General features: G+C 39.6%; 58 protein-coding genes (2 of these 58 only partly in view). 28 read left to right on the top strand and 30 right to left on the bottom strand.

Annotation, left to right across the window (positions count from 1 at the left end; genetic code table 11):
- A protein-coding gene (locus EMK97_RS10535; RefSeq protein ID WP_130601958.1) for a GNAT family N-acetyltransferase crosses the window boundary here: on the top strand, nt 1–105 show its end. The gene continues 582 nt to the left of window position 1, outside the view; the window shows 105 of its 687 coding nt (coding positions 583–687); the start codon falls outside the window, past its left edge; the stop codon is at nt 103–105.
- 17 nt (nt 106–122) lie between these two features.
- On the opposite strand, the gene EMK97_RS10530 is transcribed toward EMK97_RS10535, so the two are convergent.
- Together EMK97_RS10530 and EMK97_RS10525 are read right to left on the bottom strand one after the other, a co-directional pair.
- Nucleotides 123–1,199 carry a helix-turn-helix domain-containing protein gene (locus EMK97_RS10530; protein ID WP_130601956.1) on the bottom strand — a complete coding sequence of 359 codons (1,077 nt, stop codon included), beginning with the start codon at nt 1,197–1,199 and terminating at the stop codon, nt 123–125.
- Nucleotides 1,196–2,131, bottom strand: coding sequence for a GGDEF domain-containing protein (locus EMK97_RS10525; protein WP_130601954.1), 936 nt, complete (start codon nt 2,129–2,131; stop codon nt 1,196–1,198). The genes EMK97_RS10530 and EMK97_RS10525 overlap by 4 nt, the downstream gene beginning before the upstream one ends.
- Before the next feature lie 344 nt (nt 2,132–2,475).
- On the opposite strand from EMK97_RS10525, the gene EMK97_RS10520 reads away from it, so the two are divergent.
- From EMK97_RS10520 to yccX, 3 genes are all read left to right on the top strand, one after another.
- Nucleotides 2,476–5,271 (top strand): TonB-dependent receptor, encoded by a 2,796-nt coding sequence (locus EMK97_RS10520; protein WP_130601952.1) that lies wholly within the window; start codon nt 2,476–2,478, stop codon nt 5,269–5,271.
- 61 nt (nt 5,272–5,332) lie between these two features.
- Nucleotides 5,333–6,664: a metallophosphoesterase gene (locus tag EMK97_RS10515; RefSeq protein WP_130601950.1), complete on the top strand. Its 1,332-nt coding sequence runs from the start codon at nt 5,333–5,335 to the stop codon at nt 6,662–6,664.
- 109 nt (nt 6,665–6,773) lie between these two features.
- Nucleotides 6,774–7,049 carry an acylphosphatase gene (gene yccX / locus EMK97_RS10510; protein WP_130601948.1) on the top strand — a complete coding sequence of 92 codons (276 nt, stop codon included), beginning with the start codon at nt 6,774–6,776 and terminating at the stop codon, nt 7,047–7,049.
- A gap of 67 nt (nt 7,050–7,116) precedes the next feature.
- On the opposite strand, the gene EMK97_RS10505 is transcribed toward yccX, so the two are convergent.
- From EMK97_RS10505 to EMK97_RS10490, 4 genes are all read right to left on the bottom strand, one after another.
- The gene (locus EMK97_RS10505; protein ID WP_246028757.1) at nt 7,117–8,208 is read right to left on the bottom strand and encodes a helix-turn-helix transcriptional regulator; all 1,092 of its coding nucleotides are present in this window, start codon (nt 8,206–8,208) and stop codon (nt 7,117–7,119) included.
- A 151-nt stretch (nt 8,209–8,359) separates the two neighbouring features.
- Nucleotides 8,360–9,091, bottom strand: a complete 732-nt coding sequence (locus tag EMK97_RS10500) for a DUF4386 domain-containing protein (protein ID WP_130601944.1) — start codon at nt 9,089–9,091, stop codon at nt 8,360–8,362.
- Between the two features lie 105 nt (nt 9,092–9,196).
- Entirely contained in the window at nt 9,197–9,904 is a 708-nt protein-coding gene (locus EMK97_RS10495) for a DUF4386 domain-containing protein (RefSeq protein WP_130601942.1), read from the bottom strand.
- A gap of 220 nt (nt 9,905–10,124) precedes the next feature.
- Nucleotides 10,125–10,484, bottom strand: a complete 360-nt coding sequence (locus tag EMK97_RS10490; RefSeq protein WP_130601940.1) for a hypothetical protein — start codon at nt 10,482–10,484, stop codon at nt 10,125–10,127.
- Between the two features lie 238 nt (nt 10,485–10,722).
- On the opposite strand from EMK97_RS10490, the gene EMK97_RS10485 reads away from it, so the two are divergent.
- Nucleotides 10,723–11,361, top strand: a complete 639-nt coding sequence (locus EMK97_RS10485) for a dioxygenase family protein (protein ID WP_130601938.1) — start codon at nt 10,723–10,725, stop codon at nt 11,359–11,361.
- A 231-nt stretch (nt 11,362–11,592) separates the two neighbouring features.
- On the opposite strand, the gene EMK97_RS10480 is transcribed toward EMK97_RS10485, so the two are convergent.
- The 11 genes from EMK97_RS10480 to ilvG form a co-directional block, all read right to left on the bottom strand.
- Nucleotides 11,593–12,000 (bottom strand): hypothetical protein, encoded by a 408-nt coding sequence (locus EMK97_RS10480; protein WP_130601936.1) that lies wholly within the window; start codon nt 11,998–12,000, stop codon nt 11,593–11,595.
- A gap of 26 nt (nt 12,001–12,026) precedes the next feature.
- Complete coding sequence (locus EMK97_RS10475) at nt 12,027–12,803, bottom strand: hypothetical protein (RefSeq protein WP_130601934.1); 777 nt, start codon at nt 12,801–12,803, stop codon at nt 12,027–12,029.
- A 387-nt stretch (nt 12,804–13,190) separates the two neighbouring features.
- Nucleotides 13,191–13,829: an alternative oxidase gene (locus tag EMK97_RS10470; RefSeq protein WP_130601932.1), complete on the bottom strand. Its 639-nt coding sequence runs from the start codon at nt 13,827–13,829 to the stop codon at nt 13,191–13,193.
- Nucleotides 13,830–13,859: 30 nt separating this feature from the next.
- Nucleotides 13,860–14,207, bottom strand: coding sequence for a TehB family protein (locus EMK97_RS10465; RefSeq protein ID WP_130601930.1), 348 nt, complete (start codon nt 14,205–14,207; stop codon nt 13,860–13,862).
- A gap of 68 nt (nt 14,208–14,275) precedes the next feature.
- Nucleotides 14,276–15,325, bottom strand: coding sequence for an NAD(P)/FAD-dependent oxidoreductase (locus tag EMK97_RS10460; protein ID WP_130601928.1), 1,050 nt, complete (start codon nt 15,323–15,325; stop codon nt 14,276–14,278).
- Between the two features lie 207 nt (nt 15,326–15,532).
- Nucleotides 15,533–15,961, bottom strand: a complete 429-nt coding sequence (locus tag EMK97_RS10455) for an Rrf2 family transcriptional regulator (protein WP_130601926.1) — start codon at nt 15,959–15,961, stop codon at nt 15,533–15,535.
- Between the two features lie 212 nt (nt 15,962–16,173).
- Nucleotides 16,174–17,748 (bottom strand): threonine ammonia-lyase, biosynthetic, encoded by a 1,575-nt coding sequence (gene ilvA / locus EMK97_RS10450; RefSeq protein ID WP_130601924.1) that lies wholly within the window; start codon nt 17,746–17,748, stop codon nt 16,174–16,176.
- Nucleotides 17,749–17,758: 10 nt separating this feature from the next.
- A complete protein-coding gene (ilvD, locus tag EMK97_RS10445) occupies nt 17,759–19,621 on the bottom strand; it encodes a dihydroxy-acid dehydratase (protein ID WP_130601922.1) in 1,863 nt (620 codons plus the stop codon).
- A gap of 152 nt (nt 19,622–19,773) precedes the next feature.
- On the bottom strand, nt 19,774–20,700 hold the full coding sequence (locus EMK97_RS10440) for a branched-chain amino acid transaminase (protein ID WP_130601920.1): 927 nt from the start codon (nt 20,698–20,700) through the stop codon (nt 19,774–19,776).
- A gap of 89 nt (nt 20,701–20,789) precedes the next feature.
- The gene (gene ilvM / locus EMK97_RS10435; RefSeq protein WP_130601918.1) at nt 20,790–21,059 is read right to left on the bottom strand and encodes an acetolactate synthase 2 small subunit; all 270 of its coding nucleotides are present in this window, start codon (nt 21,057–21,059) and stop codon (nt 20,790–20,792) included.
- Between the two features lies 1 nt (nt 21,060).
- Complete coding sequence (gene ilvG / locus EMK97_RS10430; protein ID WP_130601916.1) at nt 21,061–22,725, bottom strand: acetolactate synthase 2 catalytic subunit; 1,665 nt, start codon at nt 22,723–22,725, stop codon at nt 21,061–21,063.
- A 399-nt stretch (nt 22,726–23,124) separates the two neighbouring features.
- Here ilvG and EMK97_RS10425 point away from each other — a divergent pair, with 399 nt between their 5' ends.
- Entirely contained in the window at nt 23,125–24,648 is a 1,524-nt protein-coding gene (locus EMK97_RS10425) for a YifB family Mg chelatase-like AAA ATPase (protein ID WP_130601914.1), read from the top strand.
- Between the two features lie 14 nt (nt 24,649–24,662).
- On the opposite strand, the gene ilvY is transcribed toward EMK97_RS10425, so the two are convergent.
- Entirely contained in the window at nt 24,663–25,556 is an 894-nt protein-coding gene (ilvY, locus tag EMK97_RS10420) for an HTH-type transcriptional activator IlvY (RefSeq protein WP_130601912.1), read from the bottom strand.
- Between the two features lie 183 nt (nt 25,557–25,739).
- Here ilvY and ilvC point away from each other — a divergent pair, with 183 nt between their 5' ends.
- The 5 genes from ilvC to EMK97_RS10395 all read left to right on the top strand — a co-directional run bounded on the left by ilvC (nt 25,740) and on the right by EMK97_RS10395 (nt 31,454).
- Nucleotides 25,740–27,221, top strand: coding sequence for a ketol-acid reductoisomerase (gene ilvC / locus EMK97_RS10415; RefSeq protein ID WP_130601910.1), 1,482 nt, complete (start codon nt 25,740–25,742; stop codon nt 27,219–27,221).
- Between the two features lie 359 nt (nt 27,222–27,580).
- The gene (ppnP, locus tag EMK97_RS10410; RefSeq protein ID WP_130601908.1) at nt 27,581–27,898 is read left to right on the top strand and encodes a pyrimidine/purine nucleoside phosphorylase; all 318 of its coding nucleotides are present in this window, start codon (nt 27,581–27,583) and stop codon (nt 27,896–27,898) included.
- Between the two features lie 6 nt (nt 27,899–27,904).
- The gene (locus EMK97_RS10405; protein WP_130601906.1) at nt 27,905–28,681 is read left to right on the top strand and encodes a sulfite exporter TauE/SafE family protein; all 777 of its coding nucleotides are present in this window, start codon (nt 27,905–27,907) and stop codon (nt 28,679–28,681) included.
- 355 nt (nt 28,682–29,036) lie between these two features.
- Nucleotides 29,037–30,425, top strand: a complete 1,389-nt coding sequence (locus EMK97_RS10400) for an FG-GAP repeat domain-containing protein (protein WP_130601904.1) — start codon at nt 29,037–29,039, stop codon at nt 30,423–30,425.
- A 783-nt stretch (nt 30,426–31,208) separates the two neighbouring features.
- On the top strand, nt 31,209–31,454 hold the full coding sequence (locus EMK97_RS10395) for a hypothetical protein (protein ID WP_130601902.1): 246 nt from the start codon (nt 31,209–31,211) through the stop codon (nt 31,452–31,454).
- Nucleotide 31,455: 1 nt separating this feature from the next.
- On the opposite strand, the gene EMK97_RS10390 is transcribed toward EMK97_RS10395, so the two are convergent.
- On the bottom strand, nt 31,456–32,334 hold the full coding sequence (locus EMK97_RS10390) for a hypothetical protein (protein ID WP_130601900.1): 879 nt from the start codon (nt 32,332–32,334) through the stop codon (nt 31,456–31,458).
- Nucleotides 32,335–32,485: 151 nt separating this feature from the next.
- On the opposite strand from EMK97_RS10390, the gene EMK97_RS10385 reads away from it, so the two are divergent.
- The 4 genes from EMK97_RS10385 (at nt 32,486) to EMK97_RS10370 (ending at nt 36,568) form a co-directional block, all read left to right on the top strand.
- Entirely contained in the window at nt 32,486–33,910 is a 1,425-nt protein-coding gene (locus EMK97_RS10385) for a sigma-54 interaction domain-containing protein (RefSeq protein WP_130601898.1), read from the top strand.
- Nucleotides 33,911–34,070: 160 nt separating this feature from the next.
- Nucleotides 34,071–35,453: a cytochrome c oxidase accessory protein CcoG gene (gene ccoG / locus EMK97_RS10380; RefSeq protein WP_130601896.1), complete on the top strand. Its 1,383-nt coding sequence runs from the start codon at nt 34,071–34,073 to the stop codon at nt 35,451–35,453.
- A 101-nt stretch (nt 35,454–35,554) separates the two neighbouring features.
- The gene (locus EMK97_RS10375; protein WP_246028756.1) at nt 35,555–36,277 is read left to right on the top strand and encodes a cytochrome c oxidase subunit 3 family protein; all 723 of its coding nucleotides are present in this window, start codon (nt 35,555–35,557) and stop codon (nt 36,275–36,277) included.
- A gap of 9 nt (nt 36,278–36,286) precedes the next feature.
- Nucleotides 36,287–36,568, top strand: coding sequence for a cytochrome C oxidase subunit IV family protein (locus tag EMK97_RS10370; RefSeq protein ID WP_130601894.1), 282 nt, complete (start codon nt 36,287–36,289; stop codon nt 36,566–36,568).
- Between the two features lie 66 nt (nt 36,569–36,634).
- Here the strand turns inward: EMK97_RS10370 and EMK97_RS10365 are convergent, their stop codons facing one another.
- Together EMK97_RS10365 and proB are read right to left on the bottom strand one after the other, a co-directional pair.
- Complete coding sequence (locus EMK97_RS10365) at nt 36,635–37,891, bottom strand: glutamate-5-semialdehyde dehydrogenase (protein ID WP_130601892.1); 1,257 nt, start codon at nt 37,889–37,891, stop codon at nt 36,635–36,637.
- 17 nt (nt 37,892–37,908) lie between these two features.
- Entirely contained in the window at nt 37,909–39,024 is a 1,116-nt protein-coding gene (proB, locus tag EMK97_RS10360; RefSeq protein WP_130601890.1) for a glutamate 5-kinase, read from the bottom strand.
- A 355-nt stretch (nt 39,025–39,379) separates the two neighbouring features.
- On the opposite strand from proB, the gene EMK97_RS10355 reads away from it, so the two are divergent.
- Together EMK97_RS10355 and EMK97_RS10350 are read left to right on the top strand one after the other, a co-directional pair.
- Complete coding sequence (locus EMK97_RS10355) at nt 39,380–40,297, top strand: acyltransferase (RefSeq protein WP_130601888.1); 918 nt, start codon at nt 39,380–39,382, stop codon at nt 40,295–40,297.
- Nucleotides 40,294–41,538, top strand: a complete 1,245-nt coding sequence (locus EMK97_RS10350; protein ID WP_130601886.1) for a mechanosensitive ion channel family protein — start codon at nt 40,294–40,296, stop codon at nt 41,536–41,538. The genes EMK97_RS10355 and EMK97_RS10350 overlap by 4 nt, the downstream gene beginning before the upstream one ends.
- A 15-nt stretch (nt 41,539–41,553) precedes the next feature.
- On the opposite strand, the gene tesB is transcribed toward EMK97_RS10350, so the two are convergent.
- Nucleotides 41,554–42,411, bottom strand: a complete 858-nt coding sequence (gene tesB, locus EMK97_RS10345; protein ID WP_130601884.1) for an acyl-CoA thioesterase II — start codon at nt 42,409–42,411, stop codon at nt 41,554–41,556.
- 276 nt (nt 42,412–42,687) lie between these two features.
- On the opposite strand from tesB, the gene EMK97_RS10340 reads away from it, so the two are divergent.
- The 5 genes from EMK97_RS10340 (at nt 42,688) to hemN (ending at nt 45,991) form a co-directional block, all read left to right on the top strand.
- Nucleotides 42,688–42,939 (top strand): hypothetical protein, encoded by a 252-nt coding sequence (locus tag EMK97_RS10340; protein WP_130601882.1) that lies wholly within the window; start codon nt 42,688–42,690, stop codon nt 42,937–42,939.
- 110 nt (nt 42,940–43,049) lie between these two features.
- The gene (yihI, locus tag EMK97_RS10335) at nt 43,050–43,625 is read left to right on the top strand and encodes a Der GTPase-activating protein YihI (protein ID WP_130601880.1); all 576 of its coding nucleotides are present in this window, start codon (nt 43,050–43,052) and stop codon (nt 43,623–43,625) included.
- Between the two features lie 5 nt (nt 43,626–43,630).
- The gene (locus EMK97_RS10330) at nt 43,631–44,122 is read left to right on the top strand and encodes a DUF2489 domain-containing protein (protein WP_130601878.1); all 492 of its coding nucleotides are present in this window, start codon (nt 43,631–43,633) and stop codon (nt 44,120–44,122) included.
- Nucleotides 44,123–44,194: 72 nt separating this feature from the next.
- Nucleotides 44,195–44,506: a TraR/DksA family transcriptional regulator gene (locus tag EMK97_RS10325; protein WP_130601876.1), complete on the top strand. Its 312-nt coding sequence runs from the start codon at nt 44,195–44,197 to the stop codon at nt 44,504–44,506.
- 114 nt (nt 44,507–44,620) lie between these two features.
- Nucleotides 44,621–45,991 carry an oxygen-independent coproporphyrinogen III oxidase gene (gene hemN / locus EMK97_RS10320; RefSeq protein ID WP_130601874.1) on the top strand — a complete coding sequence of 457 codons (1,371 nt, stop codon included), beginning with the start codon at nt 44,621–44,623 and terminating at the stop codon, nt 45,989–45,991.
- A gap of 87 nt (nt 45,992–46,078) precedes the next feature.
- Here hemN and rmf read toward each other — a convergent pair whose 3' ends face one another.
- Nucleotides 46,079–46,252 (bottom strand): ribosome modulation factor, encoded by a 174-nt coding sequence (rmf, locus tag EMK97_RS10315; RefSeq protein WP_130601872.1) that lies wholly within the window; start codon nt 46,250–46,252, stop codon nt 46,079–46,081.
- Nucleotides 46,253–46,658: 406 nt separating this feature from the next.
- Nucleotides 46,659–46,883 carry a DUF3820 family protein gene (locus tag EMK97_RS10310; RefSeq protein ID WP_130601870.1) on the bottom strand — a complete coding sequence of 75 codons (225 nt, stop codon included), beginning with the start codon at nt 46,881–46,883 and terminating at the stop codon, nt 46,659–46,661.
- 120 nt (nt 46,884–47,003) lie between these two features.
- On the opposite strand from EMK97_RS10310, the gene EMK97_RS10305 reads away from it, so the two are divergent.
- Nucleotides 47,004–48,116 carry a DUF3083 family protein gene (locus EMK97_RS10305; RefSeq protein ID WP_130601868.1) on the top strand — a complete coding sequence of 371 codons (1,113 nt, stop codon included), beginning with the start codon at nt 47,004–47,006 and terminating at the stop codon, nt 48,114–48,116.
- Between the two features lie 7 nt (nt 48,117–48,123).
- Here the strand turns inward: EMK97_RS10305 and EMK97_RS10300 are convergent, their stop codons facing one another.
- Together EMK97_RS10300 and EMK97_RS10295 are read right to left on the bottom strand one after the other, a co-directional pair.
- Nucleotides 48,124–48,654 (bottom strand): response regulator transcription factor, encoded by a 531-nt coding sequence (locus tag EMK97_RS10300; RefSeq protein WP_130601866.1) that lies wholly within the window; start codon nt 48,652–48,654, stop codon nt 48,124–48,126.
- A 38-nt stretch (nt 48,655–48,692) separates the two neighbouring features.
- Nucleotides 48,693–49,931, bottom strand: coding sequence for a sensor histidine kinase (locus EMK97_RS10295; RefSeq protein WP_130601864.1), 1,239 nt, complete (start codon nt 49,929–49,931; stop codon nt 48,693–48,695).
- A gap of 166 nt (nt 49,932–50,097) precedes the next feature.
- Between EMK97_RS10295 and msrA the strand changes: the two genes are divergently transcribed.
- On the top strand, nt 50,098–50,658 hold the full coding sequence (gene msrA, locus EMK97_RS10290) for a peptide-methionine (S)-S-oxide reductase MsrA (RefSeq protein ID WP_130601862.1): 561 nt from the start codon (nt 50,098–50,100) through the stop codon (nt 50,656–50,658).
- 72 nt (nt 50,659–50,730) lie between these two features.
- Here the strand turns inward: msrA and EMK97_RS10285 are convergent, their stop codons facing one another.
- Complete coding sequence (locus EMK97_RS10285; protein WP_130601860.1) at nt 50,731–51,423, bottom strand: DUF3313 family protein; 693 nt, start codon at nt 51,421–51,423, stop codon at nt 50,731–50,733.
- Nucleotides 51,424–51,645: 222 nt separating this feature from the next.
- On the opposite strand from EMK97_RS10285, the gene EMK97_RS10280 reads away from it, so the two are divergent.
- On the top strand, nt 51,646–53,817 hold the full coding sequence (locus tag EMK97_RS10280) for a DUF6351 family protein (protein WP_130601858.1): 2,172 nt from the start codon (nt 51,646–51,648) through the stop codon (nt 53,815–53,817).
- Between the two features lie 94 nt (nt 53,818–53,911).
- Here the strand turns inward: EMK97_RS10280 and EMK97_RS10275 are convergent, their stop codons facing one another.
- Nucleotides 53,912–54,532, bottom strand: coding sequence for a LysE/ArgO family amino acid transporter (locus EMK97_RS10275; protein WP_130601856.1), 621 nt, complete (start codon nt 54,530–54,532; stop codon nt 53,912–53,914).
- Between the two features lie 148 nt (nt 54,533–54,680).
- On the opposite strand from EMK97_RS10275, the gene EMK97_RS10270 reads away from it, so the two are divergent.
- Nucleotides 54,681–55,568, top strand: a complete 888-nt coding sequence (locus tag EMK97_RS10270) for a LysR family transcriptional regulator ArgP (RefSeq protein WP_342774588.1) — start codon at nt 54,681–54,683, stop codon at nt 55,566–55,568.
- 21 nt (nt 55,569–55,589) lie between these two features.
- Here EMK97_RS10270 and nadC read toward each other — a convergent pair whose 3' ends face one another.
- Nucleotides 55,590–56,486: a carboxylating nicotinate-nucleotide diphosphorylase gene (gene nadC, locus EMK97_RS10265; RefSeq protein ID WP_130601852.1), complete on the bottom strand. Its 897-nt coding sequence runs from the start codon at nt 56,484–56,486 to the stop codon at nt 55,590–55,592.
- Between the two features lie 3 nt (nt 56,487–56,489).
- Complete coding sequence (locus tag EMK97_RS10260) at nt 56,490–57,008, bottom strand: retropepsin-like aspartic protease family protein (protein ID WP_130601850.1); 519 nt, start codon at nt 57,006–57,008, stop codon at nt 56,490–56,492.
- A gap of 36 nt (nt 57,009–57,044) precedes the next feature.
- On the opposite strand from EMK97_RS10260, the gene ampD reads away from it, so the two are divergent.
- Together ampD and ampE are read left to right on the top strand one after the other, a co-directional pair.
- Nucleotides 57,045–57,653 (top strand): 1,6-anhydro-N-acetylmuramyl-L-alanine amidase AmpD, encoded by a 609-nt coding sequence (gene ampD, locus EMK97_RS10255; RefSeq protein ID WP_130604458.1) that lies wholly within the window; start codon nt 57,045–57,047, stop codon nt 57,651–57,653.
- 8 nt (nt 57,654–57,661) lie between these two features.
- A protein-coding gene (gene ampE, locus EMK97_RS10250; RefSeq protein ID WP_130601848.1) for a beta-lactamase regulator AmpE crosses the window boundary here: on the top strand, nt 57,662–57,671 show its start. The gene runs 965 nt beyond the window's last position; 10 of the gene's 975 nt are visible here — the first part of the coding sequence; it begins with the start codon at nt 57,662–57,664; its stop codon lies off the right edge, out of view.

Raw genomic sequence — 57,671 nt, 5'->3', positions numbered from 1 at the left:
CAGTGCTCTTGGCTAACATTGCAAGCGTCACAAGCCGGGCTGCACCTATATAAGCGCTTAGGTTTTAAAGAGTTAGGCTTGCTTAGCAGTATTGTTGCTCGCTAATGTATCGCGGTGAAGACTTATTTAATCGAGGCAAAGCTTTGCTTTAAAGCGCTAGGTGTTACGCCAGTCCAGCGTTTGAATGAGCGGCGAAAGTTAGTGGTGTCGGAGAAGTTTAAGGCATCAGCGACTTTATCATTGCTTAAGCCTTGTTGAGATAGCTGAAATATTGCCTGTTGCTGCCGGTAGTGATCTAATAACTGTTGGTAGCTAGTATTATGGCTTGCCAGTTTACGTTTCAGGGTTGCTGTACTCATGTGCATTGCATTAGCGATGTAATCAAGGTTTACCGGTGCTTTTTTGGCAATATTCTTGGCGATTAACCCTTGTACGTATTGTATTAAACCGACACGCGTTTCTAGGTTAGATAACTGGTTGATATAGTGACGCTTAATGGCACTGTTATATTCGGCAAAAGGCGTAAGCAAAATATTAGAGGCGATAGAGACATATAAGTAGTTAAGCTGCTTTGCTGTTTCGTTAAAAAATAAGCGAGACGAAGTTGTTGTGATGAAATGATAGTTATTGCCAAGGTACGCTTGATACTGCTCTATATGTTCTGGTTGCGCATAGGGAAAGACAATCTGAAATTTAGGCATTTCCTTTAAGCGCCACTTTAGCGCACACACTAACAAACTGGCCAAAAACTCAAACATAAATTGTTGATATCTGGGTTGTTCATGGCTAATAGCGTGATTAAAAAATAAATGATGATGTTGGTTATGTTGTTTTTGCGTAACGAACATATAAGGAAATATCTGCTGTTGATAGCAACGGATAATGCGCAGCATATCGAGCAGGTTGCGGGCATTCATCAAAATTGCACCCATTTGCTCTAATTGTGTTGGGAAAAGTCTGCTTCCTAGCAGAAATGGTATGTCAGCATGGTTTAACAGCTTAGTGGTATTGTTAATAAGTTTGGCAAACTGTTGCTGCGAAATGGCCTTTTTTTCCTTAAATAAGTCAGCATAAAATAGCTTAGTGCCTTTGAGTAGTTTGTCAGGATGAACACCACGTTGTTTGGCAATATCAACGAGCAAGATAACCAATAATTGGCTGTTAAGCACTTTATCATCTTGCTCAAAAAATGGCGTCATGCGCTTAACTGCCTAAGCTGTGCAGCATTATCTTGTTTAGCAGTGAATAAATGCTGATTGATATCGGCAAGAACTTCTTGATAACTATGCCAGCCGCGATATTGATGACTACAGATAATGATATTGGGGTAAATTGCTTGGCTGCTGTTACCTGACTTATACGCTAAGTGTTCTATTGCTTGCTTGGTTTGTTGGGCGATTTCTTGTGCGGTCTTTTTATCCGTATTAGGCATTAAAACAATAAAACGATCGCTGGCGTAGCGACAAGCTAGATCGCCATCGCGTATATTCATTTGAATAAGCTGTGCTACTTCCCTAAGCAAGCTATCACCATGCTCATAGCCGTAATGTAAATTAAAGTATGAAAACTGTCTGATATCTAACATAAATAATGAGAAAGAGCTGTGCTGCGCCTTGCTAGTAACAAGTTCATTTTTGATTTGGTTCTTCATATATTCGGCGCTATAAAGGCCTGTGGTGAAATCAATCAAACTATGTTCGCGATAAAAACGCTCTGAGCGCCTTAATTGTTTGTTGATGGCATTTTGCTCTTGGTGCCATTGATACAAAGCCCAAGACATTATCACCATGCCAATTGGTGCCGGTAATGATTCAATGGTGGTTAGCCACGCATGCCCTTCTGGATAGCGAATAAATTCATCGAGAAAGTCGAGCAACATAGAGATATGCATAAAGGTTAAGCCGATAAAAAGCAGCTTAGTTACCCTGCCGGAAGGTCTGCTCGCTAAGGTAAAGAAAATCCAAATTAAGGTCATTAAGGTGATACCACCTTCACCAGCGGCATCAAAAAAATCTAATTCAGCGTAGGGCTTGAGCGTACCTAAACTAAAGGCCGTTGCAATAACGGCAATGATGCTTATCGCCAAAATAACGAATAAATGCCGATGTAATTGTAAAAATGAAAAATTCATAGCAAAACTTTATGGGATAATTTTTTATTAGCTTAAGAGGCAACTGCCACCTTAGGAAAGTCATATTAGCTCACCACAGTGACAGTTTTTTTACACTTGTTCAGGTGTAACCTCAGCGGAAGCCATAGTTTCATCTTATTTTAAGGAAAAAACAGGGGGTCAAATTAGCTCATTCAGCTAGGAAAGTTATCGATAAATACCATTTTTGCTCGATTTCTTAAGCTATTGGAAAATCAGTGAAATATTATTGTCATCTTCACTGAGTACTTTTGTCGCCAGAAAAATAATTTCGCTAGTGAAAGAGAGCATCACTAGCTCATTTAAATCATCAATGAGTAACTATAATGACGACAAAAAATTCCTGGCAACGTTTTCAATACTCTGCTTTGGCGATCGCCTGTAGCGCCGCTTTATTTAGCAGTCATAGCTTTGCTGCAGAAAGTAACTTCTCTGGCCGCATCACAGATGCATCTAATACCGTGTACTTTGAAGGCGCTAAAGTACGTATTAAAGAGTTGAATTTAATCGCAGTTTCTCAGCGTGACGGTTCATTTTCTTTTAATAACTTACCTGAGGGCGACTATACCTTAGAGATTGTTTATTTAGGTGTGCCAAAAACACAGAAACGCATCAAAGTCACTGCGACAGATAGCAATCAGATATTTGTTATTGGTGATAACAAAGATGCCATGGATAACATCATTGTTTATGGTCAACGTGCCGGACAAGCTGGCGCAATTAACAGGCAGAAAAATGCTGATAATCTGATGTCAGTGGTCAGTGCTGATACCATAGGTCAATCGCCAGATCAAAATGCCGCCGAGGCACTGCAGCGCCTACCGGGTATTTCTATTCAACGCGACCAAGGGGAAGGGCGCTTTGTTACCATTCGTGGTATCGACCCAAATTTAAATAATGTCACTATTAATGGCGTTAATGTGCCATCGCCAGAGTCTGGTGTTCGTAGCGTTGCCATGGATGTTATTCCGTCTGAGCTTATTCAAAGCTTAGAAGTGAGCAAAACCGTAACGCCTGATATGGATGCCAGCGCAGTTGGTGGTTCAATTGAGGTGAAAAGTTTAAGCGCCTTTGATCGCCAAGGGCAAAGCTATAGCGCAACCATTCAAGGCTCTTATAACGAATTAATGGAAGATACTAGCCCTAAGCTTTCAGGCAGTTTTACCGATATTTTTGAATTGTCTTCAGGTGCTCAGCTTGGCGTCGCGACTGCGGTTTCTTGGTTTGAGCGTACCTTTGGCTCTCATAATATTGAGACTGATGGCGGTTGGGCAGAGTTTGAGTTTGAAGATGCAGAAACAGGTGATGATGTTGAAGTGTTCTCAGCAGAAGAAATTGAGCAACGTTATTATCAAATAACCCGTGAACGTTTAGGGGCTGCGTTAAACTTTGACTTACATACTTCAGCGACAGATAAATATTATTTTAGAACCTTATACAGCCGTTTCTCTGATGATGAGTATCGTTTACGTAATCAATATAAGTTTGATAAAGGCGCGATAGATTTATCATCTTATACAGACTCATCAGCACAATTTTATGATGCTGAAATGGAGCGTGATACCAAAGATAGATTTGAAGAGCAGGAAATACTGTCATTAGTACTGGGTGGTGAAAATCAGTTTAGTCATTGGTTGCTGGAATATGATTTAGGTTATTCAAAATCAAGTGAGTCTGAGCCTAATCGTATTGATGTTGCTTTTGCTGGTGAAGATCTTGCATTAGGGTATTTATCTACCGGTGCTGTTCCTGCATTAACGCAAGCAAGTGATGCCCACGATTTAAACAATTTTGCTATGGATGAAATTACTTATGAGAATAATCTCTCAGAAGATGAAGAGCTTAGCATTAAAGTCGATGTTAGCCGCGATTTTGTTTGGCAAAACCACAATGGTCAATTTAAGTTTGGTGTAAAACATCAAGCGCGCGAAAAGTTTAATCGTGCCGATGTAACTATATACGATGGCGGCTTTGATGATGTAACAGCACAGCAGTTTTCAGCATCAGCGCCAGGCTACAATTTAGGTAACTTTGGCCCAGGTATTCAACAGGGTTCATTAAATCAATTTGTTATGGCTAACCGCGCCAGTTTTGACATTAACGAGCAAGATTCTCGTATTGATAGCCAAGGTGGTAGCTTTGTCAGTAATGAAGATGTTACCTCAGCTTATGCCATGGTGACATTAGATATTAATGACTGGCGTATTATTACGGGTGTACGTTATGAAGGCACCAGCTTTGATACACAAGGTAACAAGGTAGAGTTAATTAAAGACGAAGTTAACGATGAAGAGCAGGTGGTCATCTCTCCATGGCAGGTGAGCAAAGATTATCATCATGTGTTGCCGAGCCTAAATGTTAGATACAACGTGTCTGAACACTTAGTTGCTCGCTTTGCCTACACGCAAACTATAGCGCGCCCAGAATTTGGTGATTCAGCGGCTTATCAGCTAATTGAAAGTGAAATAAGCGAAGATGATGGCAACGTAGAAACTGAACGAAAAGCTGAAGTAGGTAACCCTGAGTTAGACCCGTATGAATCAGATAACTTAGACTTTTCAATTGAGTATTATCCAGGCCATATTGGCGTGCTTTCTGCTGGTGTTTTCTATAAAGATATTGATAACTATATTTTAAAAGCTGAGGTGCAAGATAATGGTGAATGGGATGGCTATGATGAAGTTATTCAGCCAATCAATGGCGGCTCAGCATCGCTTACTGGCTTAGAGTTAGCGTGGACTAAAAACTTCCAATCAGGTTTATTTGTTAGTGCTAACGGTACCTTTGTTGATACTGATGATACCTTACCAAATCAGGCTGATACGGTAGCAAACCTCATGTTAGGTTATGAAAATAATCACTTTAGTGCCCGCTTAAGTACTACCTACAAAAGTGAAAGCTTCCAGTTTGATGATAATGATGCTTCGGTGTATGAAGACACGCACACTCAGGTTGACTTCACTGCTAAGTATTTTATCAACAATACCATGCAGGTGTACTTTAACGCGGTTAATTTAACGGATGAGCCTATGTATCTCTATCATGGTAGCAGCCGTTATAACTATCAATATGAAGAATATGGCCGCTCATTCGAGTTAGGTTTCACCATTAACTCACTGTAAACAAGTTATCAGCACAATAAAGCGCAAGTGCTAGGTAACTTGCGCTTTTGAGAACTATACCATGAAGAAATTAACAACAACTTTTGTTTTAACCACAGCTGCTTTAACTTTAGTTGCGTCATTAACGGCTTGCCAATCTGCGCAACAAGATGAAGTGTCACAAGCCTCTCACGCAAAAGGTCAGCAGAACATTCACTTTTTAGCCTTTGGTGATGGTGGCTATCATGTTGATTACCCTAAAACTAAGCATATTAACAATCCTCTAAATAAGGCTGAGTTTATTGAAAAAGAAAAACAGGATTGGCTGGAAGATTATCGCCCTATGGCTGAATTTGATCACGCGCCCATTTATGTTTATCCCAATACTAATATTGCCACGGAACAAGGTGGCGCACAGGCGGTAGGTTTAGCCATGGCCGCACTATGCGAGCAACGAGATTGCGACTTTGCTATTCAATTGGGTGATAACGTTTACCCTGATGGTGCCGATGCCAATGATGGCAAGGATGATCAAAAGCGTATGGATGATTTGATTTTTGCACCACTTAAGCCGCTATTTAAGCAGCAACCTGAGCTTGTTGTCTATTCAGCACTTGGTAATCATGACTGGAAGTCATCACGTAAAGGGGTCGCGTTGCAACAAGCTTGGATGGCTAAGCAAAAGCAGTTTTATATGGGCGAGCAAGGCTATTACAGCTATATCATTGGCGAACCGGGCAATGAGGTAGAATTCTTTGTATTAGATACGAATATGCTGTTATCAGGTCAGCACTTTTATGAAGTACCACTTAACCCAGATGGTAGTGAAGGCGATCTTGAAACCGCATTGGCTAATGGCAGTGCCGAGTTAGAAGTACACGAACCACATGAAGGGCCACAAAATGGTGAAGATAAAGCACAACTGGCGTGGTTAAAGCAAGGTTTGGCACAATCAACGGCTAAATGGAAGATTGTTTACGGTCATCATATTTTGTGGTCCATTGGTGGTACTAAGTATAGCGAAGGGCATGTGCTCAGAAAGCTGATTATGCCAACGCTTTGCCAATACGCCGATGCTTATGTTGCGGGCCATGAACATGATTTAGAACTTCTTAGTGATGACTGTTCGCTTTACCCAAAAGCAAAGGGTAAGCAACCGTTACCGCTTATTATTAGTGGCGCGGCATCGAAAATGCGCGGTAAGCATTCGCCATTTGCTCGATACCAAGAAGCGACTTACCCACAGTATGAATTACTTTGGTCAAAAAGCTTTGTTTGGGGCTTTGCTCACTTAGCACTAGATAATGATAATGATAACGATGAACTGTCGGTTGAGTTTTTTACCACACCCCGAGATGGCTCAGGTAAGTTAATAACCGAACAGGCGTTTAGTTTCCCACATCGTAGTGATTAGCCTGAACACGCCCTAAGTTGAATAGCAAATGAATGTGGGTTATGTGGTTAACTTCAGCGTATAATAGCTAACATAATTCGCATTTATCATATAAGTTACAGATATTTAAATGACTACTAAGCAAATAAAAGCCATTGTTAGCGGCAAAGTGCAACGCGTTTGGTTTCGCGCTAACACGCAGAAAAAAGCCATTGAACTTGGTTTAACAGGCCAAGCAATCAATTTAGCCAATGGCAATGTTGAAGTGATTGCTTGTGGCGAGCAAGCGGACATTGAACAACTGATTGCTTGGCTTCATATTGGCTCAGAAAAAGCCGTAGTTGATAAGGTTGAAGTAGAAGAACTTGAGAGTGTAGCAACTTTTACTGACTTTACTACTGGTTAATCAGATTCTGTCGATACATGCTTGCCTTGTTAGCATGTATCGAATCGCATGTATCATCACATTCAACTTACTGGTTTTTACTAAGTGAACTTCTATACGCTGAAGGTGTGTAGCCAACCACTTTTTTAAAGGCAGTGTTGAAGGTTGATTTAGAATTAAAGCCAACATCATAGGCAATGGTGGTAATTAACTTGTCGGTATCTTGCAGAGCTTTCTTTGCTTCTTCAATTCTAAAACCATTAACAAACTGGAAAAACTTGGTATTTAAAAACTGAGACAAGGTTTCAGAAATATGGTTTTCCGTTTCAGCAATCGATTCTGATAATTTGTTTAATGATAAGTTGTCTTGTAAAAACAGTTTTTCATCTGTCATGGCATGCTCAAGTTTGGTAGCTATTTGCTGCATTTTCTCGGTACTTAGTGCTGATGTTCTGGTTTGGCTTGCTTGCGGCACGCCTTTTTCAGACTCCAATAGTACTTTTTGACTTAGCGCTTGCTGTATAAACATGGCTAAAACGATTGCTTCAAAAATAGGTAACACCACGCCTGAGCCAAACCAAAACCACCCTAAGGCACCTAAAGAAAATTCAACGGCATACATTAACCATGCGAGCCCCCAAATCAGTAATATTGGTTTAAACCAAGCTAAAGAGCTTTGCTCTATTTCTGAAAAGCGCTCCATAAGTTGTTGTTGATGCGAACTATGAAGTTTTAATGCCATCACTAAAAATAAAAAGGTGAAGACAATAAAAACTAAGGTGGTAAATAAGCAGGTAGCGACAGCAATTTTCCACAACTCAGGGTCTCGGGTGGCAGGATCAGCAAGTGCCAGCTTTTCAGCAGGAGACATCATAAAAATAAAGGGCAGCATGGCTACGATGACGATAATTGGTCCAGAAAACGCTAAGGCATAAGTGTGTTTATCTATTCGCTTATCTGCTGACATGCTTGCATGCGCATAAAAATAAAGCGCAGGCCCCATTAACACTTGAAAAGGCAGTTGCATGCCTGCTAGCACAGGCGCATAAATATAAGCGCCTGAATAAATTAAAAGCTCGCCGGCTAAATGCACCAGCAATAAAATCAATAGCCCTTTGAGGAATAGATTTTGTCGCTCATTGGGGCGTTTGAAAACCTCTAGTAAAGCGAGAATTGCCATTCCTATCATGCAGGAATATATGATTGTGGGTAACAGGTTGACCATTTATTTACCAGCGTAGCTTTCTTATGTTGCCGTAAAAGTATAAATTTAATTGGCAAATGAATCTAGCTAGGGTCAACCCGATAGTTTTGCTACGTGCTACTTGTTATTAGCTGGCTGTGATTGCTTGGTTATGAACAACTGCAGTTTTATTTACGTTATTAATGCCTTTAATTAACAACCAAATGCCTACGCCTAATTCAAATAGAGCCCCAGGGAAAAGCACGAACATAGCCTCGCGAGGTAGCTCAGGTATTAGTAGTTTTGCTACCGGGTACAATATCAAGCTGGTATAAGTAATCATGCCCCAAATTGACCAAGCTCTTGGTATAAAGCGAGTTTGGAAAAATAGATAGAAAGTAATAACACCTGCAAAGCCCATAAATATCCAACTGTATTCATACGCAGGAACTCTAAAGCTTGCGGCAATGGCAACTAGGGTACGTATTTGTTCTAGGTTAACCGTGTCGAGTAAAAAGCTTTTACTTGTTAATGCCAGCATAGCGATACTGATCACCACGGCGATACTGCCAATAATGACTTCGACTAATCTAAGGCATAAGGCTGTTTGTGCTAGCTGTTTATGCACTGATTTAAAGACAAAATAAAATGATACTGACGCCATAACCACTGCAAGAAACATAATGGTTTCTGCTAAAATGCTTAAGCGAAATTGCATTTCATTAGCAAATATCCCTGTGACATTAAGCGCTTCTACTTTTGACAGACGAGCATTTAATAGAAAGTTATTGATCAAGCCGGCAATGGTAAAAATAACGTAAGATAAGCCAGCAAGTCTGGCGTAAAATTGTTGCTGATTGCTTTGTGTTACTGTTGTCATCTTGTCTCTCTATTTGTGTAAAGTGTTAGCAAATATCGCTAAATTTATGGGTGTTGTCGTTCAAATGGGCCTATTTGCACGAATTAATTCGATAAAATTGCATGACTAGTTCGAAGCAGATACTTGTGCTTGTTTTCTACTGATCCCTTTAAACATCAGCCATAACCCTATGATTAGCTCAAATAGAGCGCCGGGTGCCATAGCATAAGCCAACTCTTTTGCTGCATCGTGTATTGCGATATTAATTAAGCCGTAAATCACCATAGATGCGTAGGTAATAATTCCCCATATAGATAAGAATTTGGGAATATAACGAGAGACATAAAACAAGTAACAAAAGGCAATGCCGCCAATACCCATGATCAAGAGTAAGATGTAAAAACCAATGCCTGTCAGCTTAAGGAAAAAATACGCGAGTGCTTGTAATTGTGCTGGTTCAATCGCTTGTAGGTACTCGTTTGAGCTTAATAGTAACAAAATACCAAGGTAGAGCATTATCACTACGCAACCTAGTAATGCTTCGCCAAAACGGAAAATAAGGCCAAACAAGGCGAGGTTTTTATTTACTGGTTTAAGTAAAACGTACAGCGCCCAAGATAGCACCATGACCAAAACAAACATGATGAATTCAACGGTAAGCGCGAGCCTAAAAGTACCTTCTTGTCCGATAATGTTATCAGCGGCATTGGGTGTTTTCAGTAATGCGCCCATATCAAAAATAAGGGGTGGGAATGTCGCGATAATAATAATGATTGCGTAAGTTAAACCGGCAATCTTGGTATAGGTGTTTTTCTCGTAAACTAAATGAGTCATGGCAATCCTCTTTTCAACTTATCGTTTTAAGAGGAAATTTGCGTGAACTTAGCTGTTTTGTCGTTCAAATAGGCCGATTCGAACGTATTTTTTCAATTATTTGGCAAAAAATTATAGTTTTTCTTAATTGAGCGGCAAAATTGTAGGTGCGTAGCTTATAAGTTTTGTGCTTGCTAGTGCAGCTTTTATAGGTGTTAAGTTTTATGTTCAAAGTTATGAGTTAAACAACTGCACTATTAAGTAGTAGTAATGGTAGCCAAAGTACTAATGAAAAAAACATTGAGCCAGTTATATACAACGCAATGGCAGAGCAGCTAGAAAGGGTGACAAAGTTTGTGCTTTGATTAAGAGGGCTATGCGCACAAGCCTGTTTAATAAGTTTGACTGTTTTTAAGCCAGCATTAATTTTGTTTTTTAACCAAATAAGTTGTGGCTGGTAATAAAGTACTAAAAAGCCAAATACGAGTTCAATGCCACCAAGGTCAGCTAAAAAAATAAACTCAGGTGCAAAGGGTACGACAAGAGATATTGCAATAATAAAGAGTGCTTTTTGCAGTGTTGTTAATTGCTGCCATTGCATGATTTAACTAGTCCATTTGTAAATAGCTTTGGCTAAAATATAAACTAATGACATAATATGTTAATGGTTTATAACTTCTTGAATGATAATTTAAAATATTTAATGGTTCGAGTAACTTCATTGCTTTAAAAAACTAAAATATTTCTATTTTTGTAAAAAATAGATTTTTTATAGGACATATTTACCGGCAATTACTAGGCTTTTTCATCATTCAAGCAAATAAAAAAGGTGAATTGCAATGAAAGCTGATAATCGTCGTGCGTTTTTGAAAAAGAGCTTATTAGGAACTTTAGGCGCGGTAGTAGCGGGCAGTGTAAATGCACAAACCAGTACGCCAAGAGATGCTGAAGGTCCGTTTTACCCTATTACGCCACAAAAAGATAAAGACGCTGATTTGACCAAAGTGGCAGGCAAATCAGGCACAGCAAAAGGCACTATCATAGAAATATATGGGCAAGTATTAGATACCAATTTACAGCCTATTGAAGGTGCGACTATAGATTTATGGCAAGCGAATAGTTTTGGTAAGTACCATCACCCGCATGATAATAGTGATGCCCCGATAGATGAACACTTTCAATCTTGGGCGATTATTCAAAGTGGTAAAGAAGGCAAATTTCGCTTTAAAACCGTTATGCCAGGTGCTTACCCTTACCAAGCAGAACCGGAAGATCAACGCACACCGCATATTCATATGAAAATAGGCAAACACGGTTATGAGCCTGTGCTGACGCAAATGTATTTCCCTGATCAAGAGCAAAACAAAACCGACGGCTTATACCAGCGAAAAACAGCTGAACAACAAGCCATGATGACCGCTCAATACACAGATAAAGCAAACCAATTTCTTTACAATATATTTTTAGAGAAGTACTAGGGCTTGATTACTTTGTTGTGGAGTGAATGTTGCGGCGTAGTGTTGTCGAGTGTGTACTCATTTGAACTGTCAGGCTCGGTCGAATGGATTTAATCAAGCCTGATAGTCGCATACGTCCCAGATGCAGATTTTTAACGCCAGATTTAGCGGCTATTTATAGTGGCTAAAATGTTGAGTAATGAAACAAAGCCAATTAACTTTTTTCAGATTAAGCTAGTTGTATTATGCCGTTTATACGCAAGTTTTCTTTGTAATTATTATGTTAGCAAATTGACTGCTAGTATAGTTTGTAGATAAAAGATCAACTATGATTGGCTTATTTTGATACAAATACTTATTTAGTACGTCACTAGAACATACATAAGACTTTGTTAATTCAATGTATTTTTTTCTCACTAATTTGAAGTCACTTTGTTCACGGGAAATACCATCAATTTTAACATGTAGATTGACATGCTCATTTCTCGTTTCTAAGTACACCAAGCTTGATGTTTCTGCTTGCCCTTCAGCAATTATTCTTACGTCTTCGAGTACTTCATCTTTTTCATTGATACTTTCAAATCGATAATAGGTGGTAGATAAGGCAAAAAATACAAAAGCTATTAAGACTCGGTATTCCCTAAAGTTCCGTTTTTTCATATTTCTCCATCGCCTTTACTAGGTATTTACGCTTTTTCTGATTTAAATTCGTTTGCGGGTAAAACTATAACTCTTTCTGAAGAGTTTAATTCAGGAAATGTTTTGGCGGTATAATCGGCAATCTGTATAACACCTGCAACTGTTGATACTATCAGAGCTGTTCTTGTCATAAACTTCCAGAAATTGCCCATATCTTCGTTAGTATCTTTGCCTTCAATGATATCTTTTGAAAGCACAGCTTTACCAAATGTAGCTTCAACTATATCAACTACTTCAGCAGAACCAGTGATTTTATACTCTTCTATGGCAATAATTATTTTCCGTAATTGTGAAAGAAAATACTGCTTAATATTAGGAGGCAATTCGGAATCAATGATTTTACCAATAAGAACTTTAGCACCATCATAAATGTTGTCTAATTCTGACTTTGGCAAAACAGGCTGAGGACAATTAGTTGATAACATCCCTGATGTCATGTGCAGATAATCCAAAACAGGCTCATTTATATGCTTTATGAAATCATTCCAGCTGGATTCTAAATTGCACCTAGAAAAAGCAGTATCTAGATATTTAGTCCAAGACATATATCTATTTACATCAACATTATCGAGTTTTTTTAATTCAGTTGAGATGTTGTCAACCAATGAAAAAACCTTCCCAATCCTACCGACAAGAACAAAAGAATTGTCTTCTTCCACGTTTAGTATTCTTGACCATACTTTTTTACAGTTTTCATTTGGATTGGCTTCTTTCCCTTCCATTAAAATATTAAGAAGTCGTCCCGCTGAATTATTTACATCCATTTATTCACCTTACTACGAATTTATTGTCAATATTGATTATGCGTATAACAATTTAATAGTGCGCAAAGCGCTCATTCTTCTACCACGCTATCGCTCACTTTTATAATTTCTACATTAGTATCAAATTTACTAACCTTTTGCTAGCTAAGAAATTATTTGCTAGTTAGTAAAGTGGTCTAAGGACAAATATGAGCAAAATGCTCATTTTCCTGAACATCAGGGAAGCCTTTAATGCTGGATATAAAAACAGAACTGATATAAAAATTTTAGCGACTGCTGTTCGCTCTTAGCAGGTAGTAATATGAAGTCTAGGCTATTTATCGAAATAATAGGAGCAAACTACGCCATATTATGTGGCGTAGTTTGCTTGTGTTAAAAAGAGCAGTGTTATTTTTGTTGGTGAGCAGGTAAGTCACAGGTTTCGTATGAGTCTGCAAAGCCGTGATTACGATCTCTATGTTTCGCTTCATCATCACGAATTTTCAAGATAACGTCTCTTAGTTTAGCGTTTGCAGCTAGTTGATAGTAATCAATAGCAATTTGCGGCGCGCCAATATTCTCAACATCACCGCTATCAATTTTGTTTAGGTATTCGGTATAACTCTTACAGGCTTCTTCCTCAAAATAGCCAACCACTCGATGCGCAATTTTTGATGATAATAAATAGATGAAACCATAAACCACTAAGAACACGCCTTGGCCGATAAGCACTAAAGCGCGCTCAATCCAGCTAGGTTTAGCAATGTCTAAAAATATCATTAAGTGCATTCTTTCATTTTCGGCTTCGCTCAGTAGTTCGCGGATCCAGCCTTCATCGTCTTTCATGCGGCGTAATGCTTTAAGGTGGTTAAACATGCCTGCCACCATACCGGGCACTGCTGCTATGGTTTCTAATATTACCGCGCGTTTTGCGTATTTGCTGCCATAAAATATATTCAGTAAGAACTTTAAGGTTTGGGTGATTTTATAAGCAATATGTTCAGATATAGTGCTAGCGTTTTTGTGGGTAATTTGAAAATCTGCCATGATCTTTTCCTAAAAATATTGAGTAAATAATTAATGCGTGTCGTTATTGCGTTCGTTTAGGTTTTGCTTAACGATTTCTGAATCAGCGTCGGCATAAAAATCGACTTTAAATTGGCTATCATCAGTTAAAAACTCAACCTTATGCCAATACTGAGGTGGTGAAACCGCTGCTTGACCTGCTAAGAGGGTGATCTCTTGTTCTATCTGTCCGCGCCTTTGTGTAAAACCGTAAAATTTAATCGCGCCAGATAACACTGAAATTCTGCCGTAGACACCTGCTCTAGTATTGTGTTGATGCAAAAACATCTTAGGGACATTGCTTGGCTCAAATACTGTGGTGGATTTATAGTTTATGTAACTTTCTGGTATTGCTCTCATAGATTTACTCCGATAAATTTAAAATTTGTTAACCTAAACTAAGCATGGATACCTAAGCTGGGTTTAGCTTAGGTGTAGCTTAATGGCACTGTGGCATCTAACCCCATGCGTTTATGCACGACTGGGCTAGTGGTGGTATATAGCGTGGCAATGCGCTTAGCTGGGTTAAGTGCTTGTGCGATGGCAAAAGCGGCTAAGGCAGACTCATGAAAACCACTTAGAATCAGCTTTCTCTTACCTGGGTAGTAATTACAATCACCAACAGCATAAATACCTGAGGTGGAGGTTTGAAATTTCTCGGTATCAACGCAAATTAAATGCTGGAACATATCTAGCCCCCAAGAGGCTGTTGGGCCATTTTTTGGTGATTGTCCAAAACATACTAATAATTGCTCGAGCTCTAAGGTACGTTTTACGCCATCTTTACCGCTTACAATTAATGACGTTAGTCTGCCATCTTGTTGCTTAAAGTCAGTTACTTGCCCACATAAGAACTGCATTTTTAGTTCATCACATAGTTGATGCATTTGATTAACATTACTTTGACTGGCTCTAAAGTTTAGACTTCTATGGATAAGCACTACACTCGCGGCCACCTTTTGCAGAGCTAAAGCCCAATCTAAGGCCGCATCTCCGCCGCCTAGGACAACAAGCGCTTTATCTTGGAATGTGTTGATGTTTGATACATGGTAGTGCAGCTGTTTATTTATGAACTGCTCAATGCCTGCAACTTTTAATTTAACTGGCTCAAAGGAACCATTGCCTGCGGCGATAATCACAGCGCTGCATTCTATTTGAACTTGTTGATCGGTTGTCAGGAGAAAATCATGCTCTGCTCGTTTAGTGATGTTCTCGACTCTATGACCAAGTAGGTATGTAGGCTGAAAAGGGGAGGCTTGTTGCTGAAGTGAGTTAACAATATCTGAGGCACTGGCTACCGGAATGGCTGGAATATCATAGATAGGCTTATCTGGGTATAACTCACTACATTGGCCGCCAACTTGTGTCAGGCTATCAACGACAACCGCCTTAAGGCCTTGCAAGCCAAGTTCAAACACCTGAAATAGCCCAACAGGGCCAGCACCAATAATAACCACGTCAGTTTGAATCGCTTTCATTGTAGCTCCCCTCACCAATAAGTACATATTAAATGTATCTTTAAATAAGGTGCATGTCAAATGTATCTTTAAGGTGAAATTCAGAGTCGGTTAATTACAATTAACTTGGTTAACTTTGAACTAGTTAAAGACTCCTTAAGCTATTGATTAGTAGATTAAAGTGTTTTTTTTTGGTTTAGAGATGGGAAGGGGAAGCTATAACCTTAGTTACAGCTCTAATATTTGCACTAAATCGCCGTGGTTATCTTGTACTAAATCAGCCAAGGTATATTGTTTTAAGCTGTCAATAAAAGCATTGCCTGCTTCTGATAAAACACCACTTAAGCGACACACCGGAGATATTCGACAAGCAGGTGTTTGGCAGTCAATTATCTTCATGGACTTTTCCAGTAAGATCACCATATCTGCAAGATTAATTTCATTGGCAGGTTTTGCTAGGCAGAAGCCACCGCCTTTACCTCGCTTAGTGGCAATAACACCATCCTTGCCCAGCTGATGGACAATTTTATTAACATGGTTTCTTGATAAGCCGTAAATTTGGCTTATTTCATCAATACTAGCTCGTTTACCCTGAGGTAAAACTGCCAAATAAGTTAATAATCTTAATCCGTAATCTGTATATCGATTGAGCTGCATTTGTTTCCAATAAATCTATTTAACCTCAGGTTTGCATAAGCTACATATTATTTGTATCTTTTAATGCAATCAAGCAGGATTCACTTTGCGAGCGTGCATTTATAACTTAGTTTGATATTAATCATAGCTTAGCGAGTAAGCTGAGTGATATTAGCCTGCTGCTGAATGTTACAATAGCAGCAGGCTTGGTAAGGCTTTGCTTGATTTAAAGCCTAGTTTAAAAAGGTTTGATAGGCGAGGTTGTCAGTTTCTTCTTGCCATTGATAGCCTAAAGCATCTAAGTGCTGGAAGAATTCTTGTTCTTTTTTAGGGCTAATTTCAAAACCAGCGAGCACTTGACCAAAAGCCGCGCCATGGTTGCGATAGTGGAATAGAGTAATATTCCATAACTCCCCCATGGCAGCTAAAAACTTCTCTAGCGCACCTGGGTGCTCAGGAAATTCAAAACTAAATAAACGCTCTGGTTTTTTACTGCCTACTTCGGCACTTTTACCGCCAATCATATAGCGAATATGCAATTTAGCGAGTTCGTTATCAGTAAAGTCACGCACTTGATAGTTAGCGCTAACTAAACTTTGCATCAGCTGCTGACGTTCTTGCACGCTGCCGCCAAGGCGAACACCGACAAAAATATCAGCACTTGGCTTACCTGAATAACGATAGTTAAATTCAGTGATGGCGCGATTACCTATCGCTTGGCAAAAACGCTTAAAGCTACCTTTTTCTTCAGGAATAGTAACAGCTAAAACCGCTTCTTTCTTCTCGCCTAATTCACAGCGCTCAGATACATAACGTAGGCTATGAAAATTCATATTAGCGCCAGATAATACCGCTGCTAGAGATTGTCCACCCGGTTCGCCATTGGCTTCCTGTTGTAAACAATATTTTTGCAAGCCCGCTAAAGACAGTGCGCCAGCAGGCTCGGCAATAACGCGAGTTTGCTCAAAGATATCTTTAATTGAAGCGCAAATTTCATCTGTGGTTACCGTGATCACTTGATCACAATAACGCTTGATTAAGTCAAAGGTATGTTCGCCAATACGTTTTACTGCTACGCCATCAGCAAATAAGCCCACTTGTTCTAAATCGACGGGTTCGCCAGCATCGAGTGCTGCTTTTAAACAAGCTGAGTCTTGTGCTTCCACCCCGATGACTTTGATATTCGGGCTAAGCTGCTTTAAATACACCGCCATGCCAGCAAGTAAGCCGCCACCACCAACGGGCACAAATACCACATCGGCATTGGGTAGCTGCTGTAATAGTTCTTTGGCGACTGTGCCTTGACCTGCGATAACCTCAACATCATCAAAAGGGTGAATTAAGGTTTTGCTTTCTGCCTCGGCAAATTCAATTGACGCTGCTTGTGCTTCATTAAAGCTATTACCCACCAATCGTACTTCACCACCAAAGCGACGGACATTATCTACTTTAATATCTGGCGTTGTTTTTGGCATAACTATGGTGGCTTTAATGCCTAACTTACTTGCCGCTAACGCTAAGCCTTGCGCGTGATTACCCGCAGAGGCGGCAATTACGCCATGAATACACTGCTCTTCAGTTAAGCTAGATAGCTTGTTATAAGCACCCCTTAGCTTAAATGAATGTACTGGCTGTTGATCTTCGCGCTTTAAGTAAATTTGATTATTTAAACGGCTAGACAACTTAGTTAATGGCGTTAACTCTGTTTCAACGACAACATCGTATATAGGCGCTAATAATATCCGCCTTAGGTAATCGAGTTGTTGGTTTTGTTGTGCAAGTAGCGCTTGGCTTTGCTGGTCGTTCATAATGTTATAATTACTTTTCTGTTAAACCATCTAATAAATCACGGTTACGTACAGCACCTTTATCGGCACTGGTCGCTAACATTGCGTAGTTTTTCAGCGCGTAACTGATTGGACGAATACGAGCAGCTGGCTTCCAAGCTTCTTTACCTTTGGCGTCCATATTGGCGCGACGTTGCGCTAACTCTGCTTCGCTTACATTAAGGCTGATTGAGCGACTTGGAATATCGATATGAATAATATCGCCTTGCTCAACTAGCGCTATGGTGCCGCCGCTAGCCGCTTCTGGTGAAACATGACCAATAGATAAACCTGAAGTACCGCCAGAGAAACGACCGTCAGTCAGTAATGCACAGGCTTTACCTAAGCCCATAGATTTTAAGTAGGTGGTTGGATAAAGCATTTCTTGCATACCTGGACCACCCTTAGGACCTTCGTAGCGAATAACCACCACTTCACCGGCAACTACGTCGCCATCTAAAATGCCTCGAACGGCATCGTCTTGGCTTTCAAATACATGGGCAGGACCAGTAAAGGTTAAGTTATCATCGCTAACACCAGCAGTTTTAACTACACAACCATCAAGGGCGATATTACCTGAAAGTACTGCTAAGCCACCTTCAGTTGAAAAGGCATTATCGATAGAGCGAATACAGCCGTTTTCACGGTCATCATCTAAGGTGTCCCAACGACAATCTTGGCTAAAGGCTTTGGTGGTACGAATACCTGCAGGGCCGGCACGATAGAATTTTTTCACCGCCTCATCTTCGGTGGTTTTGATATCATATTGCGCTAAGTGTTCAGCTAAAGTGGTACCTAAGACATTAGTGACATCCATTTTTAGCAGTTTGGCACGTGCTAATTCACCTAAAATAGCGATGACACCACCAGCACGGTGGACATCTTCCATATGATAATCAGGCGTAGATGGAGCCACTTTACAAAGTTGTGGTACTTCGCGAGAAAGTTTGTCCATATCGCTCATGGTGTAGTCAATCTCTGCTTCTTGCGCCATGGCTAACAAGTGCAAAATAGTATTGGTTGAGCCGCCCATGGCAATGTCTAAACACATAGCATTGTGGATGGCATCTTTGTTGGCAATGTTGCGCGGTAGCGCACTTTCATCATCTTGCTGGTAATAACGCTTGGTAAGTTCAACAATTTGCTTACCCGCTTTTAAGAATAATTGCTCGCGATCGGCGTGAGTAGCTAGCATTGAACCGTTACCCGGCAAGGCTAAACCTAATGCTTCAGCCAAACAGTTCATTGAGTTTGCTGTGAACATACCTGAACAAGAACCACAGGTTGGGCAGGCAGAGCGCTCAACTTGGTCACTTTGCTCGTCTGATACGTCAGGATCAGCACCTTGAATCATGGCATCAACTAAATCAAGTTTAATTAGTTGCTCAGAAAGCTTAGTTTTTCCTGCTTCCATCGGGCCACCTGAAACAAAAATTACTGGAATATTTAGGCGCATGGCAGCCATTAACATGCCCGGAGTGATTTTGTCACAGTTAGAAATACAGACCATGGCATCGGCGCAGTGAGCATTAACCATATACTCTACTGAGTCAGCAATTAAGTCACGTGATGGCAAGCTATATAACATACCGCTATGACCCATAGCGATACCATCATCAACGGCAATAGTATTGAATTCTTTGGCAACACCGCCAGCTTCTTCAATGGCACCGGCAACCAGTTGTCCCATATCTTTTAAATGAACGTGACCAGGTACAAATTGAGTAAATGAATTCACCACGGCAATAATAGGTTTGCCAAAGTCACCATCTGTCATACCAGTTGCTCGCCATAGGGCACGCGCACCAGCCATGTTACGGCCTTGGGTGGAAGTTGCAGATCTTAATTTAGCCATGGTGTTACTACCTGTTTTTATAAATCGATTAAAATTGATGAAAATAATATTTTCACTAAGGACTGAGTAATCATTAGTAAAAATATGACTTTGCCTTTTAGGTAAAAGGGCTGAGCATGTGCTTAGCCCTATAATTTTATTGCCTAATTAAATTACTCTACTGCGTCTAACCAGCCGTCAGGAATATCGGTAGAGCCGTTAAAAATACCAAAGAAGGCATCTTGAATTGCTTTAGTTACTGGGCCACGTGAGCCAGTACCTACAGGTAAACCATCAACTGATTTAACTGGCACAACTTCGGTTGCGGTACCTGTCATAAAGAATTCATCAGCTAGGTATAAAGACTCACGAGAGATTGGCTCTTCGCGCACTTCATAACCAAGTTTCTTCGCTAACTGAATCACCGTATCACGTGTTAAGCCAGGTAAAATTGATGACGTGCTAAGTGGTGTGTAAAGTACGCCATTACGTACTAAGAATAAGTTTTGTCCTGCACCTTCACTTACCATGTTATTAACATCTAACGCGATACCTTCGGTATAACCATGGCGACCAGCTTCCATAGAAATTAATTGTGAAGATAAGTAATTTCCACCTGCTTTCGCTGCAGTTGGCATAGTGTTCGGCGCTAATCGGTTCCAACTTGACACACCTACTTCTACGCCATTTTCGATAGCATCGGCACCTAAATAGGCCTCCCAAGCAAAAGCTGCAACCATTAAATCAGCTTTCGCATCGGCAGGTGGACGCAGACCCATACCAACATCGCCTAAGAAGGCTAATGGACGAAGGTAAGCGGCTTTTAAGTTGTTCTTGGCAACGGCGTCTTTACACGCTTGAATCACTTCTTCTTGTGTATAAGGGATGTTCATGCGATAAACTTTCGCAGAATCAAATAAGCGTTTAATGTGCTCTTCTAAACGGAAGATACAAGTACCTTGGTGAGTTTCATAGGCGCGAATACCTTCAAAAACTGATGAACCATAATGAAGCGCATGGCTCATTACGTGTACCGTGGCGTTTTGCCAAGGCATGAGTTCACCGTTAAACCAAATATATTCTGCATTTACTTTTGCCATTTTTCTTTCCTAAATTTTTGCATCTAACTGATTAGCTTAAGTATTTATTTTTAATTACTACTCAGTCTTATGGGTGCTGTAATATTAAATTAGGCGCTGTGTTGTTGCGCGCTGTTATTTTCGGCTTTATTGTCTACCTTGACACCCTTTATGTCGATCAGTTTATTGATCTGATCGATTAAAAGCTCAATTGGTCGTTCACTACTGACATATAACTCGATAGTCGCAATTTGATTACCAGTATTAACTTGTGCGTTAATGCCATTGATTAGAAAGCCACGGTAACGAGTGACTTGTAGAATTCTTTCTAATACTACTTGTCTGTCGTCTGTCATTATAATTAACTTATAATTATTCATGTTAAACACTCTCCATCATTTTATCGTTAGCAGTATTTGGCGGCACAAGTGGCCATACATTGTCCTTAGCATCAATTTTCACATGAAGTAAATATGGGCCTTGGTGATCTAGCATTTCATTAAGTGCATCAGTGACTTGACTCTTTTCAGTAATCGTTTGCGCTTTGATGTCAAATGAGCGTGCTAATTGACAAAAATCTGGGTTATCCGCTAAGTCGGTTTCACTTAAACGACCATCAAAGAATAAATCTTGCCATTGGCGTACCATGCCTAGTTTAGCGTTATCGATCAGTAAGATTTTTACCGGGATTTGATAACGTTTAATGGTGGCAAGCTCTTGTACGTTCATCATGATTGAACCATCACCTGATACTGCGATAACTGTGTCATGTGGGCGACTAATTTGCGCGCCAATTGCTGCCGGTAAACCAAAGCCCATAGTACCCATGCCGCCACTGGTTAAGAAGTTGCTTGGGTCGTTAACACTGATATGTTGTGCAGACCACATTTGATGCTGACCAACATCTGTGGTTACACAGGTGCTTTTCGGCATTAAATCACTCATTTCTTTTAATACCGCTGGCGCAAAAATATTGCTGCCAGGGTGATCATAACGCCACGCGTAATCTTGCATCATTTGCTGAATCTTTTCTTGCCATGGCTTGATATTTAACGGCATAGAGAGCAATGGCAAGTTGGTTTTTAAGTCACCTAAAATTGCGGCATCAGCAAAACGTCTTTTATTAATTTCTGCGGTATCAATGTCAAAGTGAATCACTTTAGCATTAGGGGCAAAGTCAGCTAATTTTCCGGTAACACGGTCATCAAAGCGTGCACCAACTACCACTAATAAATCACACTCTTGTACTGCTAAGTTAGCGGCTTTAGTGCCATGCATACCTAACATACCAAGGTAGTTTTCGTTATCTGGGTTAATTGCGCCTAAGCCTTTTAAAGTCGACACACTTGGCATACCCGTTTCATTGGCAAAGCTGCGAACTTCTTCAATGGCATTGGCCATACCCACGCCGCCGCCAACGTATAAAATAGGCTGCTTAGCTTGAGTTAAGATTTCAATCGCATTGCTGATATCAGCTAAAGGTAACTGTACTTTGTTGTTTAAGTGAGAAAATTCTTGTAAACGCGACGTTACTATCGCTTGTTGAATATCTTTTGGAATATCAACTAAAACAGGACCTTGACGACCTTCTAAGGCAATTTCAAACGCTTGATGTAAAACATTTTCTAAATCATCAATATTGCTTACTTGGAAAGAGTGTTTAGTACAAGCCAGTGATAGACCAAAAATATCAATTTCTTGGAAGGCATCAGAGCCCATAGCAGATGTTGCTACTTGGCCTGTGATAGCGACAACCGGGATAGAGTCAGCCAAGGCATCGGCTAGGCCAGTGATCAGGTTCGTTGCCCCAGGGCCTGACGTTGCCATACAAACACCAACTTTACCTGCAGCCCTTGCATAACCTACTGCAGAGAATGCAGCACCTTGCTCGTGGCGACAAAGAAAATGCTTTACCTTGCTATCGTATAAAGCATCATAAATTGGCATGATTGCGCCACCCGGGTAGCCAAATACATGCTCTACACCGTGTTGCTCTAATACTTCAAATAATAATCCGCCACCTGTTAAAGGTTTGCTGCTATTCATGTCTATTCCAAAAATAATGTTATAAAAAAAGAAAACCCTCGGTTCTTGCGAAACGAGGGTTTGTTATTCTGTTTATTGCCTTTTTCTTTAGCTCAACGAAAACCCTCGAAGTGACTTAATAATCACTACGACGACGAGAAGGTTAATAATAATTGAGTTAAAGTTGTTCATTTTATTTATCTATATTCTAGCTAATCTTGTTATTATTTTTGCTTAGCGTTTTAAACATTGAGCCTAGCCAGTTGCCAGCCTTATTAAATTAGTACCATAGCTGTTAGCAGCGACGCAAGAAGTTTTATTATAGTTTTTTTGTGCAAACTTCGAGCAATAGTAATAACGACGTATAAAATATACTGAGCTATACTGAAAACTAAGGAAATAAATAAAAATGGAATTTTTATGTCGCTTGCTTGTGTTTATAGTCGTGCCCGTGTTGGTTTATCCTCTCCGCTTGTTACCGTTGAAGTTCATTTAGCTAATGGCTTACCTGCCTTTTCCATTGTCGGTTTACCTGAAACTTCAGTGAAAGAAGCCAAAGATAGGGTACGTAGTGCCATTATCAATTGCGGCTATGAGTTTCCAGCTAAACGTATCACCATTAATTTAGCGCCAGCAGATTTACCTAAAGAAGGCGGTCGTTTTGATTTACCGATTGCCGTTGGCATTTTAGCGGCCTCAAATCAGTTGCCTGAAGTGGATTTATCGCAATATGAATTTGCTGGAGAGCTGGCTTTATCGGGCGAGTTACGCGCTATAGTGGGTGAAATCCCCATGACTATGGCTAGTAGCCAAAGTCAGCGCACCTTGATTATTCCTGAGCAAAATGTTGAACAAGCCAGCTGGGTAAAACATGCCAAGGTGCATGCTATTCAGCATTTAACCCAGTTGTTGCCGCACTTTGCTAAGCAACAATTATTACCTTTGGTGGCTGAAAAGGTGGTCAGGCCTGAGCAAAATCAAACGGGCTTGGATATGAAAGATGTTATCGGCCAGCCACTTGCCAAAAGGGCGTTAGAAATTGCCGCAAGTGGTAATCATAATTTACTTTTCATTGGCCCTCCTGGTACGGGTAAAACTATGCTGGCAAGTCGATTAGCAGGGATTTTACCGGCTATGACAGAGCAAGAGGCACTTGAGTCTGCTGCTATTCAATCAATTAGCAATGTATTGATTGATGAGAACTCTTGGCTGACACGGCCATTTCGTGCGCCGCATCATACAGCTTCGTCTGCTGCGCTGGTTGGTGGTGGTAGTCAGCCAAAACCGGGGGAAATATCATTGGCGCATAACGGCGTACTGTTTTTAGATGAACTGCCTGAATTTGAACGTAAAGTTTTAGATGTTTTGCGTGAGCCAATGGAGTCAGGCGAAGTAACCATTTCACGTGCAATGCAAAAACAAAGCTTTCCTGCGCGCTTTCAATTAATTGCCGCCATGAACCCTAGCCCCACAGGGTTTTACAATGACAATCGCAGTACGCCTGAGCAGGTGTTGCGTTATTTAAATCGTTTATCAGGGCCGTTTTTAGACCGCATTGATATTCAGGTTGAGGTGGCGCGATTGCCTCGAGGAACGTGGGCAAAAGATAGCAAGGACAATGAAACCAGCAGCGAGATTCAAGCGAGAGTTGAGCGTTGTCGAGCCATTCAGCTGCGTCGCCAAGGTAAGGCAAATGCCCATCTCGATGCTGCCCAGTTGAAAGAGTTTTGCCGATTAAGCGCAGATGATAATGAGTTTTTAGAATTGGCAGTGGAGAAATTAGGTTTCTCTACCCGAGCTCATCATAAAATATTAAAAATAGCTCGCACCATTGCTGATATGGATAATAATCCTGTGATAGCTCATGAGCATTTAGTTGAGGCGCTATCTTATCGCGCTATGGACAGATTATTGCGTCACTTAACTTCTGCTGTAGCTGTGTAACCCCTCTGATTAGTTTAAGTAATTGCGGAAAAAAATGCTTTGATTAATGGCTGAGATTTACTTTGATTTAGGCAGCAAATGCCTAAATCAAAGGGGGTAATTTCACCAACATCTGCTAAGTATTGTACCCGATCTTTTACCGGACTATTTTCAACAACCACTTGTGGCACAATGCCGACGCCACAGCCCAGCGCAACCATACTCACCAATGCTTCGTGACCAGAAACCGTTGCGTAAATATTGGCTTTACCTTGCTGTTTCTTCTTGTACCAAAGATCAAAGCGTCTGCGGGCTGGACCATGATCTGGCAATATGATGGGAATTTGCGACCATAAAATGCCTTGAGCGCTATGACTTGCTTGCTGAATTTGTTGCTGAACTTTGCAGGTCATGGTGGGTGCTATTACCGCAAGCGGTAAGGTTGCTAGGTGATGGAAATAGACACTACGCGGTAGGTTTTCAGGATTTGCCGCAATAGCGAAATCTACTGATTCACTCTGTACTTGCTCTAAGGCATCAGCGGCATCACCTGTAGTGAGCATGATTTCTACCTGAGGGTGTGCTAAACGAAATCGCTCTAGCAAGGGCGGTAAATGGCTATAGGCGGCGGTTACCGAGCAGTATATGTGCAGCTTTCCGGTTAGCGCTTGTTGTTTTTGCTCTAATGATTGCTTAAAGCCCTGCCATAGCTCAAGTTGCTGCTCGGCATATTGCTTAAATTTTTTTCCGGCATCAGTTAATACTACCGTGCGGTTATCGCGGTGCAGTAATTCACAGCCAACTTCTTGCTCTAGTCGTTGAATAGCGCGACTTAAGGTTGATGGACTCATATGGTGCGCCTGGGCAGTTTTACCAAAGTGCAAGCTGGTGGCTAAATGTTGGAATATACTGAGTGCTTTGTGATCCATAACTGAGTCTGGTTTGCTTGTAATATCGCTATGAAAACCTATTGTTGCAAAAAACGCAATATAGATTTGCAAATATATCATTTTTCGCAATAAGAAATTTACGTTAAGCTGCTTGCATTGATAATAGTCAGTTAAATATCGCTTAGTGATCACTAAGTGAAGTGATAGTTTTGAGGAAAAGCCATGAGCAATTATTTTAATACGTTAAGCTTACGTGAAAAGCTTGAGCAATTAGGCAAGTGTCGTTTTATGAAGCGTGAAGAGTTCAGCGATGGCTGTAACTTCATCAAAGATTGGAACATTGTTATTGTTGGTTGTGGTGCACAAGGTTTAAACCAAGGTTTAAATATGCGCGATTCTGGCTTAAACATTTCGTATGCGCTTCGCGATGCCGCGATTCAAGAAAAGCGTCAATCATGGCAGTGGGCTACTGAAAATGGTTTTACTGTAGGTAACTACGAAGAGTTAATTCCTCAAGCTGACTTAGTATTAAACTTAACGCCAGATAAGCAACATACTTCTGCGGTAAGTGCGGTAATGCCACTAATGAAGCAAGGTGCTACTTTATCTTACTCACACGGTTTCAACATTGTTGAAGAAGGCATGCAAATTCGCCCTGATCTAACGGTTGTCATGGTTGCTCCTAAGTGTCCTGGTACTGAAGTTCGTGAAGAATACAAGCGTGGTTTTGGTGTACCAACATTAATCGCTGTTCACCCAGAAAATGATCCGCAAGGTAATGGTTTAGCAATTGCTAAAGCCTATGCCTCAGCAACAGGTGGTGACAGAGCTGGTGTTTTAGAATCATCATTTATCGCTGAAGTGAAATCAGACTTAATGGGTGAGCAAACAATTCTTTGTGGTATGTTGCAAACTGCTGCCATTTTAGGTCATAAGCAATTAGTTGCTCAAGGTGTTGATGCTGGTTATGCACGTAAGTTATTACAATATGGTATTGAGACTACTACGGAAGGCTTAAAGCACGGCGGTATCACTAACATGATGGACCGTTTATCAAACCCAGCTAAGATTAAAGCGTTTGATATGTCTGTAGAGTTAAAAGAAATTTTACGTCCACTTTTCCAAAAGCATATGGATGACATTATTGAAGGTCGTTTCTCTGCCACTATGATGGAAGATTGGAAAAATGATGATGCTAACTTACTTAAATGGCGCGCTGAAACAGCAGAAACGTCATTTGAATTAGCACCAGATTGCGATACAGAAATCACCGAGCAAGAATACTACGACAAAGGTATTTTTGTTGTTGCTATGGTTAAAGCAGGTGTTGAATTAGCGTTCGAAGCTATGGTTGATTCTGGCATTATCGAAGAGTCTGCTTACTATGAGTCTTTACATGAAACGCCATTAATTGCTAACTGTATTGCGCGTAACAAGTTATACGAAATGAACGTAGTAATTTCAGATACAGCTGAATACGGTAACTACTTATTTAGCCATGCAGCAGTACCATTATTAGAAGAGTTTGCTTCTAAATTATCGCTTGAGGAATTAGGTGAAGGTATTTCAGGTTCAAATGGTGTTGATAACGTTCGCTTGATTGAAGTTAACGAAGCCATTCGCAATCACGGTGTTGAGATTGTTGGTAAAGAGCTTCGTGGCTACATGACTGATATGAAGAAAATTGTTGAAGCTAACGCATAAGTAGCAATTAATACGCGTTTAGCGCAGCTAATATGATTAATAACGGCATCTAGCTTCACGCTATATGCCGTTTTTTATTTCAGGGCGTGTTGACCTTTGTTGATATTTTCAGCAATAGGCTATTTTTATCAATAGCAAAGCAGTATGAACGTGGTTTGGTTGTTCCAAATAAGTGAATACTAATGAAGCTAGTGTTATAAATAGCCATTGCCCGAAGGGCTGGGGCTAAAACCTCTTTACTCTGCGTTAAAAACCGCTGATTTAGCTAGCTAGACTGCGCAACTTTTGCCTTGATTAAAGAGGTTTTATCTCTCAGCTGAATTATTAAACAAAGATAAACACGTCCTAAGGGGAGTAACATGAGTCAATTTAACCAAGTGAGTGTTAATAAAGCCGCCAATATATATTTTGATGGCAAGGTAACCAGTCGCAAAATTACTTTTGCCGATGGTAGTTTTAAAACCTTAGGGATTATGATGCCCGGAGATTATAAATTCGCCACCAAAGAAAAAGAGTTAATGGAGATCACTGCTGGCGAGTGTGAAATTTTATTACCTGAAGCTGATAGTTGGCAGTCTATTGTTGCTGGTGAGTCCTTCTATGTGCCGGCGCACAGTAAGTTTGAGATCAAAGCGAAATCAATTATAGATTATTGTTGTAGCTACTTAGCTGAATAGTCTCTTATGCTGTTATCTTCAATCGATGTCTTACAAGCGGGTATTTTAATCGTTATCGGCTTACTGGCGGGTATTATAAATACATTGGCTGGTGGCGGCTCTAACCTTTCTTTGCCAGCTTTAATGATTTATGGCTTACCTGCCGATGTTGCTAATGCCACTAATCGCGTTAGCGTTTTTATGCAGTCGTTAACGGCGAGTCGAGGCTTTTATCAGCATGGCAAAATTGAAGCTAGCTCAGTTAAAGATACCTTTTGGCCTTTGTTAATCGGTGGTTTATGTGGCGCGCTTGCCGCCTCATATATTAATGTAGAGTTACTTAAGCCTTTATTATTAGGCACTATGATAGCGGTTTCTTTATGGGTGGTATTAAAAGCAGATACGGATGCAGAGCAGGTAAGGCAAAATAAAAGCTGCTTTGCCAGCAAAAAAGCCCTTGCTGCTACAGTTGTTGCCGGCTTTTATGGCGGCTTTGTCCAAGCAGGCGTTGGTTTTGTATTGATTGCAGCTTTTGTTGGTGTACTTAATTATGACTTATTAAGAGCGAACGCCATGAAGATGGTGGCAACCTTAATTTTTACCTCGGTTGCGTTAGTGGTTTTTATTGTCAGAGAGCAAATAGCTTGGTTACCCGGACTTTTACTGGCTATTGGTAGCATAGTCGGTGCGCAAATAGCGGTTAAGTTTGCGGTAAATGTTAAGGCGAAAACATTGAAGCTTATGGTGTTGTTAATGACTGTTGCTGCCAGTATTGCTGCTTTGGCGTTTTGTGACTACGCATAATGCTTGAGATTATAAGTCACTGAATGAGATTAATGATAATCATGTCTTTTTAACAAAAACTCTTAATTGAAGTATGCTCCAATTATTGCTGGCTCAATGCTATCAAAGATACGATATAGACGTTCATCCATAGATAAAAACATGGGTATTTTGATATGACTGTTGTCGATAAGTATTTAAGCCTGAATGTGAACAAAGCCACCAAAGGGGTCGTTGCCTTTTCAGTTTAGTTCTACTGTTTTAACTTTGATATTTTTTAATAAACGCTATTTCAAAATCAAGTAATAGTTTCTTAAATTTTGTAAGCGGTGGTATATTAAAAATAATTAAAACAACTAATATACAGGTGTTGTTCATGAAAAATTCAGTAAGCTATTTTTTGATGGTTTTTTTATTATTGGGTTGTGGCGGGGGGAGTAGTGATGACAGTAGTAATGATGGCGGTAGTACTCCTACGCCCCCAACAGACCCCGTACAATCTTCAAGTAAATTGCCTCTGTATGACGGATTTGAATTAATAACGGATATTACAAGTGACGACCTAAATAATGATGGTTTTAAAGATTTAATTTTATCAAGAACGCCTTCTATGTATGGCGAAGCAAGAATTCAAGTGCTCATTAATAACCAAGATGATACTTTTACTGATGAAACATCTAACTATTTTTCAGTATTAGAAAATACTTGGTTTCAATGGATCGATAAACTTTACCTAGCCGATTTAAATAACGATGGTTTACTGGATATCGTTTCACACCTTGATCAATCGCATTGGAATGAATCCATAGGCTTTCAAAACGCAACTGAGATGCCATTATTGATAGCAACCGAAAATGGACAATTTCAACCAATGCCCTGGGAACAGCTTAATAGTGTAGGCTCGTTTATTCCTTTAGATTTCGACAATGATGGTGATATTGATCTCATGTCCCATCGTTTTATAAATTTTGGAACAGCTGAGCAACAAATTCATTGGTCTATTTATAGAAATGAATTAATCGAGACAGGGGACTTTAATTTCACACTGCTTGATAATAGTGTAGCGACTCTTAAAGGTGCTGATAATGCCGCATTCATCTATAGTCCTATTGTTGTCGATCTTAACTCTGACGGATTTTCTGACATTTTCTACGGTGGTTCTAAATGGAAAAACGGCGGATTCATCGATGAACTTTCGCCTTTTGTTGTTCTTTTAAATACAAAAGACGGCACTTTTATAGAAGGGACAAATGAAGTTATTGCTACAACAGAGCAATTGACACATGCTAGAGAGGCACTTAGTGCTGATTTTAATGGTGATCAATTAAACGATATAGTGATCACCAGTCATGGTTATGACGGTGGGGATTTTGCAGGAGAAAGAAATTTATTACTACTTGCTTCAGATGCTACCACCCTCAATGTTAATGACAGCAAACAAAGTGTGTTTGATTATAATGGTTTTACCCACTCTTCTGATATCGGTGATATTGATAATGATGGGGATCTCGATATAGTATTTTCTGATATCACCGGAACAGATGTTTCCCATGGCGGAAATATCCAAGTATTTATCAACGATGGTGAAGCTAATTTTCAGAGAAAGTCGACTGCATTTAAAACTGCGGATAATGGCGATATGTTTATTGTTTCCACAAAGCTTGTTGACCTTAATAATGATGGTTACCTAGATCTTGTACTAGGCGGTGATGATGCAAAATCTTCGGGGGTAGTGCTTTGGAATGACGGGACGGGTAATTTTTAGCGGTAATATTTTTACATATTATGTATTAGTTCATATCAGTGAACACTACTTGCAATTTCGAGTGGTGTTTAAAGCTAATTCACCTAGCAAGTCAGTCAAACTCGAACTAAAAAGTAGGTGCTTTGCATTTCAGTACATTATTGAACAAAAATCTAATGGTGACATTTTTAGGCATCAAGTTACCGTTTAAAATTCAGGGGAAACGACAACAATGAGCTTGCAGCAGACCCACAAAAAATTAGTAAATTTTAGTTAAACTTACCCTTAATATGATCATTGTTTCTCAAAACTCAATGTCAGCTTATGGCTAACTGAAGTCTCTAATGGTCACTAACTTTATTTATACAAAGTGCCTGAAGTGCTCATTAATATGTAAGCATATGGGGAACGGCACCTAGCCGATTACTTCTTTCAAGAGAATCCGAGAGGTGTAGCTATGGCTCAAGATAGCAGAAGAGAATATAGCTATATTACAAGACAAAAAAGTGAACGTTAAAAATAATGCCTACTTCTGGTTACAAGTGATCATTAAGTTTGCTGACTGAATCCTAGGTAATATGACTGAAACTTCGAAATATAAAAATATCAATCACTCTACAAGTTAGATCCGTAAAAGCTCTCTTGATGGAAAAATCTCATGAATTAGGACCAGTCACAGTTTTAAAGTTGCTGGCATTACAATCAATAACATCTTGATGTAGCAAGATTACAGTTAATTTTTTTAAAGCGAGTATCTTAATAGGTAAGCGATTAAGCCAATCAGCATTGTTAAGAGGTGATACCATGAATAAATTATTAGTAGCTTTAATGACAACTGTATTTTCATTCGGTGTAATGGCACAAGAGCCTAATCTGCCAATGCCGCAGCAAGAAATTGCTAAAAAAGTAGAGCAGGTGCTTGATAAGGAGCTAGAACTGCAGCAAGAGCTTGTTGAAGAAGAAATCTTAGTGCAAATTGATGAAGATATCGAAGTGGAAGTAGACAATACCATAGACGTTACAGCACAAGAGATAGAGCTAGTTAGGTAGATCAGAGATCATTTACCTTTATCCATAAGCGTTTGTCCTTAAGTAGCTCGTTAGTTTGTTTCGATAATAGCGGGCTACTTAGTTGAAATACGCGTCTATTGGCTAATTTCGCTTTAGCCAATATGTTTGAAGTAATTGCATGATTTTCAAAGTAATGCTCAAACTTTCCCGAATTTAATAAGCGCTTTAAACCGAGCGTTAACCTGTCCGTTAAGCGTTTGTTGTTCTTATTCACGAAGAAATACATAGGGGCAGGGTAGGTCAACATAAAACTTTGCTCAACCATAAGTTCTGGCTCATTGGCTATCTCAAGCCATGGCTCATGCAGTGCTCTAGGAAAGTAATCAAAGCGTTTTCGTTTCAGCATTTTCAACAAATGAATGTCGTAGCCTTTAATGACATTAAAACCATTGCTGAGTAAAATTTCGCTGTCAGGCCAGTTTATGCCTTGTCCTAGAGAAAGTGTTTGTAATTCAGCAAGAGAATTTACTTGCTTAAATAGCGGCTGATCTTCTTTTCTAATGATAAATATTCGATAGCCCATAAGACCTTTTAGAATAGGAAAGTAAATAGCTTGTAGTTTGCTTTCTAGTGATTTTGACGTCATACGCCAATGAACATCAATTAATTCATTTCTTTGCAACATCATAGAGGCACGACCTTGCGCCATTTCATAACGCACAGGTTGTAACTGGTAGTCACCATATTCATCTTTGCTAGCCGCTAACGCTAAAGACAATAATTCGACAAAATAGCCCTGCTTAGGATCTGGATGCTGAGCAGATTCGATATATCGAATGGTATCTATTTGCTCACCTGCAAAACACATGGCATTTAACAAGCTGTATAGCAAAATACTAATCAGTGAAATTATCTTCATAACAGTTATGCGTGATGACTAATACAAAAATTATATCAGAGATAAATGATTTATTTGCCGAGCATGGCAAAAGGCATGAATTATTACTTTTCATCGTTATAGAAATAGGTGTATCTTAGGCGCGAAATATCGTGCTTTTAGGAAAGTTAACATGCCTCAAACTATAAAACAGTTTTTAGCGGATTCTGAATTGCTACTTAATGCCGTGGGTGAAGGTGTTTATGGCTTTGATAGCGAAGGTAATGCTGTATTTATTAATCCTGCAGCTGAACAAATGACGGGATGGCGAGCAGAAGAGTTGCTAGGTAAAAATATTCATAAATATCATCATCATAGCCATGCCAATGGTGAGCATTACCCGGTTGAAGAGTGCAAAATATATAACACTATGCGTGATGGTATCGAGCGCAGAGTGACCGATGAAGTATTTTGGCGTAAAGATGGCAGTTGTTTTCCGGTGGAATATACCTCAACACCGGTATATAAAAATGGTGAACGCATTGGTGCCGTTGCGGTTTTTCGTGATGTCAGTCAACAGCGTTTGGCAGATGATAATTTGCGTGAGGCGTTAAAGAAAGTTCAGGAGCTCACGGAAAAGCTGCAACAAGAAAATACTTACCTGCAAGATGAAATCAATGAAGCATGGTCGGGCTCTGGCCTTGAAGGGATCAGTAAACCTTTTATGCAAATGCTCAAACAAATTAAGTTGGTCGGGCAAACCGATAGTACTGTGCTGATTTTAGGGGAAAATGGTACAGGTAAGGAAGTGGTCGCGCGTAATTTGCATCAGTTAAGTGAGCGAAGTGATTCACCTATGATGAAAGTTAATTGCGCCGCTTTTACTGCGAGCTTGCTTGAGTCGGAATTATTTGGTCATGAAAAAGGGGCTTTTACTGGTGCCAATGAAAGACGTAAAGGCCGCTTTGAGTTAGCAGATAAGGGTACTTTGTTTTTAGATGAAATTGGAGAGCTAAGCCTTGAAGCGCAAAGTAAACTTTTACGGGTTCTTCAGGAGCAAGAGTTTGAGCGAGTAGGTGGTAGTAGAACCATTAAAGTGGATATACGCATTATTGCCGCAACAAATCGAAACTTAATCGCCATGGTGTCTGAAGGTAAGTTTCGTATGGATTTGTATTACCGCTTGAATGTTTTTCCTATCCAAGTACCAGCATTGCGAGAGCGTATTGAAGATTTACCTATATTATGCGATAGCATTATTAATCAGCTAAATCAGAAGCTTAAAAAGCAAATCCGTGGTGTTAATAAACGCAGTATACAAAAGTTAGCGAAATACAGTTGGCCGGGTAATATTCGTGAGTTACAGAATATACTTGAACGCGAGGTAATTCTATCAACAACGAGCGTATTAGATATTCAGCAGAGTTTTAATGAGTTAGGCAATGCTTGGGCGAGTAATAAAAAGACCTTAGCAGAAATAGAGCGAGCTTATATTCTAGAAATATTGGCTGCTTGCAAGTGGCGCATTGGTGGAGAATCAGGCGCTGCAGAGGTGTTAGGCATGCCCGCGAGTACCTTACGTTCACGCATGAAAAAACTTATGATTAAACGAGAATAATACTAAAAAGCACGATATGTCGCGTATACACGATATATCGTGCCTTAAATAAAAGCTATTTAAAATACAATTCAAGATAAATCAAAGGTTTATTGTTTTTTATAGATTGGCTCGATTATTGATATATCAGGGTAACCATCAATTTTCCTGATTATAAAAAATGAAGTTCAATATTAATGAAGAGCAAATGATCATTAAGCCTTATGAGCATGAAGGCAATATTCAAGTAAGAGAGCAAAAAGGACGATTTCAAGATATAAGGCGTAAGCTGAGTTGGTTGCTTATGCTAACCTTTATTGCTATTCCGTTTATTCAATATAATGGCCAACAAGCGGTATTGTTAGATATTGGTCAACAACAATTTCGCATATTTTCCGTCACCTTCTGGCCGCAAGACTTTATTTTGTTAGCGGGAATTTTTATGGTTGCGGCCTTTGCGTTATTCTTTGTTACCGCTTGGCTTGGGCGAGTGTGGTGTGGTTATGTGTGTCCGCAAACGGTATGGACCTTAGCCTATATTTGGGTTGAGCATCGCATTGAAGGTAATCGTAATCAGCGCATTGCTTTAGATAAAAAACCATGGTCACGCGATAAAATTCAAAAGAAAGCGACTAAGCATGCTATTTGGTTATTTATGTCGTTGTTCACTTCTACTACCTTTATTTCTTACTTTATCCCTGCTGCTGATCTGTATGCAGAAATGATGACCTTTCAATGGAGTGGTTTAATTACCTTTTGGGTGTTGTTTTTTGCCTTGTGCACCTACGGTAATGCAGGCTTTTTACGAGAAAAAGTATGTACCCATATGTGTCCGTATGCACGTTTTCAGTCGGCTATGTTTGATAAAGACACCTTACTTGTTGCTTATGATAGTCAGCGCGGTGAAAGGCGAGGACCACGTCGTCGTAAGGATGATGCAAAACAATTAGGCTTGGGCGATTGTGTTGATTGTAATCTTTGTGTTGAAGTGTGCCCCGTAGGTATCGATATTCGTAATGGTATGCAGTATGAGTGTATTAACTGTGCCTTATGCGTAGATGCCTGTGATCAGACAATGGACAGATTTGGTTATGACAAAGGTTTGATCCGCTATACCAGCGAGCATGAGTTATTAGGTAAGCCTAAGAATAAAATGAGTTTGAAACTGATAGGTTATGGTAGTTTCACCTTGTTAATTACTGTGCTGATGGCAGTTTGGATTAATGCTCGTATACCGCTAGAAACTTCGATTTTACGCGATAGAAATGCTTTATATCGAGTCAATTATGAAGGCTTAGTAGAGAACACTTATACCTTAAAAATTCTCAATAAAACACAGCAACCGCTTCATTATGATATTAGTGCCAAAGGCATAGATGCGGCGAGTTTGTCTGCACCAGAAAAGCTACTTATTTTTCCTGGGGTTATGCAAGAAGTGCCAGTAACATTATCGGCAGATGGTTATGATCTCGACAAGAAAATGACAAAAATTCAATTTGTTATTCAAGCGGTAGAACAACCTGAAATTCAACTGATTAAAGACACGGTTTTCTTTAAAGATTAGTGTTTAACTGTTTAGCCTAAGCAAGTATATGCGCCAAAGCAGTTCTACTACTCTGTTATTGGCGACATGTATGCCCTCCACTTGCGGCTAGTGTGAAATACATGGAAGTATTTCACATACTTTTTATGCCAATGAATCACTATACTTTACATGATGAGCTGAGTTGTTGCTCTGCAACCAGCACAATAGAGATTGACAATATGACAGATATCACCAGCGCGCAGTTTTATATCAACGGTAATGGTAGCGTTACCCGAGAGCCTGAAACCATCAAGAAAATACCGGGTAATAAAGCGGTATGGGTCGTTATTTTTGCTGAACTTTCCGAGTTTGCAGTATTTTTTATCGCCTATTTTATTGCCAAAGCACATAGTCCAGTTGAATTTGAACAAGGGCCTATGCAGCTTCATACGCTGGCGGGTACGCTAAATACCTTTGCCTTGATTACCAGTAGCTACTTTGTCGCCAAGGCATTAGCGGCAATACGCGTTAATGAACCAGATAAAAGCGTTCGGTATCTTTCGTTTGCCGTTTTTTGTGGCGGCCTTTATTTAGTGATCAAGTATTGGGAATATCACTGGAATGTTGCTCAAGGTATTCAAACAGATACCAACAGCTTTTATAGCATGTATTACTACATGACATTTAACCATCTTATTCATGTGATATGGGCTAGCGCGAGCTTGATGTGGGCAATATCGCAAATAAAGTTAGGGCACTACAATCAGCAGCGTCATACCGGCTTAACGGCAATTGCTTGCTATTGGCATATGGTTGATTTGGCGTGGGTAATTATCTTCCCATTACTGTATGTGCTGCGTTAGGAGAAAGAAATGCAATTAAATAAACTTGATATTACCTGGTTGATTCTTATCACCATTACCATGGCTAATGCGTTAGTGGCGGAAACGGCTGAGCCACATTTAATTATTACAGCCATTATTTGCTTTTCAATCGCTTATAAAGGCCGACGCATTATTGATTACTTTATGGAATTGAACCAGGCAAACAAAACCATTCGCGTGCTAATGCACAGCTACTTCTATATATTTCCGGCGTTAATTTTTTTAACGGATGCCTTTGCTGAGCAATTAGCGCAGCTTACTTCGTTATAGGGGAATGAAGGTAAAGGCCGTAATGTAATATTATGTTATTTCGGCCTTTAATATAGATAAAACTCGCTAATCACGCACTTGGCCATCACCATAAACAACAAATTTTTCCGTAGTAAGTGAGGCTAAACCCATTGGGCCATAAGCGTGTAGCTTGCTGGTTGATATACCAATTTCTGAGCCTAGGCCTAATTGACCACCATCTGAAAATCGTGATGAAGCATTAACCATAACCACAGATGAGTTGATTTGGCGAATAAACTGCTGTGTTCTACTGATATCTTGGCTGACGATGACTTCAGTGTGATCTGAGGTGAATTCATTAATATGTTCAATGGCTTGTGCAAAGCCAGTGACTACTTTTACCGCAATTTCTTGTGCTAAATATTCGGCATGATAATCCTCATCACTTGCTAAACTTGCATTGGCAAAATACTCAATACTGTTTTCACAGGCATGTACTTTTACCTGAGCGGCATCAGCTAAAGCTTGTGCTGCCAGAGGTAAGAAAGTATCGGCGATACTTTCGTGTACTAACAGTGTTTCGATGGCATTACACGCACTAGGTCGTTGAGTTTTACCATTTACCAGAATATTTACCGCTTTATTGAGATCGGCAAATTTATCGATAAACAAGTGACAAACCCCTTTAAAGTGCTGAATAACTGGGATTTGACTGTTTTCTGTTACATAACGAATTAGGCCTTCACCACCACGAGGAATAACAAGATCAATACTCTCTCTTTGTTTTAATAGCCCCTCAATAACACTTCGGCTGGTATCAGGAATGACAGAAACTATATTTTTATCTATGCCTTGCTGTGTTAACACTTGGTGTAAACACTCGGCAATGGCTAGGTTGCTGTGAATGGCTTCAGAGCCGCCTCTTAAAATAACTGCGTTACCTGACTTTATAGATAATGCGGCAGCTTCGGCGGTAACATTAGGTCTTGCTTCATAAATCATAGCAATTACGCCAAGCGGAATGCGCATTTTACCTACTTGCATGCCATTGGGTCTTAGGCTCAACTGAGACACTTCACCGACAGGGTCGCTAAGCTGTGCGATTTCAATAATGGCACTGCTTATGTCTGCAATACCTTGCTCAGTCAGTAAAAGCCTATCTAGCATAGCAGGCGCTAAACCTTTTGCTTCACCTGCGGCTATGTCTTTTTGATTCTCAGTAATAATTTGTTGGCTATTATCGGTAATCGCTTTAGCCATGGCTCTGAGTAAATTATTCTTTTCTGTTGTCGTTAATTGCGCAACAGAGCGGCTAGCAACTTTGCTTTGTTTAGCCATAGTTTCGATGTTAAATGTGGTCATTATTATGTTCTCTTGTGCTATTTCTTGCTGTCATTTTTTAAAATGACCATATCGTCTCTGTGCACTACGACATCGCCTAAGTCATGGCCTAGAATGCCATCTATTTCGTCACTATGCTTGCCCATAATGCGCTTTAAGTCGTGGTGGTTGTATAAGCAAATACCCTTGGCAATAATCGCCTGGCTGTGGTGATCGACTAAATCTATGGTGTCACCGGCTTTAAATTTGTCTGTTACCGATAAAATTCCCGCAGGTAAAAGTGATGCCCCTTTATGAAGCAGCGCATTAACGGCACCAGCATCTAAGCTAATTTGCCCTTGGCTTTTTAGCGTATGTTTTAACCAGTGTTTTTTCGCGGTGATTTTGTCATGCTTAGCAATAAATCGTGTGCCCGGATTGACTTCTTTTAACAAAGCCGCAAATACCTCACTTTTAGTACCATTAACTATATAAGTATTGATGCCATGCTCGACAGCTTTTTCCGCCGCTTGTATTTTGGTTTTCATACCGCCAGTAGCCAGATGATTACGACTGGTGCCCGCCATGGCATAGATTTCATCGGTGATTTCTTCAATATTAGTGATTAATTCGGCATCGTTATTCACCTTAGGATCTTTGGTAAATACGCCATCAATATCACTTAGAATGAATAAGCTATCGGCATCACATACTTGCGCAACCAGTGCAGCCAAGTTGTCATTATCACCTACGGTTAAATCATCTGTGGTAACGGTGTCATTTTCATTAACTATCGGCAAAATACCATTAGCTAGTTGAATTTGAATGGTTTTTTTTATGCTAATAAAGCGCTCTCTGTCAGCGAGATCACTTTGTGTTATTAATATTTGGCTACAGGGAGAATCGAAAAATCGCTGCCAGTTGGCCATCATTTGCATTTGCCCAACAGATGCCATGGCTTTTTTGGTGGCAACAGAAAGTTTGGGTGAGCCATGATGAATAAGACTTCGTCCGGCGGCAACGCCACCTGATGATACTAAGATAATTTCTTTGCCTTGGTGCTGACAGTTAGTGATAAATTGGGCAATGGCTAACGCATACTTGCCAGAACAACCATTACTTGTAGGTGCAATTAAGGCACTACCTACTTTTATCACGGCTCGATTAAAGTTCATTTTTCCCCCTGTTATTCTGCTAAAGTCAGTATGCGCCAAAGCCTGTAGGCATTCAACAAAACTAGCTAAATATACAAAATATTCTCTAGACGAAAATATACTTTTTAATAGCTTAAGGTTTTAGTTGTCATGAAGTGGTTGTTTCTGGTGTTTTATTAGGGGGGTTCTGCCAACAAAATGATAGTGAAAATTTTAAATGGTTGAATTTGCAACAGCTTACCTTTTTCATGCTAGGCATGATTAGCCAAGTATTTGATAATTTATTAGCAGAATAAATAATATATATTTGCCTTAATTCGTGATTAAATACGTAAACAAAGATAAACCGCTTTTATATCACTGTTTAGTACGACCTATGCTTAATTTTTTACCTGCGCCTATTATTGGCTTCCTTTCTTTAGCTTTTTATTTGATAAACACCTTGTTGTGGTTAGCGCCAATTTTGGTTTTCTCTTTATTGAAGGCGCTATTTCCATTTAAAGTAACGCAGAAAGTATTTAGTTATTTGCTGGATTTAATGGCAAGTAATTGGGTGGCACTTAATAGTGTAAATCAAAAGCTGTTTACTAAAATGGAGCTTGATGTCTCAGGTTTAGAAGAGCTCAATATGAAAGACTGGTACCTAGTGTTGGCTAATCACCAAAGTTGGGTAGATATTGTTGTCATTCAAAGAGCTTTGCATGGCAAAATCCCTTTTTTAAAATTCTTTCTGAAAAAAGAGTTAATTTATGTGCCCATTATGGGCTTAGCGTGGTGGGCATTAGATTTTCCATTTATGAAGCGCTATAGCCAGTCGTTTTTGAAGAAAAACCCGCACTTACGTGGCAAAGATATTGAAACCACGCGTAAAGCCTGCGCAAAATTTAAACATAAACCTGTTAGTGTCATGAGTTTTATTGAAGGAACACGCTTTACCCAAGCAAAGCATGACAAACAAAACTCACCATTTAAGCATTTACTAAAGCCTAAAGCCGGTGGCATAGCCTTTGTGCTTGATGCCATGAGTGAGCATTTAACTAAAATTGTTGATATCACTATATATTATCCTGATGGCGTACCAAATTTTGTTGATTTTTTATGTGGGCGAGTGAAAAATGTCCATATTGAAGTACACACTAGAGAAATATCGAAAGAAATTAGTGGTGACTACTTTAATGACAGAACATACAAAATAGCGTTTCAGAAGTGGCTTACACAATTTTGGCATGATAAAGATGATAGGCTTGAGCAACTAATAGAAAAAAATACTATTGAGCACAGGAAAGTGGAATGAATGAAATAATTAGTTTTTGGTTGATAGAGCAAGGGGTTAGTGACGACCATTTAGCAAGCACCACACTTATTGTCGGTTTAGTGTTTATCGCCTTAATCGCGAGCGTAAGCTTTTACCTAACCAAATTCCAATTATTAAAAGTTGTAAATAATCTTATCATTAAGACCCGAAATACCTGGGATGATGCCTTAATTGAGCACCAGGTGCTTAATCGTATGGCGCTGATGGTGCCCTATGTATTGATATTGTTTTTATCGCCACTGGTACTCTTGCCTGAAAGTACTGCATCAGCCGTATTGGTACTGTTGGCTAAAGTACTGTTAACCTTTCAAGTTGCTCGCAGCTTAAGCGCTTTACTTAATGTGAGTCGCAGCATATATAAAGAAACCGCTAAACAAAAATACCTACCTTTAAATGCCATAATCCAAGTGATTAAGTTGGCGTTATATTTAGTGACGACCATTATTATTGTGTCATTAATTATCAATAGATCGCCGGTATATTTACTGAGTGGTTTAGGCGCATTAACCGCCGTACTCTTGTTGGTTTTTCAAGACACCATTAAGGGCTTAGTGGCGAGTATTCAAATTTCTGCTAATAAAATGGTGGTTGCTGGTGACTGGATAGAATTGCCAAAGTACGGCGCTGATGGTGATGTTATTGAAATTGGCTTAAGTACTGTAAAAATTGAAAATTTTGATAAAACAGTAACTACAGTACCAACCTATGCGCTGATAAGCGACTCGTTTAAAAACTGGCGCAATATGTATCATACTGGTGCTCGTCGTATTAAGCGCACATTGATTATAGATATAGCCAGTATTGATTTTTATAGTTTGGAAAAAATCGATTTTCTCAGTAACAGTAAGCTATTAAAAGAGTACTTGAGTGAAAAGAAACAGCTGCTAGCGCAAGATGCCAATGATGAGCCAAAAGAGCTAGCAAAAATCAATTCGCGCCAGTTAACCAATGTCGGGACATTTCGCGCATATATTGAGCTTTATTTACAGCAAAATAGCAATATTCGTAATGATTTAACCTGTATGGTACGCCAGCTACCTGCCACTGCCAGTGGCTTACCGCTTGAAATATACTGCTTTGCCAATACTTCGGTATGGGCAAAATATGAGGGTATACAAGCGGATATTTTTGATCACCTATTTGCCATAGCGCCGCAGTTTGATTTAAGGGTATTTCAGCACCCTAGCGGTTTTGATTGGCAAAACCAAAATAAACACTAGGGTTGCATCTAGCTGTTATCGTTGACGGATAACTCCTTCTTGCATGGTTGAGGCGACAAGCTCGCCTTGGCGATTAAATATTTGCCCTTTTACTAAACCTCGACCATTACTGGCTGATGGGCTGTCCATACAGTAAAGCAACCAATCATCAAAACGGAATGGGCGATGAAACCACATAGCATGATCTATGGTGGCAATTTGAAAGTTAGGTTGCCAGTGACTGACGCCATGCTTATATAATGCTGTAGGTAAAAAGTGAAAGTCTGATGTATAAGCCAACATATAGGTATGTATACGTAAGTCATCAGTTAACTCGCCATTGGCTTTTATCCACATAGGGCAATAGCCATCTGTTTTTTGCGGATTGAGCCAGTTGTATTTTTGTACTGGGCGCAAATCAATAGGTTTTTCAGCCAAGAATTTTTTCCGCATAGGCTCAGGCAGAGCGTGCTGGTTTTCTACAATGTAATCTCTAAATGAGCTTACCTGCTCTGGGGCTGGCACATCTGGCATAGTGTCTTGATGATCAAAACCTTGCTCTGCGTGCTGAAAAGAAGCAGTCATGTAAAATATCGCTTTGCCGTTTTGAATGGCTTGCACTCTGCGGGTGCTAAAACTTGCGCCGTCACGAATAATCTCAACTTCATAAACCACAGGTTTGCTGGCATCACCCGCGCGTAAAAAATAAGAATGCAGCGAGTGAACGAATCTATCGCTGGCAACGGTTTCTTGCGCAGCTGATAGTGCTTGCCCCATAACTTGACCGCCAAATAGCGCACGAAAACCCAGATCTTGGCTTTGTCCGCGATAAATACCTTGTTCGATAACTTCTAACTTTAGTAATGCCAATAGTTCATCTAAAACTGCACTCATAATTTTTCCTAGGTATGACCAGTAGTGTAACTAAGCAGTGCTTGTTGTCATTTCTACAGCGTTAGCACTTTATCATGTGGAAAAACCACACATCAAAAGTGCTGCCTTGTAAAATAAACTTCCAACAAGCTGCTGCTAAAATAAATTTGCAAGATCAATGAGAGCTATTGTAAGGACTATTGATGTCATTTGTAAAATAGGTTAAATTTCGAACGATAGCATTATGGAATACCCTTTGGTATGAAGAAAAGATGGATTTTAATGTAGAGGTTAATCATGCAAGCAATATCAGAAGCAGTTGCCATTGAAAGGCGACAAGAGGTATCTGAGCAAAGAGATGTATGGGAAGATTTAACGTTGGCGCAAAAATTTGCTGCCAGTAGTTTAACTCAATTTGGTTATGAGTTGGCATTTGTGCGAGACTGTCATGGCAATAGCTTGGCGGTATTGCTTTGCAATAATAATATTGCCACCATTTCTAAGGCGGGAGAAATTAATACCGCACCCAATATTAAATTGAGAAACTGATCACTTAGTTAAAAAGCAGATAACTTTCATTAAAAGCGCCTTAGAGCGCTTTTTTTATCGGCAAAATACAGTAAAATAGCAAGTAATATCTAAAAAGGTGAAAGTTCCTTATGTCTCGTAAGAAAAAGTCTAGAAAACCCGCCTCAGCGCCAATAGCTAAGCCGAAATTAAGTAAGCAAGAACTGGAAAATATTGAAAAAAGAGTGCGTAAAAAAACAGGTAAGCAGCCTGGAAATCGTCAGCAAGAAGCGAAATCATCAGCAAAGCAGCAATCAAAAGAGCAAAGAAATAAAGATCCTCGCTTAGGTAGCAAGAAGCCGATTGCGCTAGGTGCTTTAGCGAATAAAGCAGAAAAACAAGCAGTGAAAGCGAAAGATAAGTCATTAACGCCACTTGCAGCGGTAAGGCCGGTTAAATCTGATGAGCTACCCCCAGAGCAAGCGCTTATTGCGATAGAGCAAGATGAAACGCTACAACTTATTTTGGCTAAACAAGAAGATAATATTGAGCTTAGCGAGCAAGAAGTTGATTATTATAACGATATGATGGACAAGCATGCTCAACTTTCACAAGCGCTAGGTCTTGATGATAGCGAAGATGACGTTGCCCAAAGCCAAGTGCGCAGTGAAGAAGAGTTATGGCAAAAATTAGATGGTCATGATTTCTCAGCGTTTGAAGAAGAATAACCACCATGAGCTTATTTTGGATTATTGCCACTAGCATTGGTGTTGTTATTATTTTAGCGTTAGCTTTTTATGCTGGCAGGCTATTGCAACAGTTGTCTTTGCAAACTAAGCGTCAACAGCAAGCAGAGATTGCTCAGCAACAAGCGCATAAAAGTCATGATGTTAAAGCGCTTAAAAGTGTCATTATTATTACCCGTGCTATGCAAGAAGAGCAGTGTGATTTTAGTGAAGGTTGTTGGCGTTTATCTGTGCTGCTTGACTCATTAAAGCTAAGTAGCCAGCTAGATCAGCAATTCCCTGCTATATTTGAGTTATATAACGAAATAAAGCATTTATCGATTCTTGAAGATCGAAAGCAACTGGCTAAAAAACAGCGAATGAAAGAAGATTTTCAGCGTATGCAAGTCGAGTCTCGCTTACGTCCTGCCATTGAGACTGATGTCGAGAATCTTAAGCAATTTGCTGATGAGCAGGTTCAGCAGTTATCTAGTTCATAAAGCTAATCAATTCTGCTCGGCCATTGCTAATGCTGTTCATATGATTACCCATATAGCGAAAAGGTGATAGCAATGTCTGAGCAATTAAAATCACAATTCACCCAACGAATCATTGAACTTCAACAACGGATTGATTCAATTCATCAAGATTTTGCCAATGGTCGCGCTGCTGATTGGGCAGAGCAAGCTGGTGAACGCGAAAATGATGAAGTTCTCAATGCCTTAGAGTCTGAAGCGAAAATTGAAATTCAGCAGTTATCTAACGCAATTGCACGTATTGATAATGGCAATTATGGTATATGTCAGCAGTGCGGTGATGAAATTGCCAAAAAACGACTACAAGTACAACCCGCAGCCGTTATGTGTATTCAGTGTGCTCAGTAATTGATCTCGATTAATATAGCCCTTTATTTTTTGTGGCTATGTTGAGCTTGATCAAGACCACATCTGAGCAATGGTGTATACTCTCTATCGTAAATTAAATCAACGGTAGATAGCATGCAAGTAAGTCAATTTTTCGATAATACATTACTGAGTAAATACAATACCAGTGGGCCAAGATATACGTCTTACCCTACAGCGTTGGAATTTCATGATAATTTTAAACATGAAGATTTTATTCAAGCGGTGCAAAATTCTGAGAACAGAGATTTATCTTTGTATGTTCATATCCCATTTTGCCATACGCTATGTTACTACTGTGGCTGTAATAAAGTTATTACCCGTCATAGAGAAAAAGCAGATACTTATTTAGAGTACTTGGCAAAAGAGATTGCCCTGCAAGCACCACTATTTACAGAATATAGCGTTAAGCAATTGCATTGGGGTGGCGGCACGCCAAGCTTTCTTACTCATGAGCAAATCACTACCTTAGTTTCTTTGTTAAAAGAGAAATTTAATTTTTCTGATGATTTGGAAATGAGTATAGAAATTGACCCACGTGAAATTGAAATGGATCTTGCTGAGCACTTATTCTCGTTAGGCTTTAATCGCTTAAGCTTAGGAGTGCAAGATTTAGATTTAAAAGTACAGCAAGCAATTAACCGTGTTCAATCAACTGAGTTTATTGGTAACTTTATTCATCATGCCAAACAAGTTGGTTTTCAATCAATTAATATTGATTTGATTTATGGTTTACCTCATCAAACATTAGAAAACTTTAAGAAAACATTAGATAAAGCGCATGAGTGGGATGTTGATCGCATTTCATTATTTAGCTACGCGCATTTACCAAGTCGTTTTGCTGCACAACGTAAGTTACGTGATGAGTGGTTACCTAATACCCAAGAAAAGTTTGCCTTAATGAAATTAGCAATCGAAACTTTGTGTGATTATGGTTATGACTTCATTGGTATGGATCATTTTGCTAAACCAAATGATGAACTTTCCATTGCGCAAAATGATGGTTCGTTACATAGAAACTTCCAAGGTTACACGACTCGTGGTGGTTGTGACTTATTAGGGCTAGGTGTTTCATCTATTAGTGCTATTGGTAATAGCTTTAGCCAAAATATCAAAGATTTAAAGGAATATTATCAGGCAATTACTGAGCAACAGCATGCTCAGGTAGTTGGGGTAAGCTTATCTGAAGATGATGTTATTCGTGGAGAAGTCATTCGCGAATTAATGTGTAATTTATACTTAGATAAAAACCAAATTAGTGAAAAATATAATATTAATTTTGATGACTATTTTGCTGATGATCTCCCCTTACTAAATACGTTTATTGATGATGGTTTAGTAGAAAATAACGCTGACTGTATTCGTGTAGATCAAAAGGCGCGTTTGTTAATTCGTATTATTTGTATGAGCTTTGATGCTTATATGAAAAAGCATGTTAACCAGCAGCGTTTTTCTCGCGTGATATAGCAAGAATAGTTTGTTTAATTGAATGGCGAAATACAAGGATGCTGGAGAAGGTCATGCTTGTATTTCACCAAGTGGCTAGATAAAAAATTATCTAAAAAGCCCCATATTGCGATCAGCAACCGCTTCTCGCCAACCGCCTAACCATTGTGATTTAGCTTCGATATTTTGGTATGGACAATGCTCTTTAGCTTTGCCACAAAGACCTGCCTGATAACCATTTGAATGCGCTCTTCCTAATTTGTCCCTTTTTTGTCTCTTCATAGTTTGTACCTCATAGAACACCTCGTAACTGTTTGATAAATAATTATTTAGCTTTTAAATGAAAAGCAGATTTTAAATATAAATACTACGTTGTGGTCAATTTTTGTTGCTTGTGAGTTAGCACTTAGCGTGCTGGTGGGAGTCATATTTTCCATAATTAAACAACGCAAATTGACGGATTTATTTAAGAGGATTTGAACTGTGCTTGCAAGCAAAAATTTTGCTTCACTGCAGCTCAAATTCCATAAAATAGTAGGTCAAATTTTTGCTGAAAAAATAGCCGCTGAGAAAACAACTTGTTAGCAGCTATGCATAGATGAATTTTTTATATTGGCTATTTTTTATATAGAAAATTGGTTTAAAGGTTACAATTTGATGACGTTTTGATGAAAGTTAATTAATGTTTTTAGCTGTCACTGTGTAACAGCGGTTTTAGCATAGCCTCTAAACCATTAAGTTTTATTTCATACATCAAGGCGAGTTGTTCACCGAGTTTACCTTGAGGGTAGCCATTACTATGGAACCAAACTAAATAGGGCTCGGGTAATTGCAGTAATTTCCTTCCTTGGTATTTGCCAAAAGGCATAGTTTGATTAATTGCTTCTACGAGTTTTTTTTGATCGGCTAACAAGAAGGTTCTCCATTATTTCTTTGTCACTTTACTGACATCTGTAGGTCACAAAAACGTCATTTTTCTTATCTAGAATGTCAGCAATTAAATTACCTGTTTTAATTCTCAAATGGAATTTTTATGTCAATTATTAGAAAGCGTAGTGCGGCACATAAGGCATATTTGCCTAGCAATGTTAGGGATAACCAATATATATTAGCGGAATTCGCATTAACCGATGAGTTACTTGACGCCTTATCTGGTAAGTATTCCACTGTAAAGCCGCAGCCGTATTATGACGTCTACCATTATTTATCTACAGCATTTTTTTCTTTAACGACAAAGTTTGAATTAAGTAACTGTCAGTTTATTGCTAATGATAAATTGGCCCGGGTGCGTTTTAGCCAGGAAATGCATCAGTGGCAAACCAACCAACAAATTTTATTTTATTACAATCCTGAACAGCATCATTTGAAGAAGTCTTTCTTTGATGGCAGTAAAAGAGCTAAGAAGATTTGCTTATTGTTTTTAGCTACAGGTGATGATATTCGCCAAAATGCCGCAGGCTTTCATGGCAAAGTTGTTAATGTTTTAGGGCAGTTTTGTCAGGAAATGTCCTTAAAAATGGATGATGTCAGAGTAAGGGATCATCAGCATTTGACCTATGATTTATTTGCCAAGGAAAAGGGGTGTGCATCAACGCAAGTACATAAACTGAGACAAATTGATAAGCGCTATGCCAGTCAACATGTTGAGTTGCCTATTAATCATAGCGCGATGAATTATGCGGTGATTAATTTAAACATCAATAATGATATTTTGAACTTGGTAGAGCTAGACAATAGCTCTCAAGACCCTTACAACCCTTTGTATACGCACTTAACCAATGTGTTTACCCTTGCAGCTAAACAGTATAATTTAAATAATGCTGCACTTATTGCTAATGGTCTTGTGCCTATAGTGCGCTATAGCATTCATGAAATTGTCTCTAGGGTAGGCGAGTTGCAAATGCTTGGTTACAACCCTGAGCAAACACCATGTGGCATTGTCAGTAAGTGGGACGCTAATGAATTAACGGATACTATCCAGCTTATTTTTGTTGCCACGAAAGAAAATAGTACAGAATATGGTTACGGGCGTTTTCTAAATCAAATTGAGCAAGCAATGCAATTAATGGCAAAAGAGTTAGGTATATCGCCTAGTAAAAATGAGCTTTTAATTCGCTTCCATCAGCATGTCGCTTATAACTTTTAGCTTCTGCTTAGCTGGTTTGTGGGCGCTTTTGTAGCTTACGCTGTAAAGTGCGCCTATGCATGGAAAGCTGTCTGGCGGTGGCAGAGATATTCCCTTGATTAGCCTTTAATACTTGCTGAATATGCTGCCATTCTACTTGCTCTGCTGACAGTGTTTGTTCAGGCTCGTCTTTGATATCTATCGTGGCTGCCTTGGTATTGCTCAAGGTGGCTAGTAGGGTTTGACTGTCTATAGGTTTAGCAAGGTAATCATCTGCCCCTAGCTTTATGGCATCAACTGCGGTAGCAATACTAGCAAAGCCTGTCAGTAATATAATACGACTTTGTGGTCTTAGTTTGCGCAGAGGCGTGATGATATTTAATGTGGTTTCTTCTGCAAGCTTCATATCAAGTAAGATATAGTCAGGCAAAATACGATGACACGCTAACAGGGCGTCATTGTTGTTATCAACATGGGTACATTCATAGCCGTGCTTTTCCAATCGTCTTTTTAGTGTGTTGGCAAAGACAATGTCATCTTCAACTATGAGTAATTTCATGTCTAACTCCGTGTTTTATTGTTTGTTCTTTTGGGCCACTAAGCTTGGCTAGCGGGTAAACTTAAGGTAACTAAAGCGCCACCATCTTGATGGTTTGTTAATGCTAACTTACCACCTAGCCTTTCTAAACTCGCATGACTTAGAAAAACCGCCATGCCTAATCCTTGTTCACTGGCAACGGGTTTTACCCCGAGCTCTGCTAATTTTTTCAGAGTAAAACCTAAACCGTAATCTCTGATACTTAATTGCCAATTTTCACCGATGATCTGGCTCTCAATACTTAAACGCAGGCTGTTATTGGCTTTACTCGCTCTAATGGCATTGTTAATAAGATTTAGAATCGCGGGCAATAAAGCGGCATCAGCATTGATGCTGTTATTATCTTGGTGTCTAGCAATAAGTTCAAGTTCAATATCAGGGTAGTTAACAGAGATATTGTCTTTTATATCATCGAGTAATTGTTGGCAGCTAATAGGCTTTATTGTTTGCTCTTTAATGGAAAATACCATGGCTCTAAAGTCTGCCAAACTCTCACGACAGCGCGTAAGTTGTTCTTGCATATCATCTATGACGGGATTATTAGGGAAATCTTCAGCCAGCTCATCGGCAAGCAATTGCACGGTGGCGATAGGGGTTGCTAATTGGTGAGTAACCTGAGCTGAGGCAACACCAAGTGCGGTAACCTGTTCTTGTTTGAGCAAATTTTCTCGATAAGCAGCAATGGCCAGTTCTTGCTGGTTAATGCTACGCGCCATTTTGCCTACCACTAAAGCAACAACCAGTGTTGAGAAAAGAAAGTTAATGCCCATACCAATAAAGTGACCTTCCATATTGCCATGCATAACACTCATTGGCAGAAACCAAAGTAAGGCGCTATAAGAGAAAATAGCCAATGAGGCTACTATGGCTAATAATATTGGCGTTAAGGTAACTGCCGCTATGGCAATTGGGATAAGTAACAAAGATACAAAGGCGTTGGTTGCTCCGCCGCTGAAAAATAGTAGTAGTGATAAGAAAATAATATCAGCACAAATTTGAATTAAAATGGCGGTTTGGCTGTTCTTATCATCACTCGGGTGGTGTTTTCTATAATAGAAGCTGCTACCTAAGGTAAACAATACTTCGAGACCTATGACGCTAAATAGCGGAGTCCAAGGTAACTGGTAATGCAGTACTAAATTAACAAAAAAGATCAGCAATAGCTGAATGGTAATTGCTATGCTACGCAAGGCAATAATGGCTTGTATTTGGCTTGCTCTTTTGATGAATTTTGGCATAAGTCTTTTATGGCTAAATGAAATTAATTAGCATCTTACCTGATTAATGAGCAAAAAAGTTAAGCAAGGCACATCAAGTTGATAAAGATCAGCAAAAAACAAATAGACGTCTAAACGTCTATGGTGTATTGTTACTCGAGATAAATTCACGTGATTTGGTGAGGCTATGACAGAAAAATCTAATAAGACGAATATTCAACAGGCAACTTTAGCTGGTGGCTGTTTTTGGTGTATAGAGGCGGCATATAACAGCTTGCAAGGTATAGAGCAGGCAGTGTCGGGTTATATGGGTGGTGACAGTGCTGCACCAACATATAAAGAAGTTTGCGCTGGCGATACAGGCCATGCTGAAGTGGTGCGTTTAACCTTTGATGCCGATATCATTAGTTACCGAGAGATTTTAGAGATCTTTTTTACCTTACATGATCCGACTCAGCTTAATCGTCAAGGTAATGATATTGGCACTCAATATCGTTCAGAAATTTTCTTTGAGAATGATGAGCAGCAAGTTATTGCTAATGAAATTATTGCTGAGCTAAGTCAATCGGGTGCCTTTGAGCAGGATATTGTGACTAAGGTGACGCCAGTAAGTGAATTTTATTGTGGTGAAGACTATCACCAAGAGTACTTTAACAACAACCCTGAGAACCAATACTGCCAGGCGGTGGTTTCGCCTAAACTGGCTAAGTTTCGTAAGACTTTTGTTAGTAAATTAAAGGGTGAGTAGAAAATACTAGTTTGCTCATTGCTATACAGAAAGTATTTAGTGACGAGCAAACTAGCAGAGCATTATTTTATGCTATTTTTTGTTGCTTTGGTGGGTTTCATCAAACTTGCTTCTTAAGGTTTGCGCCCATGAGCGAATAATGCGTTTGGCATCGGCGCGATTGGTTACGCGATTTGACCATTGGTAATAACCGCGATCACCAGCAACTTGTGAATCAATAATTCGGGCAAGAATTTCACCGCTTACCGCATCGTATAGCTCTAAATATAGGGTTGCGGAGCCTGAATCATTGGTTAATGTTTTCCTGGGGGTTGCAGATGAGATATCAGGCGCATTTACATCCAGATTAATAATAGCGGGTCTGATAAGTAAGGTGCCTTCACTGGCTTGCTTAACAATCGGATAGTTATTGTCGCGAGAGAATTCTTCTAAAAAGACTTCATCTAATAATCCAGCAACAGATTCCTTAATACGGATTATATCTTTATCACGTATCTTTGAGGAGAGTGATGCAGCACCGCGATTGTAGTCTCGTTTCCAGTTTTTCTTAAAAGCAACAGTACTTGGTGCAATTTGTACCTTGTCGTATTCAGCAAAGTTAACACCGGGCTTTTGATAGGCTAAGGTTGAGCGACTTTCGTGTTTTAAATCTAAACCTTCAGCTGTTTCCTGTGGCGCATTACCTTGATAGGTGCTGCTACAACCAGCAAAAAGCAGCGTAGTTAGTAAAATAATGCCAGTATGCAGTTTTGATATATTTTTCATATAGCTTCCTTGTGTTTAGCTGTTGTTATTTGGATTATTTTCCAATGAGACGCACTCAGTTTGGCACACTATTGGTTAACATACAAAGGGGCAATTTCAGCTAAAAATCATGCTGAGTATCTTTGAAAATGATCAGGCTTAGCTATACTGAAAGAACGAATAATAACAACAAAACGCTAATTTTTTCGATTGTAACCTCAGACTTCTAAAGGTGGTGATCTTATGCGTTTTAATAAGTTAACCCTGTTATTAGCTACAGCGTTTATCGCCCTTGCTTATCTCATTTACCCTGCTGATGACCCATACAAGCACCGACAGGTAAATCGTATCGCCTCGGCAGAAAATAACTTTACTTTGCCTATTGAACCACATATTAGCCAAGTGACTAGGCCAAAAGAAACCTTTTCCTTTCCAATTAAGCTTGGCGAAGTCGGCCCAAGTAACTCACTGTATTCTGGCCCTAAGCAATATCCTTTTTATTGTATGACCATAGACTCTAAATTAGGGCAACCGCTTGTTGATAATTTGCAGGGGTTTGGCGTGCCAGTATACGAGGATATTAATAAGCAAAGTAAAATTATTGGTCATTCAAAAGATTGCCTAGTAAAAAGCCAATTGCATTTTTTCTATCTGGATAAAGCCGATCGCCTTGTTAAGCTCAAGCCTGAGCAATTTAATTCTATTTCGCAGCTTGCTCAAGCTAAGCAGCCATTACAATTGTTTCGCGCTGAGCAAGGTAGTATTAATCGCTTTATTTACACCATAGCTATGGCAATAACGCCAGAAGAATTAGGCACTAGAGTAGAAAGCAGCCTATGGAATAAGCGCTTAATTTATCAATTTAATGGTGGCTCAGGTATTGGTTTTCGCCAAGGTCGACAAAAAGCCGTCAAAATTATTAGTAATCGCTTAGCGCAAATTCAGGCAGGTTATGCGGTCATCAGCTCAAGTGGTAATCGTACTAGCTATACCTATAACATGCTATTGGCAGAAGATACTGCCAGACGAGTAAAACTTAACTTTGTTAGCTTGTTTGGCGAGCCTTTATACACTGTAGGAATTGGCGGCTCAGGTGGTGGTTTGGCGCAATATCTAATTGCGCAAAATAGCCAAGGTATTCTCGATGGCTTAATTCCACAATATTCTTATCCAGATATGCTTAGCCAAACCATTTATGCCTTAGATTGCGATTTATTAAACAACTATTTTACCTTTCGAGATAAAGGCAACAGTCGCTGGCAGCAGTGGGATCAACGTAAGTTATTAGAAGGTATGAATACTTTGCATGACTTTCCCCAAAGGATAGCTTTTTTACAGCCGGTAGCACAATTAATGGCGGGTATGGTACCAAGTTTCCCTCAAGGAAATAGTGAGTGCATCAATGGTTATTTTGGTTTGTCGACTTTTATTCATAACCCGAGGCAAGGCTTTTTACGTAGCTTTTTCAGTGAAGATGTTGTTGAGCAAACCAACTGGAACTATTGGGAAGATATGGCTTGGTTATTTAAACGTGATCAACATGGTTTAGTGCAAAGTACTTGGGATAATGAAGGGGTGCAATATGGCCTTAGGGCACTTAAACAAAAACAAATAACCTTAACAGAATTTGTTCATATCAATCGATATATCGGTGGCTGGAAAGAGCAACATCAAATGCAGCCTGAAAGTATCGTAATGCCTTTTGGTCGTAAGTTACCGCTTTGGTTATCTCTGTGGGGCAGTGACAATATTACCGAATATGATGAAGTATTAGCACATGCGCCAAGACATAGCGCCTCTCTTGCGGCAATTGAGGCAGCTTATCGGGGCGGACAAGTGTTTATCGGCCAGCTTGATTTACCCATTATTGATGTTCGTCATTATTTAGAAGAGAAATTAGATATGCATCATATGTCGGCATCATTTAGCGCTCGGCTTAGACTATTAGAGGCCAATGGTCATTACGAGAATCAAGTGATTTGGGTAGCAAAACGAGATTATGATCCCAGCGTACAAGCTTTCGCTTTAATGGATAAATGGCTACAAAAACGTAAAGAAAACCCAGCCTTGACGGCTAGTCAGGCTCGGCCTGAGCAATTACAAGACGCCTGTTTTGATGAGCAAGGCAAAGTGATTGCTAAAGGTCGCGGGGTTTGGCACGGCAAGTGGAATAATGAACGCGAAGGCAGTTGTGCGCAACATTATGCTATTTTTTCAAATAGTCGCATTCAGGCGGAAGGGCCGTGGCAGGGCAGTATCTTTAAATGCCAAACCATACCTGTTGAGCAGGCAATAAAACAAGGGGTTTATGGTGATATTGATATTTCTAGTCAGCTAGCACAATTAAAGGAGATTTTTGCTAATGGCGTATGTGATTACAGTAAAATGGATGCTGGCAGGCCAAGCGATATTTAACTAAAACAGTAAGTTAACTAAAACAAGAGCAGTGCTTGTTAACACTGCTCTTAAGCTATTTATTTAAACTTAGGCTATTTAAGCCGAGCTCGGGTTATTTATTTAACCAAGTAATAAATAGTGACCAAGCAATAGCCCACATAATGATACCAATAACACTGTCTATTACGCGTTTTACTTTAGGTTGAGATAGTTGTGTTGAAAATTTAGCAGCACCAAAGGCTAAACAACTAAACCACACCATAGAAGCCAAAATAGTGCCCAGTAAAAAATATAGCTTGGCATCACCGCTGTATTGTCCGCCAACACTACCTATGACCATGACTGTATCTATATAAGCGTGCGGATTTAGAAATGTCACAATCAGGCTAGTTAATATGACAATTTTGGCTGATTTATGCTCTTTACTTAATACCGCATTAGGTGTGTTGCCTTGGTATGCAGCTTTAAAAGACATTAAGCCGTAACTGAACAAAAACGCAATGCCGCCCCAAGTTAGCAAGGTAAATAACAAGTCGCTACTGGATAAAATTAAACTACCGCCAAAAATGCCTAGCGTCATTAAAATAACATCATAAAGTACAAATAATGTCGCGGTCATGACATGATGGTTTCTGTTAATACCTTGATTTAGCAATAAGGAGTTTTGGCTACCAATAGGAATGATCATGCTAAGGGCCAAGGTAAATCCTTTAGTCATCACTAATAAGCTCATATTCTGTCTCCTTAATATTTACTATGTTTGCAGCGTTTGGCTGATTTATGTTGAAGTAATTTAGGAGGCAAGTTTGCGCTTTTTATTTGTATAAATATAATTAATAAATCTTAACTATCATAAGTAAAACTTATTAAGAGGGCTGAAGGTGTTTGATTACAAACTGTTAGCAGCATTAAATGCCATTATTGAGAATCAAAGCTTTGAGCTGGCGGCACAGAAGCTGTTTATTAGTCAGTCAGCGATTTCTCAGAGAATTAAAGCGCTAGAAGAAGCTATGGGGCAGCCAATTTTAATTCGCAGTCAGCCAATTCAGGCTACCAAGGCGGGTGAGCAATTATTGAGTCATTTTAAAAAAGTACAACAACTAGAAAGTGAGTTGTTGCCACATTTATTGCCTGATAAACCTGCAAGCCCATTGAAAATAGCCTTAGCGGTCAATGCCGATAGTTTAGCTACATGGTTTATTAAAGCGATTACCCCGGCAGTGGAAAATGAATTAATTGAATTGAATTTAATTATTGAGCATGAACAGAGAACCTTAGATAAGCTGCGCTCAGGGGAAGCCATAGGAGCAGTAAGCACTGAGGCTAAACCACTTAAGGGCTATCGGTCATTTAAGCTTGGCAAGATGGAATATTACTTAGTTTCATCGCCAGGCTTTAAAGAGAAATATTTCTCTGGGGGAGTGACTGCACAGACGCTGAAAATGGCACCAGCCATTAGCTATGATCATAAAGATGATATGCACACTAAGTATATTGCCCAGCATTTTGATTTAGCAGCGAACGAGTATTATTGTCACACGGTGAAATCATCAGAAGCCTTTGTTGGTTTGGCAAAAGCAGGCGCCGCTTATTGCTTATTGCCTAGCTTACAAATTATCGATGAACTTAATTCTGGTGAGTTAGTGAATCTATGCCCAGATAAAATACTGACCAGACGTTTATATTGGCATAGTTGGGTGTTAGTCAAAGGGGTGAATAAAGCGCTATCACAGCAAGTTATTCGCGCTGGGCAAGCATTGCTGTCTTAGCATGCTTGCCCAATGATGTCGTTATTTAAAACGCATGGATAAATCTACCGCGAGCACGTGCTTGGTTAAGGCACCAGAAGAGATAAAATCTACGCCTGCTTTCGCGTATTCGCGTAATGTTTCTATGGTCATATTACCCGATACTTCTAGCTTAGCTTTGCCGCGTGTCGCGCTCACCGCTTGTTCGATCATTTTCGGCGTGAAATTATCTAACATGATGATGTCTGCACCAGCGTTAAGTGCTTGCTCTAATTCGTCAAGAGATTCCACTTCAACTTCAACCGTTTTATCGCTGTGGTTAGCTTTTGCTGTTGCGATAGCTTTGTTAATGCCGCCACAGGCAGCAATGTGGTTTTCTTTAATTAAAAAAGCGTCGAAAAGGCCAATTCTATGATTAACACCGCCGCCGCATAACACCGCATATTTTTGCGCACTACGTAGGCCAGGTAAGGTTTTACGTGTATCTAATAACTTGGTATTACTACCTGCTAGCTCTTTCACGTATTGGCTAGTGATAGTGGCTGTGCCACATAAGCTTTGTAAAAAGTTTAACGCTACACGTTCACCCGTTAGTAAAGTACGGGCATAACCTTCAAGCTCAAACAAAGTCGTATTAGCGGCAACTGCTTCACCGTCATTGACAAACCAAGTGATTTTTGTGGCTTTATCGCCAGTATGTCCTAGAGATTTATCTAGTTGGGCAAATACTTCATTGACCCAAGCAACACCACAAATAATACAATCTTCACGAGAAATTACCGTAGCAACTGCTTGCTCAGCTTCAGGAATAAGCATGGCAGTGATATCTTGATTGGCATCAGCTGACTGAGATACATGCGCACCTAAATCTTCTTTTAATGCCCATGATACTGTATGGCTGATATCATCTTTTAATGCGTCTAGCTGAGTGGTTAGCATTTGCTATTGTTCCCGTAATATTAATTGTTTACCTGTTTGGCGAAATTCTACTCTTTTTAAGGCGCTCATACCTAATAGAATCTGATCACTTTGCATGGCAGGGTTGATGTGAGCGGCGACATTATAAAGGATTATGTTACCTAAGCTCAATTGCTCAACTAAGGTTTTATATACTGTGATACTGCCATTGGCGGTTTGCACGCGATAGCTGCCACTTGCTTGCAGCCCTAAATTATCAGCAATATGCGCAGGAATAGATAACTCTGTGGCGCCGGTATCAAGCAAAAAGGTGACTGGCATCTCGTTAATAGTGCCATTGGTAACATAATGACCGTGCCTATTTTGTACTAAAGTCACTTCGGCTTTGCCTTGACTCGTTAAGCGCATTTCAGGCTGGGCATTGGGGTTATATTGTTTGTCGAGTACATCCTCAAAGAAGAACATTAATAAGCCAAGGGCAATTAGCCAAGCTAGCCAAACAAATATTTTTGCCATTTTGTTTGTTGGGTCATCTTCAGTCATACTATGCACAATATTATTCAAGGTAATGATTATTGTATGTCGTTAATTAGTGAGCATAAAGCTGATAATTGTAATAATTTCTCAATCAAGCAAGGTTGGTTAGTTCAGGCTCAGCATTGTTTATCGCCACACTTTACCCCACGAGAACAAGATGAGCAGATCAGCTTACTGGTGATCCACAATATCTCTTTGCCTGCAGGGCAATTTGGTACTCCTTATATTACTGATTTATTTGTGGGTACTTTAGATTGTGATGCTCACCCAAGTTTTTCTGATTTAAAGCATTTAACTGTCTCTGCCCATTGCTTAATTCGTCGTGATGGCAGTATTATTCAATATGTCTCTTTTAACGATAAAGCTTGGCATGCTGGCGTGTCATCTTTTCAAGGCAGAGAACAGTGTAATGACTTTTCTATTGGCATAGAGTTAGAGGGAACTGATAGCCAAGCTTATACCGATTTGCAATATCAAGCTTTGGCTGAGCTAACTGTGCAGTTAATGGTTACTTATCCTGCGATAACTTTAGATAATATTGCTGGTCATTGTGATATCGCGCCTGGTAGAAAAACAGATCCCGGGCCTGCGTTTGATTGGTCTAGCTATAAACAACTAATTTGCGATAAGAAAAATAACAAAGAATTTTAAGGTGTAACATGAGTTTAC

The sequence above is a fragment of the Litorilituus sediminis genome (assembly GCF_004295665.1).
GTDB classification, from domain to species: Bacteria; Pseudomonadota; Gammaproteobacteria; order Enterobacterales; family Alteromonadaceae; genus Colwellia; species Colwellia sediminis.
The sequence above is the reverse complement of the archived record's forward strand: the minus strand, read 5'-3'. Positions and strand labels throughout refer to the sequence as shown.

Coding starts and splice junctions, on each gene's coding strand:
- EMK97_RS10365 (WP_130601892.1), bottom strand. CDS start 37,891: ATGACCACATTTAACATCGAAACTATGGCTAAACAAAGCAAAGTTGCT.
- ilvG (WP_130601916.1), bottom strand. CDS start 22,725: ATGAATAGCAGCAAACCTTTAACAGGTGGCGGATTATTATTTGAAGTA.
- EMK97_RS10515 (WP_130601950.1), top strand. CDS start 5,333: ATGAAGAAATTAACAACAACTTTTGTTTTAACCACAGCTGCTTTAACT.
- tesB (WP_130601884.1), bottom strand. CDS start 42,411: ATGAGTGCAGTTTTAGATGAACTATTGGCATTACTAAAGTTAGAAGTT.
- EMK97_RS10525 (WP_130601954.1), bottom strand. CDS start 2,131: ATGAATTTTTCATTTTTACAATTACATCGGCATTTATTCGTTATTTTG.
- EMK97_RS10490 (WP_130601940.1), bottom strand. CDS start 10,484: ATGCAATGGCAGCAATTAACAACACTGCAAAAAGCACTCTTTATTATT.
- msrA (WP_130601862.1), top strand. CDS start 50,098: ATGACAGAAAAATCTAATAAGACGAATATTCAACAGGCAACTTTAGCT.
- EMK97_RS10260 (WP_130601850.1), bottom strand. CDS start 57,008: ATGACTGAAGATGACCCAACAAACAAAATGGCAAAAATATTTGTTTGG.
- EMK97_RS10475 (WP_130601934.1), bottom strand. CDS start 12,803: ATGGATGTAAATAATTCAGCGGGACGACTTCTTAATATTTTAATGGAA.
- EMK97_RS10305 (WP_130601868.1), top strand. CDS start 47,004: ATGTCAATTATTAGAAAGCGTAGTGCGGCACATAAGGCATATTTGCCT.
- EMK97_RS10425 (WP_130601914.1), top strand. CDS start 23,125: ATGTCGCTTGCTTGTGTTTATAGTCGTGCCCGTGTTGGTTTATCCTCT.
- ilvC (WP_130601910.1), top strand. CDS start 25,740: ATGAGCAATTATTTTAATACGTTAAGCTTACGTGAAAAGCTTGAGCAA.
- EMK97_RS10405 (WP_130601906.1), top strand. CDS start 27,905: ATGCTGTTATCTTCAATCGATGTCTTACAAGCGGGTATTTTAATCGTT.
- EMK97_RS10370 (WP_130601894.1), top strand. CDS start 36,287: ATGCAATTAAATAAACTTGATATTACCTGGTTGATTCTTATCACCATT.
- EMK97_RS10390 (WP_130601900.1), bottom strand. CDS start 32,334: ATGAAGATAATTTCACTGATTAGTATTTTGCTATACAGCTTGTTAAAT.
- EMK97_RS10300 (WP_130601866.1), bottom strand. CDS start 48,654: ATGAAATTACTCATAGTTGAAGATGACATTGTCTTTGCCAACACACTA.
- EMK97_RS10465 (WP_130601930.1), bottom strand. CDS start 14,207: ATGAGAGCAATACCAGAAAGTTACATAAACTATAAATCCACCACAGTA.
- ampD (WP_130604458.1), top strand. CDS start 57,045: ATGTCGTTAATTAGTGAGCATAAAGCTGATAATTGTAATAATTTCTCA.
- EMK97_RS10285 (WP_130601860.1), bottom strand. CDS start 51,423: ATGAAAAATATATCAAAACTGCATACTGGCATTATTTTACTAACTACG.
- EMK97_RS10355 (WP_130601888.1), top strand. CDS start 39,380: ATGCTTAATTTTTTACCTGCGCCTATTATTGGCTTCCTTTCTTTAGCT.
- EMK97_RS10530 (WP_130601956.1), bottom strand. CDS start 1,199: ATGACGCCATTTTTTGAGCAAGATGATAAAGTGCTTAACAGCCAATTA.
- EMK97_RS10385 (WP_130601898.1), top strand. CDS start 32,486: ATGCCTCAAACTATAAAACAGTTTTTAGCGGATTCTGAATTGCTACTT.
- EMK97_RS10375 (WP_246028756.1), top strand. CDS start 35,555: ATGGAAGTATTTCACATACTTTTTATGCCAATGAATCACTATACTTTA.
- EMK97_RS10470 (WP_130601932.1), bottom strand. CDS start 13,829: ATGGCAGATTTTCAAATTACCCACAAAAACGCTAGCACTATATCTGAA.
- EMK97_RS10350 (WP_130601886.1), top strand. CDS start 40,294: ATGAATGAAATAATTAGTTTTTGGTTGATAGAGCAAGGGGTTAGTGAC.
- EMK97_RS10480 (WP_130601936.1), bottom strand. CDS start 12,000: ATGAAAAAACGGAACTTTAGGGAATACCGAGTCTTAATAGCTTTTGTA.
- EMK97_RS10505 (WP_246028757.1), bottom strand. CDS start 8,208: ATGGCAATTCTCGCTTTACTAGAGGTTTTCAAACGCCCCAATGAGCGA.
- hemN (WP_130601874.1), top strand. CDS start 44,621: ATGCAAGTAAGTCAATTTTTCGATAATACATTACTGAGTAAATACAAT.
- EMK97_RS10460 (WP_130601928.1), bottom strand. CDS start 15,325: ATGAAAGCGATTCAAACTGACGTGGTTATTATTGGTGCTGGCCCTGTT.
- EMK97_RS10495 (WP_130601942.1), bottom strand. CDS start 9,904: ATGACTCATTTAGTTTACGAGAAAAACACCTATACCAAGATTGCCGGT.
- ppnP (WP_130601908.1), top strand. CDS start 27,581: ATGAGTCAATTTAACCAAGTGAGTGTTAATAAAGCCGCCAATATATAT.
- EMK97_RS10400 (WP_130601904.1), top strand. CDS start 29,037: ATGAAAAATTCAGTAAGCTATTTTTTGATGGTTTTTTTATTATTGGGT.
- EMK97_RS10440 (WP_130601920.1), bottom strand. CDS start 20,700: ATGGCAAAAGTAAATGCAGAATATATTTGGTTTAACGGTGAACTCATG.
- rmf (WP_130601872.1), bottom strand. CDS start 46,252: ATGAAGAGACAAAAAAGGGACAAATTAGGAAGAGCGCATTCAAATGGT.
- ilvY (WP_130601912.1), bottom strand. CDS start 25,556: ATGGATCACAAAGCACTCAGTATATTCCAACATTTAGCCACCAGCTTG.
- EMK97_RS10325 (WP_130601876.1), top strand. CDS start 44,195: ATGTCTGAGCAATTAAAATCACAATTCACCCAACGAATCATTGAACTT.
- nadC (WP_130601852.1), bottom strand. CDS start 56,486: ATGCTAACCACTCAGCTAGACGCATTAAAAGATGATATCAGCCATACA.
- EMK97_RS10275 (WP_130601856.1), bottom strand. CDS start 54,532: ATGAGCTTATTAGTGATGACTAAAGGATTTACCTTGGCCCTTAGCATG.
- EMK97_RS10500 (WP_130601944.1), bottom strand. CDS start 9,091: ATGACAACAGTAACACAAAGCAATCAGCAACAATTTTACGCCAGACTT.
- proB (WP_130601890.1), bottom strand. CDS start 39,024: ATGAACTTTAATCGAGCCGTGATAAAAGTAGGTAGTGCCTTAATTGCA.
- ilvM (WP_130601918.1), bottom strand. CDS start 21,059: ATGAATAATTATAAGTTAATTATAATGACAGACGACAGACAAGTAGTA.
- ilvA (WP_130601924.1), bottom strand. CDS start 17,748: ATGAACGACCAGCAAAGCCAAGCGCTACTTGCACAACAAAACCAACAA.
- EMK97_RS10520 (WP_130601952.1), top strand. CDS start 2,476: ATGACGACAAAAAATTCCTGGCAACGTTTTCAATACTCTGCTTTGGCG.
- EMK97_RS10280 (WP_130601858.1), top strand. CDS start 51,646: ATGCGTTTTAATAAGTTAACCCTGTTATTAGCTACAGCGTTTATCGCC.
- EMK97_RS10340 (WP_130601882.1), top strand. CDS start 42,688: ATGCAAGCAATATCAGAAGCAGTTGCCATTGAAAGGCGACAAGAGGTA.
- EMK97_RS10485 (WP_130601938.1), top strand. CDS start 10,723: ATGAAAGCTGATAATCGTCGTGCGTTTTTGAAAAAGAGCTTATTAGGA.
- EMK97_RS10295 (WP_130601864.1), bottom strand. CDS start 49,931: ATGCCAAAATTCATCAAAAGAGCAAGCCAAATACAAGCCATTATTGCC.
- ilvD (WP_130601922.1), bottom strand. CDS start 19,621: ATGGCTAAATTAAGATCTGCAACTTCCACCCAAGGCCGTAACATGGCT.
- EMK97_RS10455 (WP_130601926.1), bottom strand. CDS start 15,961: ATGCAGCTCAATCGATATACAGATTACGGATTAAGATTATTAACTTAT.
- ccoG (WP_130601896.1), top strand. CDS start 34,071: ATGAAGTTCAATATTAATGAAGAGCAAATGATCATTAAGCCTTATGAG.
- EMK97_RS10330 (WP_130601878.1), top strand. CDS start 43,631: ATGAGCTTATTTTGGATTATTGCCACTAGCATTGGTGTTGTTATTATT.
- yccX (WP_130601948.1), top strand. CDS start 6,774: ATGACTACTAAGCAAATAAAAGCCATTGTTAGCGGCAAAGTGCAACGC.
- yihI (WP_130601880.1), top strand. CDS start 43,050: ATGTCTCGTAAGAAAAAGTCTAGAAAACCCGCCTCAGCGCCAATAGCT.
- EMK97_RS10395 (WP_130601902.1), top strand. CDS start 31,209: ATGAATAAATTATTAGTAGCTTTAATGACAACTGTATTTTCATTCGGT.